Origin of the sequence: Neobacillus niacini (assembly GCF_031456445.1) — a bacterium.
Classification (GTDB): Bacteria; Bacillota; Bacilli; order Bacillales; family Cytobacillaceae; genus Neobacillus; species Neobacillus niacini_I.
On sequence record NZ_JAVDUQ010000039.1, the window covers coordinates 1 to 50992 of the forward strand.

Sequence of the window (50992 nt, forward strand, 5' to 3'; positions counted from 1 at the left end):
AGCCAGGATCAAACTCTCCAAGAAAGTTGATGTAGCTCGAATGTTACGTTGGCTTCATTTCGAAAGAAATGAATATTATTGTTTGTTGACGTTCTGTTTGTTTAGTTTTCAAAGAGCAATCTTGTTTATCGCTCAAAGGCGACTTAATCATCTTACCAAGTTATCAACTTAAAGTCAACAACTTTTTTTATTTCTTTTTTCTTACTTGTTGTTGTTTCGCAACAACGAATATAAATATACCACCATTGGACTTAGTGTGCAATAGTCTTTTTATATTTTTATTCAACAATTTTAAAATAAAAATATTCATACTCTTCAACTTTTTAATTTATATATTATCTTCCAATACGTACTTGTTTTAAATTATTGGAGACAGTTTTCTTTAATAGCTTCTAGTTTTGTCCCCAACAAAAATACAAAATAAAAAAGTGCCAGAATAAAACCCGGCACTAGTTTTAAAAAATATTAGCGTTGGCGCATTAATGGGAATAATAATACGTCACGAATAGAAGGTGAATTGGTTAAAAGCATGACTACACGGTCAATTCCAATTCCTAAGCCGCCTGTTGGAGGCATACCATATTCAAGCGCTTCAACGAAGTCATCGTCCATTTCATGTGCTTCATCATTTCCTTGTTCTTTTTCCTTCAATTGAGCTTCAAAGCGTTCACGCTGATCAATTGGATCATTTAATTCCGTGAAGGCATTAGCATGTTCACGTGCCACAATAAATAACTCAAAGCGATCTGTAAATCTTGGGTCTTCATCGTTTTTCTTTGCCAGTGGTGATATTTCGACTGGATGTCCATAAATAAAGGTCGGCTGAATTAGCTTCTCCTCTACTTTTTGTTCAAAGAATTCATTAACGATATGACCATACAACATATGTTCGGTAATTTCCACACCATGCTCTTTTGCAAGTGCGCGGGCTTCATCGACACTCATCTCTTTCCAGAAATCTACACCAGTATAATCCTTAATCGCATCTACCATATGGAGCCTTTTCCATTCCGGTTTAAGGTCTACTTCATATTCACCATATTGGACAGTGGTTGTACCTAAAACCTCTTGAGCAATATGAGCAATTAGGTTTTCTGTAAGGCTCATGATATCCCGATAATCTGCATATGCTTCATAAAGCTCAATCATCGTAAACTCCGGATTATGACGGGTTGAAACCCCTTCATTACGGAAAACGCGGCCAATTTCATAGACTTTTTCCAAGCCGCCGACAATCAGTCTCTTTAAATGCAACTCAATGGCAATACGCATATATAATGGCATATCAAGCGTATTATGATGAGTGATAAACGGACGAGCAGAGGCTCCCCCGGCAATGGCATGCATCATTGGCGTTTCGACTTCTAAATAGCCATGGTTATCTAAATATCGGCGCATCTCCTGAATAATGCGGCTGCGCGTGATGAAGGTTTTTTTACTTTCTTCGCTCATGATTAAATCTAAATAACGCTGACGGTAGCGCTGCTCTACATCCTTTAAGCCGTGGAATTTATCAGGCAGCGGTCGTAATGCTTTCGTTAAAAACTCAAAATCTTGTACTTTAACAGACAACTCGCCAACCTTAGTTTTAAATAAGGTTCCGGATACACCAATAATGTCGCCTAAATCAGCCGAATTAAAAATCTCGTACTTTTCCTCTCCAACTGCATCTTGTCTAACGTATACTTGAATTTGGCCAGTTAAATCTTGAATATGCGCAAATCCGGCTTTTCCTTTACCGCGCTTTGTCATAATTCTGCCCGCAAGCGTAACGGATACATTTTTAGCTTCAAGCTCTTCTTTTTCAAGCTCTCCGTACTGTTCAATTAATTCCATTGCATTATGCGTACGGTCAAAACGTTTTCCAAATGGGTCTAACCCTTTTTCGCGCATGGAATTCATTTTCTCGCGTCTGACCATCAGTTGGTCATTTAATTCTTCTTGACTCATGCATATCAACTCCAATTATCTCTTTTTATGTAAATAGCATACTAAATCCGCATTTTTGTACATACTTTATTATTTTACACAAACTTAGGAATTCAGACATTAAAAATGTTTAAAACATAGATAAAAACTGCCAGCAATTCACTGGCAGCTACAAAGACATTATAGATAAGCCAAATTGGAAACTCAAACTTTTATCCTACTGTCACTTCTTTTTCTTCCGCTTCTGCTACTAAACCATTTAAAAGAGTGACCAATTCTTCACGGGTATTACATTCATTGACGGCATTTCGCGCCTTACCATTGCCGCGGATTCCTTTTAAATACCAAGCAGCATGTTTACGCATTTCACGGACGGCAATATTCTCATTTTTAAGTGCAATTAAGCGTTCTAAGTGAAGAATACAAACATCAATTTTTTCCCGAACAGAGGGTTCGCCCAAAAGTTTACCTGTTTCAAGAAACTGCACAGTACGATAAATCATCCACGGGTTGCCTAGTGCAGCCCGACCGATCATTACTCCATCACAGCCAGTTTCTTCAAGCATTCTTTTTGCATCCTGAGGCGTTTGCACATCACCATTTCCAATAAGAGGAATATTGATCGATTGTTTTACCTCACGAATAATGTCCCAGTTTGCTTTTCCTTCATACATTTGAACACGCGTGCGGCCATGAAGCGAAACAGCCTTTCCGCCAGCACGTTCAACTGCTTGGGCATTTCGAACCGCATAAATATGCTCTTCATCCCAGCCCATCCGCATTTTGACCGTTACCGGCTTCTCAACAGCATCAACAACAGCCGCAACCATTTCATATATTTTATCAGGATCTAAAAGCCATTTAGCCCCTGCATCACACTTTGTAATTTTCGGAACGGGACATCCCATATTAATATCAATGATATCTGCGTTAGTATTTTTATCGACAAATTGAGCTGCTTCAACGAGCGATTCCTTTCCACCTCCAAAAATTTGCAGGCTTAACGGTTTCTCCCGCTCGTCAATATAAAGCATATTCATCGTTTTTTCATTTCTAAAATTAATCCCTTTATCACTTACCATTTCAGCACATACTAATCCTGCTCCAAACTCTTTTACCGTCAGACGGAAAGCAGAGTTACAAACACCGGCCATTGGTGCTAAAACGACTTGGTTCTTCATTTCAATATCGCCAATTTTCAGCATGCAAAAATATCTCCATTTCCTATGATTCTTTTGGCGGCGCTAATTCATCAATGGTTATCTTTAAGGATTGAGCAATTCTGGTCAGCAAATCGCTGGGCGGAAGCCGATTGCCTCTCTCAATCTCTCCCAAAATTGATACTGAAACACCAAGTTCCTTCGAAAAGCTCTCTTGTGTAAATCCTTTTAACTTCCGATAGGCTCGAATACGTCTTCCCCATTTTTCCGCTTCCATATCCGGACTCCTTCTTTATCAGGTAATTCATCTAATGATGTTTGAAGTGGTTTTTCCATCCCTGGAATGATCATGTCTGGATGAATCTCCAATAACGGTACGATGACAAATGCCCGCTCATGCATTCGAGGATGAGGGACAATGAGGTTCTCTGTTTCAATATTTTCTTGATTATACATGAGAATGTCAAGGTCTATTGTTCTCGGCCCCCATTTTATTTCCCTTTTTCTTCCAAGTTGCTGCTCTGTTTTCAAACAGATTTCTAATAGTTCGTGGGCACTGTAGTTAGTTTTTATCTCCATTACCATATTCAAAAATAAATCCTGATCCTCGTACCCAACCGGATCTGTTTCATAAACAGAGGAGCAATTTACCAATTTTATTTTTGGATTATTTATGAGCTGCTTAATTGCATTACTTAAATAATCATATCGGTTTCCCATGTTTGAGCCAAGTGAAATTAATGCTGTATTTTCCACCATTATCTTCTCCTTGTAATTTCTACTGCAACAGATTTGTAATGGCCGGGAATCGGTGGGTCTGGTTTAATCATTTTAACCGTTACATCGTGGACAAGCATGAACTCCTTTAATACGGTTGCCGCAATGTTTTCCGCAACTGTTTCCAAAAGCTTATAGGGCTTCCCCTCCACGATTGCCTGACATAATTGAAAAAGCTCACCATAATGAACCGAGTACTCCAGTTCATCTGTTTCGCCAGCCTTTTTTAAATCCAAGGTAATTATTAAATCGACTATAAAACGCTGTCCGAGCCGATTTTCTTCGGGAAAAACACCATGATAACCATAAAACTCCATTTGATTCAGATAAATTTTATCCAAGGTCATTCCCCTTTCCCATGAGAACATCCATCATTTTCGCCATTCTGCTCATTTCCTTCACATCGTGAATCCGGATAATCTGGCAGCCCTTTTGAATTCCGTAACAAACGGTTGCACCTGTGCCTTCCATTCTTTCCTTAACCGGTAGGTCTAATGCTTGTCCTACCATCGACTTTCGAGAGGTACCTAATAGGACAGGATAACCGAGAGCCGTTAAAGTATCAAGACCTTGCATCATTTGGATATTTTCCCGGTAATCTTTTGCAAAGCCGATTCCGGGGTCCAATATAATTCTTTCATCCTTTACCCCTGCATTTTTCACAATCCTAATGCTCTCATAAAGGTCATTTATTACATCCCTGATGAAAAATTTATAGTCCCGATCCTGGCGGTTATGCATTAATATGATCGGTACATCATATTCTGCGGCAACCTGAGCCATCTTTTCATCTGCTTTTGCTCCCCAGATATCGTTAATAATACGGGCGCCGGCTTCAATCGCTTGTTTCGCAACCTCCGCTTTATACGTATCAATGGATAGGGGGACATCAACATGCCGGGAAACGGCTTCAATAATCGGGATTACCCGCTTTAGCTCTTCCTCTTCCGAAACTTGAGCAAACCCCGGACGAGTAGATTCACCGCCAATATCAATAACGTCAGCCCCAAGAGCAACCATTTCTTTTGCATGTTCAACCGCACGGTCAACCTCATTAAAACTGCCGCCGTCTGAAAATGAATCGGGGGTAGCATTCAAAATGCCCATTACAACCGTTTTTTTGTCCAGGTCCAAAGTGTACTCTCCACAATGGATTTGTTGTATGCCTGCTCTGTTCATTCTTCATCCTCCAAGGCAAGTCTAATTTTCTCTTTTTTAACTATACACGATTTTTTTCAAAAAAATAAGGTGTGGCTAACATAGCCATCACCTTATTGGGTTAAACGATTAATCAAGCTGGTAAAGTGGTGTACTTAAGTAACGCTCACCGTTATCCGGAATAATCGCTAATACTTTTTTCCCTTTTCCAAGCTCTTTTGCAGCCTTTACAGCCGCAGCGATAGCCGCACCTGATGAAATTCCGCCAAGAATTCCTTCTTCTCTTGCTGCACGGCGGGCGTACTCAAAAGCCTCTTCTGTTGTAATTTGAATAACTTCATCATAAATGTCTGTATTTAATGTATCCGGTATAAAGCCGGCACCAAGACCTTGAAGCTTGTGCGGGCCTGGTTTTCCACCAGATAAAATGGCTGAATCTTTTGGTTCTACGGCATAAATTTTTATGTTCGGGTAATTTTCACGAAGAGCACTGCCAGCTCCAGTAATCGTTCCACCCGTACCGATTCCGGAAACAAATCCATCTAATTGTTCCATCTGTTCAACAATTTCTTTACCTGTAGTTCTTTTATGAACCTCAGGGTTTGCTTCATTTTTAAACTGCTGTGGCATAAAGTACCCATGTTCTGCAACAAGAGCTTCAGCTCTCGCGATTGCACCTTTCATTCCTTCCGGTCCTGGTGTCAATACAAGTTCCGCACCATAGGCACGGAGAAGATTTCTTCTTTCTAAGCTCATTGTCTCAGGCATAACAAAAATTGCTTTATAGCCCTTTGCAGCAGCAATCATGGCAAGACCAATACCAGTGTTACCGCTTGTTGGTTCTATAATGGTATCTTTACCAGGTGCAATAAGACCTTTTTCTTCTGCAGCCTCAATCATCGCTAAACCAATACGATCCTTAACACTGCTCCCAGGGTTAAAATATTCTAATTTCAAATAAACTTCAGCACTGTTCTCATCTACTAATCTGTTTAATTTTACAATTGGTGTTTGACCGACTAATTCGGCAACTGAATTTGCAACACGAACCATTATTGTTACCCCCAAGTCTCTATTCCGAGTATTTTTATTGGATTTATATACAATTTACCAGTTTCAGACCCATTTTGTCAATTCATTTTATTTAGTAAATTGTTAAAATTTTTATGATTGCAAAAAACGCAGAAAAATTATCTCTGCGTTTAATCATTCATTTTTTCTTTTCCATAAAACCAATTTACTTTTGCATCATCCCAAAAAGTTTTGGCCGATGCTGGTACCTTCATTTGCCCCCAGCTTATTTTGCCTGCTTCTTTAGTTCCTCTAATTCTTCCTTTGTAAAAAGATACTTTTCATTACAGAAGTGACAATGAGCTTCAGCCTGTCCATCCTCTTCGATCATGGCCATGATTTCGGCAGCGCCTAATCCGAGAATGGCATTGGAAAAGCGCTCTTTTGAACACGTACATTGGAATTTTACCGGCATCTTTTCCAAGATGTTTACGGGCTCGTCTCCAAAAAGTTCCCCTAAGATTTCCTCAGGGGTAAGTCCTTTTTCAATTAACTTAGAAACTGGGGGGATTGTTTTTAACCGTTTTTCCATTTTTGTTATGGCTGCATCCTCAATTCCCGGCATTAATTGAAGTATAAAACCTCCTGCAGCTAGAATCGAGTCATCCGGATTCACTAAAACACCTACACCAACTGAAGATGGAATTTGTTCGGATGTAGCAAAATAGTAGGTGAAATCCTCCCCTAATTCTCCTGAAACAAGTGGAACCTGTCCCGAGAAAAAGTCACGGAGGCCAATATCCTTTATAACGGTTAATGAACCGGTAGTCCCGACCGCACGGCGGACATCAAGCTTTCCATGGGCGTTCGCTTCAAAATCAACATGGGGATTTGTAACATAACCGCGGACTTCTCCCTTTGCATTACTGTCAACAAGGATTGGACCAAGCGGGCCGTCCCCTTCAATTTTAATGGTTAATTTTTCTTCACCCTTCAGCATGGCTCCTATCATTACTCCAGCTGTTAGCGATCTCCCTAATGCTGCAGAGGCAGTCCTCCATGTATCGTGGCGGCGCTGTGCTTCACTCACCGTGTCCGTTGTACGAACTGCATACGCACGTACATGCCCGTCATAAGCAAGTGCTTTTACAAGATAATCGTTCATTTTCAGACTCCCTTCTAGTTATTATGGTGAAACGCATCTATATTTCGTTTATAAATTAACTGCAGTCCCTTTAAAGTTAAAAATGGATCGACAACGTCAATAATCGTTGATTCTTGAGCAATTAAATTAGATAACCCACCGGTAGCAATGACTGTTGGCTTTTTTTCACTTTGCTCGATCATCCTTCTTACAATTCCCTCAACTTGTCCAACATACCCATAAACAATACCAGCCTGCATGGCTGCAACTGTATTTTTCCCAATAACCCCTTCCGGACGGGCAATTTCAATTCTTGGAAGTTTCGCAGCTCTTGAGTAAAGAGCCTCTGTTGAGATACTTACCCCTGGAGCAATTGCTCCCCCCATATATTGACGTTCTTCATTTACATAGCAATAGGTTGTTGCTGTTCCAAAATCAACAATAATGAGCGGACTTCCATATTCATGAATCGCTGCAACTGCATTGACAATCCTGTCAGCCCCGACTTCCCTTGGGTTTTCATATTTAATATTAAGTCCTGTTTTGATTCCTGGTCCCACCACAAGCGGTTTGAGATGAAAATACTTTTGACACATCCGCTCTAATGCAAACATGATTGGTGGAACAACAGATGAAATAATGATTCCGTCAATTTCAGAAAAACTTAAGTTTGAGTGGTCAAACAAGGATTTGATGATCATCCCAAATTCATCTTCTGTACGATTGCGATTCGTTTCAATCCGCCAGTGATATTTTAGTTCATCCTCTTTATAAACACCCAAAACGATATTTGTATTCCCCACATCAAAGACAAAAATCAAATCTATCACTCACTTTACAGATTTATCATTTCTCACACTGAAAACATAATAACATAATTGTGTTATATCATGTAAAGAAAACTCGTCGATTGGAAAGCCCTTTAGGATGATTCATGTGGCGTGGTTCCACTTGAAGTTATACTTTTTCCGGCAAAAAAAGAGTGCTTCAATGGAAGCACTCTTTTTTCATTTACTTTTCTTCTGTATCAGAATGATCGTCTGTTTTCGTTAGGTCAACTTGTTCGTCCTTTTTTGTGTTGATGTTTACTTTTACATCCTCCACTTTTTTTGGACCAATGTGAACACTTTCAAGAGCAACGGAACTATCAGGCATCTTTCCGTTTTCAACCAAATATTTGATTTGTTCAGCAACAAGTGTTTCTACTTCAAGAAGTGTCTTAGCAATAAGATCTAATTTATCACGATTTTCAGTTAAAATCTTTCTCGCCTTCTCATAACACTCTTTAATAATCCGTTGAATTTCAAGGTCAATTTCGTAAGCAATGGCATCAGAATAATTTTGCTCATTATGCAGGTCACGACCTAAGAACACCTGTCCTTGTGCTTGACCGAATTGCAATGGACCGAGCTTGTCACTCATTCCATACTCTGTAACCATTTTGCGAGCGATTCCAGTAGCACGTTGGAAGTCATTGTGTGCACCTGTACTCACTTCACCAAATACAATCTCTTCGGCAACACGTCCACCCAACAAACCAGTAATTTTATCAAGCAGCTCTGGTTTCGTCATAAAGTAGCGGTCTTCTCGCGGAAGCATTACAGCATAGCCGCCTGCTTGCCCACGCGGAACAATTGTAACCTTGTGGACCATGTCTGCTTCATCCAGAACCAAACCAATCACCGTATGACCGCCTTCATGGAAAGCCACAATATTACGTTCCTTTTCAGAAATAACACGGCTCTTTTTAGCTGGACCAGCAATTACCCGGTCCGTTGCCTCATCGATATCTTCCATATCGATTTTCTTTTTATTAGAACGAGCAGCCACAAGCGCTGCCTCATTCAGTAAATTTTCTAAGTCTGCGCCAGAAAAACCAGGTGTACGCATTGCAATATTTTTTAAGTTTACAGCATCATCTAATGGTTTATTGCGCGCATGGACTTTTAGTACTGCCTCACGTCCAATAACATCCGGACGATCGACAGTAATCTGACGGTCAAAACGGCCGGGACGTAATAACGCAGGGTCTAAAATGTCTGCACGGTTTGTTGCAGCAATAATAATGATTCCTTCATTTGCTCCAAAGCCGTCCATTTCAACAAGCAATTGGTTTAGGGTTTGCTCACGCTCGTCATGACCTCCGCCCAAACCGGCACCACGCTGGCGACCTACCGCATCAATCTCATCAATAAAAATGATACAAGGAGCATTTTTCTTCGCATTTTCAAATAAATCACGAACACGGGATGCACCGACCCCGACAAACATTTCAACAAAGTCAGAACCACTTATCGAAAAGAATGGTACGCCGGCTTCACCAGCTGTTGCCCTGGCAAGAAGCGTTTTACCTGTCCCTGGAGGACCGACAAGCAATACCCCTTTTGGAATACGGGCACCAAGCTCAGCAAATCTTCGAGGGTCTTTTAAAAACTCAACGACTTCGACTAATTCTTGTTTTTCTTCATCTGCACCAGCTACATCTCTAAAACGAACCTTTTTCTTATCATCGTTATAGAGCTTGGCTTTGCTCTTACCGAAATTCATGACTCGGCTGCCGCCGCCTTGTGCCTGGTTCAATAAGAAGAAAAATAAGATAAAAATAATCACAAATGGAATAATGGAGGTGAAGAAGGTAACCCATCCGCTTGTTTCTTTGGCTGGCAACACATCCACATTTGTTTTTGCGCGATCGATTCGATCAAGGATTTTTTCACTGTTTGGTATATAGGTTAAGAAGTTTTTATCTTTCTGATTTTCCAACTGTCCCCGAACTTCAAAAACACCTCGTTCAGGCTGCATTGAAAACGACTTTACCTCACCCTTCTCTAAATAGGTAACGAACTTATCATATGATATATGATCAGTAGGCTCGTTGCTTCCATTAAAGAAACTGACAACACCAATGATGACTAAAAATATTAATAAATAAAAGATGGTATTACGGAAAATCCGATTCATCCCTTACCTCCTCCCACGGGTAAACAAACTATATTAAATAGTATCATAGAAAATCATTCCAATTCAAGAAATTGCACTTCATTCTGAACTTTGAAGAATGCCTTTATTTAGGTTTTGCTTAAAGGGTGTTGCTATATACTTCCGGCTTTAAAACCCCAATATATGGAAGGTTTCGATATTTCTCGGCATAGTCTAAACCGTATCCAACCACAAAAGCATCAGGTACGATAAAACCAACATAATCTGCCTGAATATCACTTTTCCTTCCGGTAGGTTTATCAAGCAATGTGACAATCTTAATTGATTTTGCTTTTCTGTAACGGAAAAGATCTACCAAGTAGCTTAAAGTCATGCCACTGTCGATAATATCTTCAATGATTAAAATATCTCTTCCTTCAACCGATGTATCCAAGTCTTTTATAATTTTCACTTCACCTGAAGAGACAGTTGAGTTACCATAACTGGATACATCCATGAAATCCATTTCAAGATAGCAGTCCATATGTTTTAACAAGTCAGCCATAAATGGCATTGCACCTTTTAAAACACCGATGGCAAGCGGGAAACGTTCTTGATATTCTTCAGTAAGCTCAGCCCCTAATTTCCTGATTTTTTCCTGAATTTCTTCTTCTGAAATTAACACCTTTTCAATATCATGTTTCATTGTTCATTTGCCCCCTAGAAAATCATTACGTTGTATATGTGAGTTGTATATAGTGCTTTGCAGAGGAATCGGTGCCTTCCATTGCTGATTTTTTTAAACCAGGAAGCCAGATAATAGAATGGTCTCCATCTGTAATAACCGGCCAAGTATCCCGCTCTTGAAGGGGAACTTTATAGTCAATGAATATATCCTTTAATTTCCTCGTTCCTGACATTCCTTTTAAAGACATTCGGTCTCCATTTTTCCTTGTCCGAATTACAATCGGCCACTTTATCTTTGCTGCATTAAAGATTGCTGAGTTAGCATCATATACTGTAGGTTCTTTATAAACAAGATTAACCCTGATACTCCCCCCATCTGGTAATTCAATCGTTGAATCCGAATGCACTTCAAAATAATATTTCTCTACACTTGAATTCTGGAATTGGAAATTCATGGTTTGATAGGACCGAATAACCATTAGTCCATTTGGAAAATCCAGTTTCCCTGATGGCCCTGAATGGTGAATCATTGAAAAAATCTGTTCAATATGTACAGCAGAAAGGGATGCAGGTTTTTCTTTGTAAAGATAGTTTAATATTAGTTGAATACCTCTCCTTTGTAAAGGTAAAGGCATATCAAGAAACGGTTTTATGTCTATGCCGATTTTGGTCTTTTCCTTTATTGTGATTACTTTATTCATGTTTTGGACAGTTAATTCCTGAAGAAACGCTTCGTCGCTTTGCAAATCTTCACTAAAGCGTTGAAAATGATCATGAACATTTGGATTTTCCCTTTTTAAAAACGGCAAAACTTCTTTTCGAAATCGATTCCTACTATAAATACCTTTATTGTTGCTTGGGTCTATTCGTGGCGTGAGTTGATTTATCCTGCAGTACTGTTCAATCTCCTCCTTTGTTAAGGTTAAAAAGGGGCGAAAAATCATTCCTTTATGAAAAGGCCGGGTAAAGGGGATGCCTGCCCGCGCTTTTCCAGTACTACCCCTTGTCATTCGCATGAGCATCGTTTCGATTTGATCATTGCCATGGTGTGCAAGAGCTAAATAGGGATAGTTATATTTCTCCATGATGGTTTCAAAAAAACGATATCGTTCCTCTCTAGCCGCGACCTGTGAACTTTTTCCGGTTCTCTCCATTATCATTGGAATATTGATCCGGGACATTTCAAATGGGATATCATGCTGCTTACAATATTCCTTGACAAACAAGGCATCTTCAAGGGACTCCTGACCGCGAAACATATGGTCGACATGGGCCGCAACAATCGCAAGGCCTCTTTTATCCTTTTGTCCCCAAAGGAAATGCAGTAATGCAAGGGAATCAGGTCCCCCTGAAACACCAACAATGATTTTTTTACTTTTTAATGAAAAGAAGTGGCGGCTCAGAAAATCCATTACCTTCGATTCCAGCATATTTCATACTTCCTCAGTTATTTTAAAATTGAATACCAATAGCTTACCACTTTTGTATTTGAACTATCAAAAACAATGTCTTCTTAATGCAAAGGTATTTTCTTACCTATTTATTACGTAGGAAACTCACAATGGTTTCAAAAAAATTTTAAAATAATCACTACATAGAAAATAATAAACACGGCTGCTATGACTCCGGTTTCAATCCAGCCTGTTTTTTTCTTCTTCTTTCGATATTGCTGCCTTGTTTTGGGCTTGTTCTTATTTAAATCTGGTGTCGGGCTTGAAGAACTATTATTGGCAGCTGCTTTGGGCTTCATGCGGTGCTTAGTGGGCGGCTCATCCGTTAATAACGCGAGCAGGTCTTGTCTCATTTGTCTCGCATTTGTATATTGTCCTTTTAGTGCATTTACCATTACTTTTTCCAAGGATTGAAGCTCTGGCTTCTGCCGGATTGCTTCTGTTAATTGTGAGAGCCCTCCTGTTGTTTTTGTGAATCGCTTTGGGTAAGCCGTATTGATCATAATCATGGCTAGTGCAAAGAGGTCGTAAGAAGGCTCGGCTACTCTTGAACCAAGCCCCCAGTATCCACGATCATAAAACTCTGTAAACTCTTTAATGGCTCTTCCAGCAATGGTAGTCCCCCCCACATCAATACATCTAATTTTTGGCGGAGGTCCGGTAACAATTAAGTTTTCAGGCTTTAAATCCCCGAACACCCATCCATTTTGATGCAGTTTTTCAAGATCATTTAGGAGCTGTAACATTAAAACAACAATCCATGATTTTCCTTTCTGCTCAATAAACGATAGTAAATCAGGCCCCTTTATATACTCCATTACATAAAAGGACACCTGCCCGCGATTCGTTCTCCAATCATCAACATCAAGCAAAGAAGGTCCGAGGGCAGACCCTTGGACCTTTGCAAAGGATTTTAAAACATTTACCTCAGAGGTAATCGACAATCCATTATCACTCATTTTCAAAGCTACTTGAGTGCCTTTATGATTCGCGAGATAAACCACTCCGTTTGCTCCATATCCCAGTTCCTTCAAAATGGTATATTGATTTGAATGCCATTTGCCTGAAATGACTGTGCCAGGGCTAACCTTACATTGACTCTTCAAAGTATGATTCATCATCACGAGAAACGAGACTCCTTAATGATTGTTTTTGATTAAAGGCAGATAAAGCCGTCCTTAGTGCCGGTCCTGTTGGCGTAATGCCTCCGGTTGATAGCTGCGAAAAGATACTTGTCAAAGATTGTAGTTTTGGTGTCCAATCCAGCAGCATTTCGACATTATTCTTTTTCCCAGGAAATACGTACACGGAATAATAATTATCTCCCGTTCTTGCATTTAAGCTGATGGAGAGGTCTAGTATTGCTTCTTTAACAGTCGGAAGCTTGTGCTTCATACTTGCACTTGTATCGACAAGAATCAACACCTCTAATTCGACAGTTTCACCTAATTCATCGACTACTTCCATTACCTCGCCACGTTTTTCAGGAGGAAGATCTTCAATGGTTTGTGAGCTTCCTAAAATTTGTTTTAGCTCTTTGTTTATGACTCCCTGGAGAGTTTGGGTCATCGCTTTCCTCGTTACCATTTGCACCGTATGAGCCAGCCGTTCCGCATACACAATTTGGCTGACTCCTCCACCAGACATTGCGATACCTTCAATTTCCGTCATACCCTTTTCATCAATCACATCATGGTCCATAACACCAATTACATTCACCGTAATACCTTGTTCTTGCGCAAGTGCTGCCATGGCAATAGGATCTTCACCATGATTGGAGCACCCATCTGTTATTAATAAAATTTGGCGGATTTTTCCTGAATACATACCCAATCTCCCTCCACATCATGAATTGTTACCATTTTCGACGGGAAGGAGATGAAATATACATAATTAGAGACTTAGCTGTGCAAATTAAAGCTTTTAGGCTCTTTTTTTCAATTTTTGTACAGGGATACTGGCCCATTTAGGAGTATTATGTTTTATTTTGGCTACTGTCACAGTCATATCATCATCAATAAATCCGGAGCTTGTGCGAATTACCTCTTCCATGATTAAATCCGCTACCTCTTGTGGATCGTCAGTTTGTAACTCCTGAATTTTTCTCTTCATCCAAAGCTCATAATTCTCGACATGCCTTGGGCCTTCAAAAACCCCATCACTCATCATGATTAACAAATCGCCTGCCTTTAGCTGTTCGCTGACGACATCGACTTCGAATTCCTCAAGCATTCCAATCGGCAAATTGCTGGCTTGTATTTTGATAATTTTATTCCCTCGCTTAATAAAACTTGGTGTCGAGCCAATCTTTAAGAATTTTGCCGATGCATTTTGCAGATCAATCATCGCAAGGTCTAGCGTTGAAAAAATTTCATCTGTTGTCCTTAAGGATAGGATTGAATTGATCGATTTAATTGCTACTTGTTCCTCGATTCCTGTTTGCAAGATTTTTTGCAAAAGCTGAATCGTCTCGTTACTTTCATAATGGGCTCTTTCACCATTTCCCATTCCGTCGCTAATGGCAATCGCATACTTGCCTAAGCCAAGTTCAATTTCTGAATAACTGTCGCCTGAGATAAAGCCGCCATCCTTTGCCGCATGGGCAACCCCCGTTTGTACAATAAACTTTTTCGAAGAGCGGAAATTCGCATGACAAAACCCATTCAAGTACTCTAAGGAATCTTCTTTTTGGACAACAATGGTTTCTCCAAGAATATCCGATAGCATCGGGGCAATTAATTTTTCACATTCCCCGTGGCTGTTGTAAAAAGGAATGGTCATCTCAATGTCAACATTTCCTTGTTCAAGGCTGTAGATTTCAACTTGCTCAATTTGGATACCGAAATCCTGAAGGGCCTCCATAATTTGCTCTTCCTGCTTATAATGATTTTCCCGCTCACGCTGAATTTCCTTTGAAAAATTCTCCATTACTTCGGAAACACCTTGAAGCTGATCAGCCACTAATCTTCTGCTTTCCCTTACTTGTTTTTTTAATTTTTGATTGGCTTGAAAAAAGGTAAGCTCTGTTTGAATGACATCATAGACTCTTTTAGACCTGGTACAATACTTGTCCCATTCTCTCGTAAGTTTTGATGGAATAGCCCCTTCGTTTTGATCCATTTCATGAATAATTTCTTCCATATAGGAATAGGTTGTATTAAAATTCTTTGCCCAGCAATGTTCTTTTTTAAAGCAGGTTTGGCATGTTTTTTCCGTTACATTACTCATAAAGTAATCCATTTCTCTCATATTTTCTTCTTCACTTGACTCTATATCCATTTGTGAAAAGCTATTGGATAGGGCGGAAAAGACATTTGAAAATTGGGAGACACGCTGTGCCGTAACATCCCGCATCTTTCTCATATACTTTTGTTGTTCAGCCGTGTATTCCGAAGTTCCCGGTATATACTTTGCTAGTCTTGAGGTGAAAACCTGTGGCGTTAAGAGGAATAAAAGAATGGCGGCGGCTGACTCCATTAAAGTTTGCGATAAAGAGCCGCCTCCTTCGCCGTACATACCGATTAAGAGAGTAGCAATAAATAATCCTATCGAAACACCTATTTTTTTCCCCTCTTTTAATAAACCGCCTAAAACACCGGAAAATGCTAGTAAACTCATATGCGTAAAGCTAGTAATGCTTGCCAGGCTAAAAATCAACCCGGTTACTACCCCAACGGTTGAACCCACTGTTGCACCGGCAATAAAAGAAAAAACTAATACAAGATATCTCGACATAATATGTTCAACAGAAAGATCATATACTTGCCAGCCAATGGTTCCGGTCATAATGGAAGCCAGCATAATGATTAAGCCGACAATTTCTTCCGTCTTTAATAGCTGCCGGCGTTTGCTCACGGTTAATAACGGGATGCTTTGCAAAAAGATCAACGTTAAAATAAAAGATAGGCTGGCCTGCACTCCGGCCATCATTCCATCGTAAAAAGTCAATTGCCCCGACAATAAGAAGGATTCAATTAATTTTCCGACACCCAAGATGATTCCGACAAAAAACGGCAGAGATTTTATTCCATTCTTCACCCACTTCTCGCCAATCCGGAAAACGATTAAAAATAAAAGTACCGCCGCAAAGGTAAATCCGGCATTTTCAATCGATAGGGTCGCAGCGCCTGCTATTAATCCAACTAATGCAAGTGGTGCGCGGTCCCTTTTTATTAAATAAACAGCTGCAAAGAAAGGGAGACAGAATGGAGTAAGTTTAGACAAGATTAAAGCACGTCCAAGCAAAAATCCCACTATTAACAAAAGGTATCCCTTTTTAATAAAAAAAGACTCCAAATAATGTTGGAGTTTTTTCACTCCCTTCTCCCACTCCCATTTGGATGAATGTAGGTTGACTTCTCCGATCGGCTCTATTAAACTAGCGTTTGACTTTTCCATAGCTCACACTCCCCTATTAATTCATCGTTGCCAACTATTATAAAGTTGATAGGGTTAAAAGTTTGTCAAAAAATTGAACGAATATGTAAATTTCGTTCGACGGTATCCACTAAATTTATCCAAATAATCTGAAATATTATATTAATTGTCGGAATTTTGTGTAAATAAATAAACGCCGATTTTTATCGGTGTTTATTTTTAAACAAAAAGACAAGTCATAATGACTTGTCTTTTTTGATCTATATTTTAAATGAACCTGCTCTTTATCCTTCAATAAACAAGCAGCAAGTTATCCTCGTCTAGCTCCTCTTCCTCCACGTTTTGACTCTGTGTTTCGTTTTAGGGAAGATAAACGATCTTCGCTATCTTTTAAAAATTTAGCCATTTTTGTTTCAAAGTTTTCTGGTCTAGAGTTATTGCGATCGTTCGTTCTGCCCTGACGAGGACGTTGTGAATGCGAATTTGAATGGGATCTTTGAGGTGCTTCTGGCCGATCTTTTGCTTTTTTAATGGATAGGCCAATTTTTCCATCCTTCTCAACATTAATGACTTTAACTTCAACTTGGTCGCCAACCTTAAGATGATCATTGATATCTTTTACATAGTTGTCTGCAACCTCACTAATGTGTACGAGCCCTGTTGAACCATCCGGCAGCTCCACAAACGCTCCGAAATTTGTAATCCCTGTTACCTTTCCCTGTAACTTGCTGCCTACTTCAATTGACATAAAAAAAATGTTCCTCCTTAAAAAAATAAAAAATCAATCTTACCTTATATTATACAGAAAGTAAAAAAACAGTGTCAATAAGACTAGTTACCGGTTGATTTTTCCTTTTTGTTTTCTGGAATATTAAAGATAATTTCATTTTTCTTTGAGAAAAAGTATTCTTTTCTCGCTAGTTTAGCAATGTAATCATCATCATTTAATTTAACAATATTCTCTTCAAGGATACCTTGTTGCTTTTTTAACCCAGTAAGCTGGTGATCGAGCTGTTTTTTTTGTGTCTTTTTTGCATCAATCATGGAAGCCTGCGTTAGAATACTGGAAATCATGAAATAAGAAACGAAAATCGCAAAAACTAAAAACAACGAAAGACGGCGCACGACTAACTTTCTTTTTCTTGCTGTTGCAATTTCAGCAAATTCTTGCTGCTCTACATAGGTTGATTGAATCTTTGCTACATTTCTTTTGCGTACCGCGCCCATTTCATAACCTCCTTACTGTTTACGCTTTTTCCACTTATCTATCCACTTAACAATATAATTCTTTATTTTCTTGAATTTTCCTGCCGTTCTATTATATAACTTCTCGACGGATTTTTTAAGACTTTTCGGCAAAAGTCTCCAAATTAATATAAATATTTTTTGAACAGGAAAGACAATGATTTTTAAAATTAACCATACTATCTTTAAAATAAATTTGACAAGGGTATAAAGGCCCCTGCCAAGAAAAATAACCATAAAAACAGCTAGTTTTATAAGACCCACAACAGGCTTATAGACTACCATTAGAAAAGTTTGTTTTAAAAAGCGGTAAATGGAAATAACGGCTGTAATCAGTAATTCCAACAGGCGAAGGTAAGTTCCTTTAAAAAGACCTTGATATCCAGCAAAGCCGCAGAGCAGGGCGATAAAGATATAAAAGCGGATTTCTCCCTTATTCACTTGAAATAAAATGTAAAAGATCAGCAATGCTTGAATCATCCAAAATAAAACGTCGTTTACGAAAACAATAAAGCGATTCCTTCTAGGGCGATTTAAAAACCGCTGATAGGTATCAAACATCACTCCAAATAATGCGCCCATTCCAATCATGGAGAGCATCGTCAGAAATTGAGTAGAAAGTGTCATCGGAATAACTTGCTAAAGAATCCTTTAGCTTTCTCCCCATGCTGTTCGTCCAAATAGACTAAATCAAAGATTTTGCCCTTAATTGAAACAATGCCTTTTTCAACATCGAGATTTTTCATTTGCAGATTTTGGCCTTTAATGGCCAAAAAACCCATGACTGTTTCTAATAAAAATTCTTCATTATCAAAGCTTTCTACCTGTTTCACACCTGTAATGTCTAAAAGCTTTCTTCCCCTCATAATCACATCATGTTCTGGAACGCTGCTCTTTGTTGTATTCACATCATAATATTGGCTCATTCTTCATCCCTCACAGTCAGTTGTACAAACCTTTTTGTACATGTTATGTGAGGGATAAAAGAATTAGAACAAGCACCTATTCTAATTCTGATGAGCCCATCTTTTCTTCTTTTAAGATGGTATACATCTCAGCCGCTTCTTCCTTACGGGATGTTTCCTGAATACGGTCAATTCTGGCGGTTACTTTTCTTTGACCTAAGCGGATGGTTAGCTCATCCCCGACCTTAACCGTTGAGCTGGCTTTAGCTTCTTTCCCGTTAATCTCAATTCTTCCTTGATCGGATACTTCTTTTGCTAATGTCCTTCTTTTAATCAATCTCGAAACTTTCAAAAATTTATCAAGGCGCATCTATAACTCCCCATTCCTATAGTCCTTTTGCTTTCGCTTCATCCCAAAACCGGTCAAGCTCATCGAGATTGTATTCCTCAAATGTTTTTCCGCTTTCCTTTACTTTTTCTTCAATGTATTGGAAGCGGCGGATGAATTTTTCATTTGTCTCAAATAATGCCTCTTCGGGATGGATATCTAAAAACCTGGCTACATTGACAAAGGCAAATAATAAATCCCCAAACTCTTTTTTGGCAAGTTCAAGCTGCTCTTCCCCGCCATTTAACTCATTCTCAAATTCTTGTAGCTCCTCTTTCACTTTCTCCAATGCAGGGGTAATTTCCTGCCAATCAAACCCAACCTTTGCCGCTTTCTTTTGCAGCTCATAGGCTCTTATCAAGTTGGGAACCGATTTGGAAACTCCTGAAAGGAGCGATTCCGGCTGTTCGCCCTTTTCCTGTTTTTTTATTTCCTGCCAATTTTGGAGAACTTCCTGTGAATTTTCTGCCTTCACACTTCCAAAGACATGGGGATGTCTTCGGACCATTTTGGCTGAAATCCCTTCAATCACATCGTCGATGGAAAAATAACCTTCATCCTCGCCAATTTGGGCATGCAGCAGAACCTGCAGCAGGACATCCCCCAGTTCTTCAATTAAATGATCCAAATCACCCTCATCAATTGCTTCAATCACTTCATAGGATTCCTCAATTAAATATTTCTTAAGTGATTCATGGGTTTGTTCCTTATCCCATGGACAGCCATTCGGTCCGCGTAATTCCGCAATAATTCCCCGAAATTTCGCAAATGTTTTAAATAAGATTTCTTCGTCTTGTACAGGTGGAACATAGACAGATGTAAGATTATTGATGCCAACGTTGCGGTCAAGTTCATATAATGGCAGTTTCTCAATCTTTTCCTGACGGCTTCCTGCAGCTGTAACGATAAAGACCTCGTATTCATCAGGCAAACGTTCCATTAAGGTTAATTTTACATTTGAGGCAACGAATTGATCATAAACCTGACTTATGATCATATGCTGTTCCACTTGCAGCTGATTGCTGCTGAGTGCCGTTCCATCTAGCAACTGAAATCCATCTATTGGATCAATTTTTAAGGATTGAAATAAGGCGTCAATAAAACTCTGCCCCCCGCCAATAATGATTTCGGCCCCTTCTTTGGGACCTTGCTCTAATAGCAGCTGGACAGCACGCTCGGCAACAAGCGGATGTCCGGGAACAGCATAAATGACTGTATTTGTTTTTGCTAGGTTTAGCAGGGTTGCGGTAATCTCCTGATATACCTCCTCAAATTGATCATGTTTTTCATAAATCGAATCAAATGATGTGTAAGTAAAACCCTCTTTTACCAATTCAGTGACAACCGGATGCTCTTTTGTCCGTAAATAGACATGTTCAGATTGGATTAATTTTTTATATACACCTAACGGGAGCTGCTCCAAATCCCCGGCACCCAAACCAAGTATTTCAATTTTTTTCATACTCTAACCCCTCACCTTTTTTAGGCAATAACCGAATTAATTTACTTCCAAGCGGGAATAAAGCCAATTCTTCCACTAAAAAGACTTTCCCGCGGACCACAATCAATAAAAATAAAATTCCTCCCAATAAAACTCCGCTTAATGCTTGAAATGCAGATCCAACCCTTACCGCCATGTGGGAAAGATATAAGAAATTAGTTAAATATAAATACCCTTTTAAAAAACCAGCCATCACGATAGCCGCCGTTAGAATGGTTCGAATAAAGCGGATCGTAAAAACGGGAGCATTCATCAAGTTTTTAAGCTTTAAATATAACATGAAATGAATTATGAATAGAGTAATAATCGTCGAAATCGCTGCCCCCATGATGCCAAACAGCGGACAAAAAATCAAATTTAGTCCATATTTTATCGGAAACGAAAGAACGACTGTTAACGCAGGAAAGAGTAAAATTCCCATTCCCTGCATAATCGCAATCATGGTTGAAATGACCGAGGTAAATAAAATAACAAAACTAAGGACCCCTAATACCGATGAGCCGGATCCATTTTCAAAAAGCATGGTATTCGTCGGTTTAATAATGGCCCAAAGTCCTGCAGAAGCTCCTATGCCAATTACAAGACTGATTCTCATTGCCAGTTGAATTTTATGATGTAAAAAATCCGGCTCCTCCTTTAATCTCCCGCTGGTTATCAGTGGAACAAGCGATAAGGACATGGAGGTCGCCGCGACTGTCCCCAATTGGATCAGTGGCTGACCGCGGTCAAAGACCCCTTTTAAGCTTTTCGCCAAATTTTCTTCCGTCCCATTAGAAACAAGAAGAGAATAAAGATTTAAGGAATCACCCATTTGAATAAAGATCATCAGCATCCCGCTGATACAAATAGTCAGTCCTTGAAACAGCAACTCCTTGAAAATCCAATTTGTTTCTCTTTTTAAACCTCGATCCATTCCCTGTTTCGTGCCTACTCGTTTCCATTCTTTGCGAAACTTTAGAAATGTAAACAAAATAAGAGCGGAAACAATACTGCCCGTAATCGATCCAAACATCGCACCTCCGCCGACGAGATATAGGGAATAGCCTTTACGTGTAAAAAGATAGGCAAGAAAAATTATCGTAACGACTCGTGTAATTTGTTCCCCAACTTGGGATAAGGCAGTTGGAACCATGTCTCCATTCCCCTGAAAATAGCCTCTTAATACCGCCACAATGGGAAAAGTCAAAAAAACAATGGAAACGACCTTTAATAGAATCGATAACTTTGGGTCATTCATTAACAGGGCAATTGGCTGTGCCCCTGCATATAGGACTAAAAAACAAAGAAAACCAAAAATCTGTAAATAAAGGAATGATCCTAGGAGCAAAAGCTGTGGTTTTCCATTATCACCAGCTTCTTTTTGCTCGGTATATAATTTTGAAATAACGACTGGAAATCCGGTGGTTGCAAGAACCATGGCAATGCCATAAAACGGATATACTTGCTGGTATATGTAAAAACCAACATCACCGACAATATTTTGAAACGGGATGCGGTAAAAGGCACTCAAAATTTTGGTAATCAGGGCAGCAATCGTTAAAATGAAAGCCCCTCGAAAAAGAGCCTTTGATTGATTCACGGGCTTCAAAACATTTCTCCTCCAAACAGAAAAGCGTAAGCGCCATGTCGGGCTAGGCGCTGGAGCTAGACAAACAAACTCCCATGTATTATAGCATAGGAAAAGCCTTATTTCCGTACATGAAAAAAGACAGCATACGCTGTCTCTTTTATTAATATAAAGTATATCTCTCTGAAACTAGATAACTGTCCAGCTCCAGCGCCCAGCGACTAATGTACTTCACTCACCTCCCTACGATAAGTCAACATCGAATCGCTATCGCTCTTCGTGTTTCCTTTATCTCAGTCGGCTCGCTCCAGTCCATACGTCGCTAAACAGGGCGCTTCCGCTTTTCTAGTTTATTGCTCCATCTGTCTTGCTAAGAATCCAGCAGCTGTTTCAACAGCCTTTTGTTCAACTTCTCCAACTGTTCCTTCTTTAGAGAAAATAATAACTGCTCCAATCGGATCGCCATTTGCAATTATCGGTCCAATTGTATATGATGAAATCGTTTCCGCGCTTCCATCTGACAAGGCTACTTCACCCTGTTGAGTGACAAGAACGGAATTACGGTCCTCCATCGTTTTTTCAACTAAATCACTAATATTTTTATTTAAGTAATCCTTTTTGGAACCTCCAGCAACAGCGATATAGGCATCTCTATCACAAATTAGTACTGGATTTCCAAGGCTGTCAAAAAGGGCTTCCGCATATTCTTTGGCAAAATCGCCTAATTCGCTAATTGGTGAGTACTTCTTTAAAATCACTTCTCCGTCTCGATCCACAAAGATTTCTAACGGATCCCCTTCACGAATACGCAAGGTTCTACGAATTTCCTTCGGTATGACAACACGACCCAAATCATCGATTCGACGAACTATTCCAGTTGCTTTCATCCAATGTTGCCTCACTTTCATCTGATGATTTAAACTAACTTGGTAATGATGCTTATGTAATAATCACCACCAACTTTGAACTTAGTATCTTTCATCTGGAAAGTTCTATACACAATCGTTAATTTTTTTCACATATGTGAGAAAAATTCCAATTATGTGACTGGATTTTCTTCGCCCTTTTTCGAAGTTTCAAGCCCCTTGATCATTTCAAAAGCAACATGAAGCCATTTTGCTATTTCGCACCCTTTTACATTGAGTACCATTTTCAACTTATTGCCCTCCATGCCAGGGATGACCATTCTTTCAAATTGACTGCTGATTTTAAACAGCTTATGACCGTCAATATTGCTGCTTACTTTTTCATTTACTAAAATCGTTACATCATGTTTCACTTGCTTTATTTGTTCAACACCATTTAGAAGGGCATAAACCTTCATTTCAGCAATCTGGAAGAGGTATGCAACTTCATTTGGATACTCACCAAAACGGTCAATCATTTCTTCTTGAAGCTCCTGGGTATCCTCTAATGATTGAATACCTCTAAAGCGTTTATACATTTCAATTTTTTGATGTCCATCTTTAATGTAGGAATCCGGAATATACGCATCAATTTCCAGATCAATTTCAACCGTTTTTCTTTCTGCTCCCTTGAGATCGCCTCTTTTTTCCTCAATCGCTTCTTTAAGCATTTGGGAATATAAATCAAAACCTACTGAATCAATAAATCCATGCTGCTGCGCACCTAATAGATTACCAGCACCACGTATGGATAGATCTCGCATTGCAATCTTAAATCCGGAACCTAGCTCGGTAAATTCCTTAATTGCCTGTAAGCGTTTTTCAGCTACCTCTGTCAAAACTTTATCCTTTCTATACGTAAAATACGCATAGGCAACACGATTGGATCTTCCAACCCGGCCGCGCAGCTGGTATAGCTGTGAAAGTCCCATTCGATCGGCATCAAAGACAATTAACGTATTGACATTTGGAATATCAACACCGGTTTCAATAATCGTTGTGCTGACGAGAACATCAAATTCTCCAGATAAAAAGCTTAACATCACGGACTCTAGCTCATTTTCCGACATCTGTCCATGCGCAAAAGTTACACGGGCATCCGGTACAAGCATAGAAATTTCCTCTGCCTTCCGTTCAATATCCTCTACCCGGTTATATAAAAAGTATACTTGTCCGTCACGGGCGAGTTCCCGTTCAATGGCTTCTCTGACAAGCGATCCATTATACTCCATTACATAGGTTTGCACAGGGAAACGGTTTTCAGGCGGCGTTTCGATCACTGACAAATCCCGAACCCCAAGCATGGACATGTGGAGAGTCCTTGGAATGGGCGTCGCTGTTAACGTTAAAACATCGACATTCGTTTTTAACCGTTTGATCTTTTCCTTATGTGTAACTCCAAACCTTTGTTCTTCATCAATAATTAACAACCCTAAGTCCCGATAGATAACATCCTTTGACAGCAGGCGGTGTGTTCCAACGACAATATCAACCGTGCCTGCCTTCAGTCCTTTTATCGTTTCCGTCTGCTGTTTTTTCGAACGGAATCGGCTTAACAAACCAATATTAATGGGGAAGTCCTGAAATCTTTCCCTTAAGGTTCCAAAATGCTGCTGGGCTAGAATGGTTGTTGGCACAAGAAACGCAACCTGCTTGCCATCGGATATGGCTTTAAACGCTGCACGAATAGCAACCTCGGTTTTTCCATAGCCTACATCCCCGCAAAGGAGCCGGTCCATTGGTCGCGATTTTTCCATATCCTTTTTAATCTCACGAATTGACCGTAACTGATCATCTGTTTCTTGGTAAGCAAAGTTTGTTTCGAATTCTCTTTGCATGTCACCATCAGGCGAAAAAGCATAACCGACGGCCGCTTCACGTTCGGCATACAGTTTAATTAAATCATCTGCAATATCTTGGACAGAGGATTGAACTTTCTTTTTCACCTTTTTCCAATCGGTTCCGCCAAGCTTATAAATTTTCGGCTCTTTTCCTTCTGATCCGACATATTTCTGGATTAAATCAATTTGTTCAACAGGAACATACAATTTATCCGTCCCTTGATAACGAATATGTAAATAATCCTTATGAATTCCGTTAATTACCAGCGTTTCAATGCCAATGTACTTTCCTATTCCATGATTTACATGAACTACATAATCACCAACTCTAAGCTCCGAATAGCTTTTAATTCTTTCCGCATTCGATAGTTTTTGCCGGCTAGCAGATTTTTTCACTCGTTTATTAAATAATTCTTCCTCCGTAATCACGGCTATCTTTTGAATGGAAAGTTCAAATCCAGTTTGGAGATTTCCTCTCATAATCTGAACTTTACCTGGCATTGGATCCTGCCCTTCGCCTAAAAGTGAGGATTCAATTTCATAATCCTCTAAAACCCGCTCCAGCTTTTTTACCCTCTCGGCATCCGGTCCCAGCACAAGGACAGAGTAGTTTCCCTTTTTCCAGCGGTCCACTTCCGCTTTAAGCAAATGCATTTGTCCATGGAAGTTTTGCATTGGCTTACAAGAAACATTAATAATATTTTGCGGACTGGTATTTGCCACATGACGAAGAAATAAGGACATATAAAGAACCGGAAAATTCTTTTTTTGTAAAAGCCCATGGAGGTCATATGAAATAACCAGGTCATGGATAATCTGTCCCTCGCCTAATAAGGAGGTATACCAATCTGCTTCCTCCTTGACAAGGGATTCATTCATTTCATGAACCCTGCTGATTTCATCAATAAATACTAAGCCGTTACTCGGAAGATAGTCTAGTAAACTACCAGCATTTTCATAGGCAAGTGATAAGTACTTATAGACTTGGTCAGGCTTTTGTCGGTTTTTTAGCAGCTCTAATTCATAACCAATATTTTGCGCGAGCTGGATTTTAGCTTTTTCATCCTTTAATTTTTTTAAGCTTTTCGCTAAACCTTCTTCCAATCTTTCAACAATTCGGCTGTAATTTTTCTCTTCGAAAAGAATTTCTGTTGCAGGACCTATTAGGATTTCTGAAATCTTTTCCTTGGAACGTTGGTCCTCAAGGGAAAAATAACGGATGGAATCAATTTCGGTATCAAATAGTTCAATCCGAAGCGGGTCTGATTCTGTCAGTGGATAAATATCTATAATGCCGCCCCGTACGCTAAATTCTCCAGGAGTTGACACCATTTCTACTCTGACATACCCCATCTCAACAAAGGTTGTAAGCGTTCTCCCTATATCTAAATCTTCCCCTAATTTTAAGGAAAGCTGGTAGTTTTTCCACATAGCCTTCGGCGGAATAATTTTTTTTAAGCCCGAAATAGGGGTTATTAAGATTCCACGGCTATTTTTACTCCAATGGTTCAAAGCTTCAATTCTTTGAGCCTTTAATTCCGGACTGGCAATACTCATTTCTGCAGCGATGAGTTCATTTGCCGGGAAAAGAAAAACATCCTTTTCATTTACTAGATTGACAAGGTCATCATATAGCTTTTGTGCCTGCAGCAAATTATACGTAACGAACAGGATCGGTCTTTTCATTTGTTCATAAATGGATGCTGCAAAGACGGTCCTAGATGACCCTGATAACCCTGCAATTAACTGTTCCTTTAGACCTTCTTGCATTCCGGAAATAACAGAATATATATCTTCCTGCCGAAGGAATAATGACGTTAAACTGTTCAACCTAATGTCCTCCTCTCTAACCGAAAAGCGGAAGCGCCTTGCTCAGGGGCGATATAGAGCAACTTATCGATTGACTAGCGTAGCGAAGTCAGAGATTAGTTGCTCTTAATGCGTACAAAAAGCATTAGCTTTTTGTAGCCAAGCATAAGACGAGCCGGCAGGAAGGTTGCTCTTTAACCTTCATGACGGATTGGCTTATGACCTAGAGCCCCTAGGCGCTGGAGCTAGACAGTATACAAATTTCATATATTATAAAAGTTTTAAATATCAAAACAGAAAAATGCTTTGGAGTGCATCCAAAGCTAGTTAATGAATAAGAAAATCATATTGATGGTATTCTGGAGTCCGTTCCAAAGCTTCCTGGCAGTCTTCACAAATCGAAGTGATGTGAATATCTCCAGATGGATCGTACGCAACCATTTCTTGTCTTTCCCGTTCAGTTAACTTATCAAGACCAAGCGTTTCGCTGTGTATAGATGATTGTTCAATAGAGCCTAATTTTGTACCACAATGCCTGCAATGATAATGGATGGCCACGCCTGTCCCTCCCTATTCTTCGATTCAATTATAGTATTAACCTAAATAAGGGGAACTTATTCATTTATAAAATGCGTAAAACCAGGTATAGGATATACGCTTTATTCTATGAAAGAATGGCCTATCTCATGAACATTTACTGATTAAAATCATTCATTACCTGTATAAAGGGCTTTTCCAGCCAAGCTTCACAAGCATCAACACTTTTTTGAACAACTTCTTGAACCTGCGGCTGCTCTTCTTTATGAAATCTCCCCAGAACATAATCAGGCACGCTCATTCCATTTTGCGGCCGGTCAATGCCGATTCGAATTCTGTTAAATTGCTGCGTGCCAAGATGAGCCACTGTAGACTTAATTCCATTATGGCCGCCTGCACTTCCCTTTTGGCGAAGACGAATTTTCCCGACAGGTAAATCCAGGTCATCATAAATTACCAAAAGATCTTCTAAATCGATATCATAATAGTCCATTACGGCACGAATCGATTCCCCGGATAAATTCATATAGGTAAGAGGCTTTAACAATAGAACCTTGTCCCCTTTATAGAATCCAATCCCATACAAGCCTTTTAACTTTGATTGATCTAATCGAATATCGAATCGGCGTGCCAACTCATCAATGACATCAAAGCCAACATTGTGCCTCGTATGTTCATATTGCTTCCCCGGGTTTCCTAAACCAACCATTAGTTTCATTTTTCCCACCTCTTCCGGCCCAGACCACCTTTTAAAAAACTTTCGAAGCATAAATTCCTCTCCAATTATTTGCTATAAGTAAAAACTGCAAAAGACGTAACCTTTGTTCAGGTTACGTCTACTACTATTAGTCTCCAATTGGTTCCGTTTCTCTTCCTTCTTCTTGATCAGGATGACCGCCTTCTTGCTGTTCACCTGCGTTAATTTCCTCTTCCTGTTTAGGAGGAAGAATCGAAGCAACCACTTCTTCCGCATCATGATTAATCGTAAATGACCCTTGATAGAGGATATCTGCAATGGTTACATTTTCACCAACCTGCAAGTTTGTGACATCTACTTCAATCTGAGCCGGAATATTGTCTGGGGTAGATGTAATAGACAATTCGTGAACAGGCTGCTGCAGAACCCCGCCGTCCTTCACACCTGCGGCTTCACCGGTAAGCACAAGTCTGACCGATACATTGATTTTTGAAGACTTATCAACTGCTAAAAAATCAACATGAGTTATTTCCTTTTTTATGCAATCCTCTTGATAATCCTTTAAGACAACATCATGCTGATCTCCGCTGACATCAAGAGAAAAAACACCATTCCTGCCTACTGAGCGAATCGTTTTCGTCAAATCACCAGAATTAATATAAACAGGCTTGCTTTCAACCTTTGCACCATAAATAACAGCTGGAATATTACCAGTATCCCGAATTTTCTTTAAAGCAGAATGACGAAATTCATTGCGTTCTTTTGCTTGTAAAACAGTACTCATGAAAAGTCACCTTCCTATTTAAGTTCACTTTACGAAAAGCGGAAGGCGCCTGCTTATCGGCGACAAGCATAAGACAAGCCGGCAGGAAGGTTGTTCTTTAACCTTCATGACGGATTGGCTTATGACCTCGAGCCGATGGCGCCTGAAGCTAGACACTATAAAATTACCCCAAAATAGGAAGGTCTAAACATTTTAATTCGACCAAATTCGGGTGGTCTCTTGTACTGATTAATCAAATAATGTACTTACAGACTGTTCCTCATGTACACGGATAATGGCTTCACCGATTAGCGGCGCTACAGAAAGATTAATGATTTTATCAATCTTTTTCTCTTCTGGAAGTTCGATTGAATTGGTAACGACTAGTTCTTTAATTTTTGAATTTTGAATTCTTTCAATTGCCGGGCCACTTAAAACTGGGTGTGTACAGCTGGCATAAACCTCAAGAGCACCGTTTTCCACTAATGCATTGGCAGCAAGGGTGATCGTTCCAGCTGTGTCAATAATGTCATCGATTAGAATGGCTACTTTTCCATCAATATTACCCACGATATTCATAACCTCAGCAACATTTGGTCGCGGACGGCGTTTGTCAATAATCGCAATCGGAGCTTTTAGGCGATCAGCCATTTTTCTTGCTCGTGTTACCCCGCCATGGTCTGGAGAGACAACGACAATATCTCCGTCTAGTGCTTTGTTCTTAAAGTACTCTGATAAAATTGGCACACCCATAAGGTGGTCAATAGGAATATCAAAGAAACCTTGAATTTGCGGTGCATGCAAATCAAGACAGATTACACGGGTGGCTCCGGCTGTTTCAAGCAGATTGGCTACTAATTTAGCTGTAATTGGCTCACGGGCACGTGCTTTACGATCTTGGCGGGCATAGCCATAGTAAGGCATTACGATATTAATCGTTTTTGCAGATGCTCTTTTTAACGCGTCAATCATGATTAATAGTTCCATGAGATTCTCATTAATCGGATTGCACGTTGACTGAATGACGTACACATCACAGCCGCGGATACTTTCTTCAATATTAATTTGGATTTCCCCGTCACTAAATCTTGTTACGGAACATTTTCCTAGCTCTACTCCAATTACTTTTGCAATTTCTCTTGCCAAGGGAAGATTAGAATTTAAACTGAATACCTTTAAATTTGGATCTAAATATTGATTTGACATGATGGGCCTCCATTATTCTCGCTTATTTTTACAAATTAAGCTTTTGAACGTAGTTTTCCTTATTTACTTGCTTCGCACGGGCAATCGACAATGCCTCCCCAGGTACATCCATGGTAATGGTGGAACCTGCGGCAACATACGCGCCCTTTCCAACTGTAACAGGGGCAACAAGATTTGAATTACAGCCAATAAAGACATCATCTTCTATTTTGGTTAAAAACTTATTTTTACCATCATAGTTAACCGTGATGGAACCACAGCCGATGTTTACATTATTGCCCACTTCTGCATCGCCAATATAACTTAAATGTGAGGCTTTGCTTCCCTTGCCAAATACGGCCTTTTTAATTTCAACGAAGTTTCCAATCTTCACTTCATCTTGAATCGCAGAATCTGGTCGAATATGGGCAAATGGTCCAATATTAACATTTTTGCCAATTGAGCTTTTATATGCTGCTGATTGGCGGATGACGGTTTCATTCCCGACTTCACATTTGTCGATCTCAGAATGCGGGCCAATTTGGCAGTCAGAACCGATAACTGTCTTACCCTTTAGAATGGTCCCCGGATAAATCACTGTATCCTGGCCAATTTGTACATCTGTCTCAATATAAGTGTTATTTGGGTCAATGAGCGTTACCCCATTACGCATATGACCTTCATTGATCCGGTTCCGCATAATCTGCTCTGCCATGCTAAGCGCAACTCGGTCATTCACACCAATCGTTTCTTCAAACTTATCTGTTTGGAAAGCGGTAACAATTTCACCTTGTTCCTTTAGAATCTCAATAACATCCGGTAAATAGTATTCCCCTTGAACATTATCATTTGAGACCTTTGTTAAGGCTTCAAAGAGAGCCTCGTTGTCGAAACAATACGTCCCAGTATTAATTTCATTAATGGCCCGCTCCGCTTCGGTGGCATCTTTGTGTTCAACAATTTTTTCAACTAATCCTCGGTCATTTCGAATGATCCGGCCATAGCCTGTTGGATCTTCAATTCTTGCAGTAAGAATGGTTGCTTTTGCTGATAGTTCTTGATGATGTTTAAATAAGGCTTCCATCGTTTCTGCACGAATTAATGGAGTATCACCGCAGACAACAATGGTTGTTCCCTTTTTACCAGCTAGCATTTCTTCAGCCTGCATGACAGCGTGTGCCGTTCCAAGCTGTTGATCTTGAAGAGCATAAAGGCTTCTTTTACCTAATTGGGCCTTTACCATTTCTGCTCCATGCCCAATAATCGTGACCATTTCTTCTATATCCAGCTTTGTTATTTGATCCACAACATGCTGAACCATTGGTTTTCCGCAAACCGGGTGCAGCACTTTATAAAGCTTTGATTTCATCCGCGTTCCTTGTCCCGCGGCTAAAATCACAGCATAACGATTAGACATGAACATGCCTCCAATTACCTTTTTATCCATTAAAAATATTAACGTAAATTGCCTGCCTTTTCAAGGAATGTTCTGAAAGTGTCTAAATTTGTTATTTGGATGAATTATGAAAGTATTAGTGGGAGGATAATGGAGGTAATCTAAAAAATAAAAAGAGCCTTCATGGAAGAAAGGCCCTAGTTGTTAAAATCCTTATGAAGCTCCGGCTTCTTCAAATTCAACTTCCAATTCACCTAAGCGGTGGTACTCCGCCAAAACAGCTTCTTGGATTTTTCCGCGTGTTCCTGAATTGATTGGATGCGCAATGTCACGAAATTCTCCGTCTGGAGTACGTTTACTTGGCATAGCTACAAATAAACCGTTGTTTCCATCGATAACACGAATGTCATGAACCACAAATTCATTGTCTAATGTGATTGATGCAATCGCTCTCATTCTCCCATCCGTATTAACGCGGCGTAATCTTACGTCAGTTACTTCCATGTGCTCACACCCTTTTCTTCTAGATAAAAAGCTAGATTAATAAATTCAACAGAAATCTTAGTTTTCCTTCTTTAATTTCAAAATTTTTTAGAAAAGTTAGGGCAAATAAGTGAACATTTGTAAAAAACGGTAATTTAATTCCATTTTAAGACAAAATAATAAATATTTTATTCCACAAAAAAAGCACTCGTTTATTTAACGAGCGCTACTACTTCAATTTCAAGTAATACATCTTTCGGTAATCTTGCTACTTCTACACAAGAGCGTGCAGGCTTATGGGTGTGGAAGTACTCCCCATATACTTCATTAAGCTGTCCGAATTCATCCATATTTTTAATAAATACAGTTGCCTTCACAACCGTTTCTAATGATGCACCAGCAGCTTCTAAAACGGCTTGTAAATTTTTAAATACCTGGTGGGCCTGTACCTTAATATCTCCCTCCACTAAAGTACCTTCCGCTGTTAGTGGAATTTGACCAGAACTGTAGAACAAATTATTGACAACAATACCTTGAGAATAAGGACCAATTGCAGCAGGTGCTTGATTTGTTTGAACGATTTCCATCTGTAAACCCCTCCTATTGATTCAATGTAAAATAGTTACCTTCTTTAACATTTATCTTTTTTTCCTTTAAATCCACATTCGATAATTGCACAAGAGATAAGTAATTATCGACTAGGCGCTCTTCAATTTTCTCCGCCTCGACTAAAACAGCAATCCCGGCTACTGTTCCATTAAATTCTTCTAATAAACTAATCATACCGATGACGGTTCCGCCGGCCTTCATGAAATCGTCCACAATCAGGACCCGAGAGCCTTCTGTTAAACTCCTTTTGGAAAGTACCATCGTTTGTATTCTTTTGGTCGATCCCGAGACATAATTAATGCTTACGGTTGGACCTTCTGTTACTTTGCTGTCCCTTCTGACAATCACGACAGGGGCATTTAATTGGCTTGCTACAGCATAGGCAAGCGGAATGCCTTTTGTTGCAACGGTCATGACGACATCAATTTTTGCCTCAGAATAAGCCGATGCAATGATTCTCCCCGCTTTTTGTACAACCTGAGGATCTCCTAAAATATCGGTCAGATATAAATAGCCTCCAGGTAATAACCGATCAGGAGTTGCGATCAACTCACAAAGTTCCTGAATAAATGGCCGCGCATTTTCTTCGCTTATTTGAACTAAGAATTTAACGCCTCCAGCTGCACCAGGTACCGTCTGCAAGGTTCCAAATCCTTTTTGCTCAAATGTTTCTTTGACTATCGCTAAATCTTCACTTATAGAAGATTTTGCTGATTCATAACGATCGGCGAAAAATGTCAGCGGTACGAGCTGGCGAGGATGGTCCAGTAAATAATTCGTCATATCAATCAACCGTTCACTTCGACGAAACTTCATAATAACCTCCAAAAGACGAAAATTCTAATAAAAATATATCATTAATGTACGCATTTAATCAAGGAAAGCGAAAACAACCTAGAGGGCAGGACGCTTGTGCTAGACATCAAGGAAATGGCGTTCTCCTAACATCCTGACTGCAAAAACCTGATCACAAAATCCTCTTAGACCGTTATAGATTCGGTGCATTCTCGAATCATGCTGAACTAAACCAAAAACAGTCGGTCCGCTGCCGCTCATTAGTACAGCATCGGCACCAAAGCGCTTCATTTGATCCTTGATTAGGGCTACCTCTGGATGAAGGTTTAATGTAACATCTTCCAAAACATTCCCAACGTTTTGACAAACCTGCTGATAATCATTATTTTTTATTGCTTCAATCATTCCACTTGTGTTCGGGTGCTTCATTCCATTTAAGTCGAGGCGTCGATAGACCTCTGCTGTTGATACACCAATAAAAGGTTTCGCTAAAATCACCCAGCATGTAGGAGGAGCAGGGAGATCGGTGATAAATTCACCTCTTCCTTTTGCTAGGGCTGTTCCGCCATATATACAAAAGGAAACGTCTGACCCAATTTCAGAACCGAGTTCAGCTAGCTCATCCAATGTTAATCCGAGTCCCCATAACTTATTTAAACCTCTTAATGTAGCAGCTGCATCACTGCTGCCACCGGCAAGGCCCGCAGCAACTGGAATGGTCTTTTCAATGGAAATGACAACCCCTTTCTTGACCTGAAACCGGTCCTTTAAAATCTGTGCAGCCTGATACGCTAAATTCCGCTGGTCATCCGGAACGTAGCGGTTATGGGAAAGAATATGTATTTTATCTTGATCTAATAAACTTAGCTCAACTCGATCGGCCAAATCAATTGTTGTCATAATCATTTCAACTTCATGATATCCATCAGGACGTTTGTACAAAACATCTAATGATAAATTAATCTTGGCCGGTGCTTTTACTAAAAGCTTCACAACGTCCACCTACTTTAAAAATTCACAGTTCCACATTTTGTCCTATTTTACCACAAAACGGCCAATGTAAGACGTGATAGATAAATAATCCTGCTAAATTAAATATTTTCGCTCCAATAATTTAGTCATAAAATGGATCAAAAGGCCAGGGAGTTTCTATCCCTGGCCTGACCGTGGTGAATTTATCGGTTTAAACTGACTTCAGAAAGATATCGATCTCTTAACGTTTGTTCAACAGTTGTTGTTGGGCAAGCTCTACAGCGCGTTTTACCATATTTCCTGCGTCACGGGCTTTAATGCCGCCCCAGCCTTCTTTTTGAACTACATCATAAAAGCCAAGCTCTTTAGCGAGCTCTTCTTTAAATTGATCGGACATGACACCTCTTCTTCTGCCCATCTAAACAACCCCTTTCTTCACACACGGTATGATTAGTATGTATAAAAATTCGACTTTTCATGTTAGCTATAATCATCCATGTCGATTTTTGAAGAAAGCAAAAAGCAGTAAACCACCGTTTACCGCCCACCATTGCTTATATGTTAGCTTAAAGCTAAGTGTCCTGATGCATCTTCAAAGGTGATTTGAACGGTCTCAGTTAATACATCTGCATAGCTGTATGAAACACGCTCAAAAGCATTCTCATCTTGATCCAACTCAATGACAAATACTGAAGGGTATGTTTCCGCTAAAACACCGGAACGCTCAATTGTTTTTCTGCGTCCTCCGTTTGCCTTAAGCAACAATCTTTTCCCTAAATTTGAGTCAAGAGCCTTTTTAATATCGGCTAAGGTTTTTGGCATTCGGTCCACCTCACTATGTAAAAGTATACCACGCAGGTACCATTTTGTCAAACAAAATATAAAATTATATCAGTACGATAAAAAGATTGTCAATATTTTTTCTTCTACTTTTTCTTCTAAATTTCAACATTTCTATGGTTACCTTAACTTGCCTGGAATATGTATTAATCATAAAAAAAAGCCCTTTGAGTTAAAAAGGCTTTCAGTTATTCCTCAGAGACCGGATTATATGGCATTCCAGTCCGTAAAACTCCCCTTGTTTCGATTCCACCTAATCCCTTTTCACCCGTCAATGTATTTCTTAATACATCCCAGACATTAATCCGTTCCATAAAGGGCGTGAAGCTTATTTTTGCTACGATATAAACAGGGTCAAGCGCATGAATATTGATCCTTGAAGGTGAGCTGGCAAAATTGGCACCTGCATGAATGAGCGATTCAAAATGAGATTGGCAGGCACCCGCGAAAATGACCAATTGATCTAAGTGCGGTACTTTTCGGCGTGCTTCCCGAACGGTTTGGACAAAATGCTTAGAATGGCGGTATGCATTAATATCGGTCATTTTCCCTTTTGCTTTCGAATAGGCATCATGTCCTGTGATGACAAGGATGTCAGGACGGTAATAATCAATTAATTGACCTATTTTTTCAGGCATTTCTTTTTCATTACAATGAATCCCTGTGACAGGTATACCGATTTTATCGTATAGGTCCATGCATTTCTTTAAATAGGTTGGGTCCCCATCTAAATGGAGAACCTTACCGGGAATCTGAAAGTAATTAAATGATTTGACATAGCCGTCAGTTGCTTCATATTCCTGTCTGTGCTTCAATAGATCAACATCTTGGGTAAAAAGCCGGTAGGATTGTTCCTCCAAGGTGCGAAATTCCTGTGTCATTCTCATCCTGTCGGTTGGGTTGATTGGAATCAAATCGTAATAGGGCGCATCTGCGATTAAGCGGAAGTCTTCACCATAGAGGATAGCAATCTTTTGGCCATTGATTTCTCGAATATCTATTATTCTGAAGAGAATATCACAATTATGTGATTGTCTGCCGACAACATCCATTAATTTTAAATCCATTGCTGTCACTCCAATAAGACCAGCAAATAAGGCCTTCCAAATAAAGTTCCTTTCATAGGCTATGCAGAATACGACAGATTTGTGACGGATGGAGGGGGGGGCTGCCTTGAGGCACCTGGTTGTAGACGAAATTATTTGGCTGGAATGGTGGTATTGTTCCCTATCCGGGTTGTTGGCGACACTTTGGACGGGTTTCTCTCTGGGTTTCTCTCTGGGTTTGTCGCCTATCCGGCTTATTGGCGACACTTTGGACGGGTTTCTCTCTGGGTTTGTCGCCTATCGGGCTTATTGGCGACACTTTGGACGGGTTTCTCTCTGGGTTTGTCGCCTATCCGGCCTATTGGCGACACTTTGGACGGGTTTCTCTCTGGGTTTGTCGCCTATCCGGCCTGTTGGCGACACTTTGGACGGGTTTCTCTCTGGGTTTGTCCCCTATCCCGCCTATTGGCGACACTTTGGACGGGTTTCTCTCTGGGTTTGTCGCCTATCCGGCTTATTGGCGACACTTTGGACGGGGCTCTCTCTGGTTTTGTCGCCTATCCGGCTTATTGGCGACACTTTGGATGGGTTTTTCTCTGGGTTTGTCCCCTATTGGGCTTGGCGACACTTTGGACGGGTTTGTCCCCTATCGGGCTTATTGGCGACACTTCCTACTCTTTCCACGCTATTCTATCTCCACACGCCCCAAAACAAAAAAAGACCCCAAAGAGGCCTTCTATTTGAAATATGGAAATAATGCATCACTCAAACGACCAAACTCCTCGAGGGAGAGTGTTTCCCCTCTTCTAGATGGGTCAATCCCGCATCCGCCTAAGGCTTCAAGGATTTGTTCCTTTTTCTGCTTGCCATCCGGAAGCTGGCTGGTTAAATTATTCAATATTGTCTTTCTCCTTTGGGCAAAACTTGCTTTAGTTACTTGAAAAAAGAAGCCCTCATCTTTCACCGCAACCGCAGGAGAAGTCCGTTTCGTCAATCGAATCACAGCAGAATCCACATTAGGCTGCGGGACAAACACGGTTTTCGGAACAACCATCACAGTTTCCGCTTCCGTATAATACTGAATTGCTATTGAGAGTGAGCCATAATCTTTTGTACCGGGAGCAGCTGAAATACGGTCCGCTACCTCTTTTTGAAGCATGACCACAATACCGCGAATCGGCAGCTTCTCCTCAAGGATTTTCATAATAATCGGGGTCGTTACATAATACGGCAAATTTGCAACCACCATGAGATCATCGATGGTTTGGAACTCTTCCTTAATGACCTCTTTCACATCCGCTTTTAAAACATCCTGATGAATAACCTTTACGTTGGAGTAAGGATCCAGAGTATCCTTTAAAATCGGCAGCAAGCGCTGGTCGATTTCAAAGGCTACCACTTTCTTACTGCTGCGGGCAAGCTGCTCTGTTAAAGCGCCAATCCCCGGTCCAACTTCAATTACACCCGTATCCCCGGTAATATTGGCAAATTCAACGATTTTTTTTAGAATGTTGGTATCAATTAAGAAATTTTGCCCAAGGCTTTTCTTAAATGAAAAACCGTATTTCTCCAGAATATCCCTGGTTCTAATTGGGGTCGCGATATCTTTATTCATTTTGTTCCTCCTGAAGCACGACTAAAAGTGCTTGTGCGAATTCCTTCTTACTGATTTGAAACATCATTAAACGCTTATGTAGCTGTTTACCATTTGTGTAGCCAATTTTCAAAAGCTTCCCCAGCTTGATTCGGCGCTCCTTCGACCCTTCGCCGCCAATTAGACCTGCTGTAACTAAATCCTCTTGGGTTATCTCTTCTGCAATCGTTTCCCGCATTATTTGGGCATCCTTTAAAGCCTCCACAATCGCCTCCGGATGAGCATGTTCTACTCCGACCCCTTTGCCATTCTTAGCAATTGCCACTTCCTTTGGTAAAAAGGCGTGTTTGCACCCCGGGACCTTTTCTGCAATTGTCTTTCTAATTTTTTCACCAGGAAAATCCGGGTCGGTAAAAATAATAACCCCTCTTGTTTCTTGGGCACGTCTTACCTTCTCTATCGTCACCTGATTTACTGCTGATCCGTTTGTTTCAATCGTATCCGCATCTACAGCCCTTTTAATGGCGGTTGTATCATCCTTGCCCTCTACCACAATAATTTCTTTAATTTTCATTTTTTCCTCCAAAAAACATAAAAAAATAAAATATTGAAAAAAACTTGAAACATTTTTGTAATATCCATCGTCTATATAAATGAAAACCATCATACATTAGAGTAAAGAATCAGATAGTGCTACTCAACGCGCTTACGCCTTTCTTAGTATAAAGAAATTATTGAAAAAAGCAAAATGCAGAGGATAGCATCCTCTGCACAAAAAAGCTTAATTCAGGACCTTAATTTTCACCTTCCGAACACCCCAGTGATACGCCTGTGATCTGGATGGAAAGAAAACATCTACTTTGTAACCATTTATGGCCCCCCCTGTGTCAGCCGCTACAGCATAGCCATAGCCTTCCACAAATACCTTTGTTCCAAGCGGAATGATACTCGGATCTACAGCAATCACTTTTACATTTGGATTTGCCCGCAGGTTAATTCCGGTTGCAGTCCTTCCTGAACAGCCATTACAATCTGCTGTGTAAGCCGTTGTACTCACATAGAACTCTTGACCGGTTTCATTTTCACCGCGGGAGACTTGCAAGGCTAACTCCTTTGTTCCGACAGCCACTATCTTATCCTGTTTCTCTTTAAGCTTCTGTTCACGAATTAGTTTTCTTGAAACTTCTTTGCCATTTTCATAGAAAACCTCAAATTCTCTTGAAACAAGTCCTTTCTGGCCTTCCCTGACAGTCTTTTCTTTGCCTTTAGCGAGGCTCTCATCTTTTTTGGTTATTACGGCAAAATGAACTGGTTCTTCCACTACATCGGTGACTTTTTCTACCCGAATAACGTGAATCACATCATTCTTATTGACTGTCGCAGTTAATGACGGTTCAACTCGGTCTAATGATTTTAGTTTAATCCCCTGTTGTGTTAAAAAGTCAGCGACCGTAGTCGAAGTGGACCATACTTGTTTCTTTTTTCCACCATCTACATATGTAAGGTGAGAGGCAGATTTAATATTAATTTTCATCTTGTTCTTAATCAGTTTCTGCGAATTAGGCAGAACTTGATCATGTCCCTTTAACGCAATCTTCTGATTTTTCAGAAGCCCAGCAACCGTATCGGCTGTTGTCCATATCGTTTTCTTCTCGTTGTCTTTCACAATAGTAACCTGCTTTGCTTGTTTCCAGACGATCTTCTGATCATCTTCCACATTACTATTTGTAGACGGAAACAAGTAGTCTTGAGAGCGAATCTTTAAACCTAGCTCGTCGAATACCTCTTTGACGGTATCTGCATGGGTTTTTACGATTCTTTCTTGGCCATTCAGCGTCATTGCCACTGTTTTCTTCGACCCTTCAAACACAAGGAAACTAAGAGCACCAGCAAACCCCACTAAACTAGTTACTGCAATTAGCCATTTCTTCTTGCTCACAGACTTGGAAATCAGGTTTTTCATGTTTTTGAATACGATGAAAAACGCCTCCTTTTCTTGGAGAAAATATTAAGAACCACGCTGTCGGCTGTCAACCCTTGCATTCCTGTGAACGTATTTCTAATTATGCATAATGTTGGATGGAAAGCAAAGGAAAACTTATCGACATGGTAATCCTATTCCTGAAAGGAGACGTGTAGAACTTTTTGTTTTTCGAAAAAATTTGGACAAGTTTCTTGATACTACGACAGCATTTTCTGTCAGTTTATGCCGAATAATTTTTTTGCATTATTAGTGGTTGCATCGGCTACTTCTTCTAGGGTCAAGCCTTTTATTTCAGCAATTTGCTCCGCAACGAGCTTTACATACCCCGGTTCATTTCTTTTTCCGCGGTAAGGATGCGGTGCTAAATAAGGGCAATCGGTTTCAATTAATAGTTTATCTAAAGGAATTTCAGCAGCCACTTCTTTCGGCTTTTTTGCATTTTTAAAAGTAACTGGGCCGCCAAGTGAAATATAAAAGTTCATTTTCACACATTCTTTAGCAACCTCCGGGCTGCCGCTAAAGCAATGCATGATGCCCCCGACTTCTTCCGCACCCTCTTCTTTTAAAATTTCAACAATATCTGCCGTTGCTTCACGATTGTGGATGACGATGGGGAGCTTTACCTTTTTCGCTAGTCTGATTTGTTTACGGAATACCTCTTTCTGGATCCCCTTTGGAGACTTGTCCCAATGATAGTCCAGTCCCATTTCACCTATCGCGACAACCTTTGGATGGGAAGCTAAGTCCTCAATCCATTGTAAATCTTCATCAGTCATATCAATGGCATCAACCGGATGCCAGCCAACACAGGCATAGATAAAATCATATGTATCAGCCAAAACCATTGCTTTTTCAATCGTTGGGCGATCAAAACCAACAACGACCATAGTGGATACTCCGGCTTCCTGAGCCCTTAAAATAACTTCCTGCAAATCCTCGTTGTATTGTTCATCATTTAAATGTGCATGTGTGTCGAATAACATTTTAAAACTCCCTGTCATTAAAAGTTAAAAAAGTACGAAAAATCTCGAAAAATGTTTCACGTGAAACTTTCTTAAAGCAAAAGAGCCTTAAACAGGCTCTTCTTTTATAAAACTTTATTTCACTTTTGATCCATTTGGTAAGGTCTGGTCTACTGTTGCGAGTGATAATTGCCCATCTTTTGACCCTGCTAAAATCATACCTTGGGAAAGCTCACCGCGGAGTTTCACAGGCTTTAAGTTCGTAATGCAAATAACCTTTTGTCCTACTAATTCCTCAGGCTTATAGTATTGAGCGATTCCAGAAACCACTTGGCGCTTTTCATACCCTAGGTCAAGCTGTAGCTTTAGAAGCTTATCCGCCTTTTTTACTGGCTCCGCTTGGATAACCTCAGCAACACGTAAATCAATTTTCATAAAATCATCAATGGCAATCTCAGCAAGTTCTTCCGATTTTTCGTCTTTCTTTTCCTCGACAGCCGGCGCGATCCCACCCTGCATTTTCGCCTTAATAAATTCTACCTCATCGGCAATTTCAAGACGCGGGAAAAGTGGTGCATCCTTTTGAACCTTTGTTCCACTTGGAATTAAGCCAAATTTATCAAGGCTCTCCCATGCCTTAAGCCCGTCATCCGTAATCCCTAATTGATTAAAAATACCATTCGGAGTTCGGGTTAAAAATGGCTGGAGAAGAATCGCAATTCTACGTAATGACTCAGCGAGGTGCATCATTACACTTGAAAGCTCTTCTTTACGATTTTCATCTTTTGCCAACGTCCACGGCTGTGTTTCATCAATATATTTATTCGTCCGGCTTACCAATTGCCAAATTGAAGCTAAGGCTACTGAAAACTCCATTTTCTCCATAGCCTCTTCATATTTAGAAACTGTTTCCCGATTCACTTGAAGTAATGCATCATCAAATTCTCCAACAGATCCGGCATAATCAGGAATCACACCGGCAAAATATTTTTCAATCATCGCAACGGTACGGTTTAACAGATTTCCTAAATCATTTGCTAAGTCAAAATTAATTCTTTCGACAAATCCCTCAGGTGTGAAAACACCGTCAGCACCAAATGGAACTTCCCTTAACAGATAATAACGAAGGGCATCAAGGCCATAGCGGTCAATCAAAGTAACAGGGTCAACCACATTCCCTTTTGACTTAGACATTTTTCCATCCTTCATTAACAGCCAGCCATGGGCAAAAACTTTTTTCGGAAGTGGAACATCCAGCGCCATCAACATAATTGGCCAATAAATCGTATGGAAACGGACAATTTCTTTACCGACAAGGTGTACATCTGCCGGCCAGTAATTTAAATATTTGCTGTCGTTGTCGGTTCCATAACCAAGTGCCGTAATATAATTGGACAAGGCATCAATCCAAACATAAATGACATGCTTTGGATCTCCTGGTACTTTTACTCCCCAATCAAACGTTGTTCTGGATACAGCTAAATCCTCTAAACCCGGTTTGATAAAGTTGTTAACCATTTCATTTTTACGGGACTCTGGCTGAATAAAATCAGGATTTTCTTCATAGTATTGCAGAAGTCTGTCAACATATTTACCCATTCTGAAAAAGTAGGATTCTTCTTTAACCTTTTCCACCGGTCTGCCACAGTCAGGACAGTTTCCATCCACTAACTGACGGTCAGTAAAAAAGGATTCACATGGTGTACAATACCAGCCTTCATATTGATCCAAATAGATATCTCCCTGCTCAAGCAGCCGAGCAAATATTTTTTCGACAATTTGCTTATGCCTCTCCTGTGTTGTCCGTATGAAATCATCATAAGAGATATCGAGTTTTTTCCATAATTCTTGAATTCCTCCAACAATTTCATCCACATAGCTTTGAGGTGTGATTCCTTTTTCTTCCGCTTTACGCTGAATTTTTTGGCCATGTTCATCCGTTCCCGTTAAGTACATGACATCAAAGCCCCGCATCCGCTTATAACGTGCCATCGCATCACCCGCAACGGTTGTATACGCATGCCCAATATGTAAATTTCCGCTTGGATAATAAATTGGTGTCGTAATATAAAACGTTTTTAATTTTTCCTCCATCTTAACCCCTCCTATAATCGGCAAAACTCAAACTCTACTTAACCATTATTGCCCCATTTTTATCCTCTTATATCATCAAAATATACCGAAAAACTTTGAATTGTGCAACAAACCTACAGCTAGAGAAAATTTACTAATTCCATTATCCCAAATGACGGACGTAAAAGTCGAACTTTCTGCGAAAGATATAAGGGATAAAAGTAGATTTATGTAGAATTTTGTCGAATTATAGGAAATGGAATTCTATTGTGTGATTCGCATCACAACAATTATAGAAACCTGAAAAACTGAATAATTGTTCAGTAAAACCTTGTTAAATCAATCTTTAATAGACATGAAAAAATTCCCTTTTTTTTATTAAATAAAATAATTGACGAATATGGGAATGGCTGGTATTATTAAATTGTGAAAATATTGTCGAATATTGACGAAGAAAAAGAAGAAAAAATAGAGAAAAACAAATTGAGAGGAGACTAGAAACATATGAAATCTACAGGTATTGTTCGTAAAGTTGATGAATTAGGACGCGTAGTTATTCCAATCGAATTAAGACGCACATTAGGTATTGCAGAAAAGGATGCTCTTGAAATCTATGTTGATGACGATCGCATTATCCTTAAGAAGTACAAGCCAAACATGACTTGCCAAGTAACAGGGGAAGTTTCTGATGATAACTTAGCACTTGCTGGCGGTAAATTAATTCTTAGCCGTGAAGGTGCAGAACAATTATTAAAAGAAATCCAAAACTCTTTTGAGTTAGTAAAATAATTGACGAAAGCTCCAGACATTATGATCTGGAGCTTTTTGATTAATCAATATGATACATTTGATATACGTCTCGTTTATTTAATCCGCGGTCCTTCGCTGTTTGTTTAATGGCTTCCTTGGATGGAAGATCTTTTAGTGTAATATAGTGATTAACATGTTCCTCAATCGTTAACTCCTCCCACCAGCTGCTTGTTGCTTCATCCACTCGGTCCCCGCCTTCAACAATCAAACAAAATTCTCCGCGAACTTCCTCTTGATTGGACCATTCTACCGCCTCTTGAATACTGCCTCTGATAAATTCTTCATATCTTTTGGTTAATTCCCTGCACAAGGAAATTTTTCTGTCACCCAGGATTTCCAGCATAATGGACAGGGTTTCTTTTAGACGGTGTGGTGATTCATAGAAAATCATTGTTGCTTCTTGATGTTTTAGGCCCTCTAATTCCTTGCGTTTGTCCTTCTTATTCCGATTTAAAAAACCATAAAAATAGAAGGGCTGGGTTACAAGCCCTGAAGCAATCAAGGAAGTGAGTGCCGCATTTGCACCGGGTAAAGGAACAACTGTTAACTTTTCTGCGATTGCAGCTGTAACTAGCTCATAGCCGGGGTCGGAGATGGTTGGCATTCCCGCATCGCTGACGAGGGCAATTTTTAAACCATCCTTCACCTTCAAAATCAACTTCTCCCCGCTCGTCTCCTTATTGTACTCGTGATAACTGACCACAGAGGTTGGAATTTCAAAGTAATTGCATAGCTTTTTTGTATTTCGGGTATCTTCTGCAGCAATCAAGTCCGCTTCTTTTAAAATTCTAATTGCCCGAACGCTCATGTCTTCCAGATTACCGATAGGGGTTGGCACAAGATAAAGAATCCCCTTTTGCTCCTCATTTTCAAAGCTCTTCTGCTGCCACATCATAACCACCCGTTTCCCTAAGTAAAAACTCGATTTTCTTCTTTCTCGTTAACCGTTTAAATTGATATTCTGCTTTTAGGGCATCACTTTTATTGCCATAGGTTTTGAAGAACGTTAATGATAACGGTCCTCTCCCCCGGGTATATTTTGCCCCTTTCCCTTCATTATGAAGCTTTAGCCGCCGGTCAAGATTATTTGTATATCCGCCGTAAAGACTTCCATCCCCGCAAGTCAATACATAAAAGAAATGATTATTTTTCTCCATATAAAATCCCTCTTATTTCGGGAGTATATTCATTCTGTTCATTATAGACAATAATCGGGGGTAAAATCTTCAAGTCTGGGCTTCCATCCTTAATAGCTTCTACTAATAAAGTATTGGCCTCTTTTCCTATCTTCGAATACACAAATTGAATCCGCTTGGGCTCAAGCCGGTATTTGCGCATTAAAGAAATGATATCCATTAATCGGCCTGGACGGTGAACGAATGCCACCTTCCCACCCTGCCTAACTAACTGGCTTGAAACGCTGATGGCATCTTCTAACGTGCAATAGATTTCATGACGGGCAATCGCCAGGTGCTCATTTAAATTGATTTCACCCGCCTTTGGTGTTACAAAATAGGGCGGATTGCAGGTAACCACATCAAAGTTCCCATGGCCCAGAAGTTTCGGCATGTTCTTAATGTCACCGTGAATCATTTTTAGCCGATCCTGAAGCCCATTATATTCAACACTTCTTATTGCCATATCATATAGTCGTTCTTGGATTTCTACCCCAGTAATCGTCCCTTTTGTTCTTGCACTTAAAAACAACGGAATCACACCATTCCCGCTGCATAAGTCAATTAAATTTCCCTTTTGAATGGGGACATAGACAAACCTTGCCAGCAAAACAGCATCTAGCGAAAAAGCAAAGACTGAGGGGCTCTGGATAATTCGTAAGTCCTCCGCCAATAAATAATCAAGCCGTTCATCATCTTTCAATAAAACCATATGTATCACCTTTGTCTATAGTTATGTTAACCTAGCCTGTTAATTTGCGTTCCAGGCGCGAGCGGTTCACGGGCAGGTCCGCTCCAATCAAGTTAGTTAGAAAATTTAACAATGCCCTTTAACACATCCTTATTTATAAAAATAGCCTTCCTTTTGGCAGGAAGGCTGATTCTTATTTTTTATTAAGAAAAGAAAGGCAAAACAAGCAATCCCCTTCCTTTCTTAAGCTCCCAAAATGGAGATTGCAAATATGAAACCCTTCATGGTACAGACGTGCAAGGTTATCATATCCTTCACCAATATCAAAAGGCTTAACACTCGTTTGTGTTTGAGCTGTTCCTTTTTTATTAATGACTTCCTTCTTTTCCTTTTCCGTGGTCACATCTAAACGGCGCCTTAGATGCTCATTCTCCAGCTTTAAATAATGATTTTCTTCTATTATTTCAGCCAGATGCTGCTTTAATTCCCCAAGCTGTTGGTAAAGCTGGCCAATTTGTGTTTCCATATTACTTACTGAATCAAATATCTCTTTTTTATCCACGTATTCCACCTCGTTAATCTGTGGATTGTATCGAAAAGGCACCTTCTTTAATGATTTCATCCAAAGTATACTCGAGAACTCGATCGTGTTCCTTTAGCTCCACCTGAAGGACCCGCTCTAAGATATTCAATCCTACCACTTTGCCTTCTCCGTGGGGAGTAACAATGATTTCACCGATATCCGGCAGCTGCTCCTTGGCTGATTCATATTCATCATTTTCATATTTTAAACAGCACATGAGCCTGCCGCATAACCCAGATATTTTCGTTGGATTTAATGAAAGGTTTTGATCCTTCGCCATTTTAATCGATACGGGATCAAAGTCACCCAGGAAGGTAGAGCAGCAAAGCATTCTTCCACAAGGCCCAATTCCACCAAGCATTTTCGCTTCATCACGGACACCAATTTGTCTGAGTTCAATTCGCGTCCGGAAAATCGCCGCTAAATCCTTTACAAGTTCCCTAAAGTCAACTCTTCCATCGGCGGTAAAATAAAAAATGATTTTATTGCGGTCAAATGTATATTCAACATCCACTAGTTTCATATCCAGCTGATGTTCATTGACTTTTTCATTACATGTTTCATATGCTTCCCGTGCTGCTTGTTTATTTTCCTCAACAATCATTCGATCCTTTTGATCAGCAATTCTTACTACTTTCTTAAGCGGAAGAACGACATCGTGCTCCTCTACTGTTTTTTTAGCAATAACCGCTTTGCCATATTCGACACCTCGAACCGTTTCAACGATCACAAAGTCATCCTTCTGAATTTGCAGCTCTCCAGGATCAAAATAATAAATTTTTCCCGCTTTTTTAAAGCGTACTCCTACAACATCATACAAACGAAGATCCCTCCTGCAATTTTAACACAAGCTGTTCCATCATTAGCTGAGGATTCATATTTGCCGCAAGCTTCTTCTTTGCCTCAAGAATAGCTGACATTTGATCGGTCAAGCGCCGCCTAGATGCTTGCAGGGCAAATTGTTTTAACCGTTCACTTTCTTCGATAAAAACAATCTGCTCCTGCTTGTCTAGCTGAATATATAGTAAATCTTTAAAAATAAGAAGTAATAAATCTAAACCACGATTAATCTGTTCTTTCTCTTTAAAGTGAAGAAACCAATCCCCTTGAAGCATGATCATCGCCTCCAACGGATTTTTCTTCAACACTTCATATAATTTTACCACGATTTTTTGGGCTTGTGCAAACCAATCATCCCCATTTAATGACAATGCCTCTTCCAGACTATTCGTCAATTGGGCAAGAAGAGGTGCCTTCATAGGATCAACACCATTTTCCATCAATTGTTTCACCATTGCCTGTGGAGACAATGGTCGAAATGTTAATACCTGGCACCTGGAAAGAATGGTGGGTAAGATTTTCTGCGGCTGCTCCGTTAACAAGAAGGCTGTCGTTTGTGAACTTGGCTCCTCAAGAAACTTTAACAAGCTATTGGAGGCACTAACACTCATTTTATCAGCATGGACCAGTATGTAGACCTTTTTTAGGGATTCGACTCCCTTTTTGGAGAATTCCACTTGCAGGTTTCTTATTTGCTCCACTTTTATCGACTGGCCATCCGGTTCAACGATATGTACATCCGGATGGTTTCCATGATTAATCCGTTTACAATTTTTACAGGTTTCGCATGGTCTGTACCCATCTATAAGGGATTCGCAGAAAAGAGCCTTGGTATATAAAAGTGCAATCTCCTTTTTGCCTGTCCCCCTAATCCCTTCGAGTAAATACGCATGGGCAACTCGGTGTTTCTGTATACTGTTTTTAATCATTTTTAATACAGTTGGCTGTACCTCTTCCAGCTGATCCCATGTTTTAACCAAAATTATCACTCACTTCTATTAAAAATGCATAAATTGTTCAATTGGAAGAACGAAGACTGTTGCTCCCCCTACTTCTACTTCAACGGGATAGGGAACATAGGAGTCTGCATTTCCGCCCATTGGCGAAACTGGAGCCACTAACTGATCACGCGCCCTGCAATTGTCCTTAATAATTTGAAGAGCTCGATCCACACGAATATCCTCAGTACCGATCATAAACGTGGTATTGCCAGATTTCAAAAATCCACCTGTACTCGCAAGTTTGGTCGCGCGAAAATTATTCTCTACCAAAGCCTTAGATAACCGATTACTATCTTGGTCCTGAACAACTGCAATGATTAGTTTCATTTGTTTCACCCTTTCAATTATCGATACCGACTTTCGTTTCTATAATTATAACAGGTATTAAGTGTCTTTACATACTAGAAAAGGGGTGGTTTTCTTTTTGAAAGATAGAAAAAAAGCCTTAAGATCAAGGCTTTGTCTCTTCTAATTTATCCTTTATTATCTGAATTGTTTTTTGAAATACCTCTTCTAGCGTTCCTGAAGCATCTATTTTAACAATCCTATCTGCAAAGCGCTCCAAAATAAGATGATACCCTTCCCTCACTTTTTGGTGGAATGCAAGGTCTTCTAAATCCAAGCGATTAATTTCTCGTCCTTTATTTTTATTGATCCGCTTTAAGCCTACCTCTGGCTCGATATCAAAGTAAATCGTTAAATCAGGCATCATTTTCTCGATGGCAAACTGGTTAATATTCAGAACCTCATCCATTCCCAACCCTCGTGCATATCCTTGATACGCTAGAGAGCTATCAACAAACCGGTCACAAAAGACAACTTTTCCTTCCTCTAATGCAGGCTTAACCTTTTCAATTAGATGCTGTCTTCGTGCTGCTGCATACAGCAAAGCTTCCGTTCGCGGATCCATAGCCGTATTTTCTTTATTTAAGATTACACTTCTAATTTGTTCTGCTATATCAATACCACCTGGCTCCCTTGTCAAGATGGCATTCTCATATTGTTTCGCAACCATACTAATAATGGTCGTCTTCCCCGCACCATCCGGCCCTTCAAATGTAATAAACATTCCATTTTCCATTAATAAACCTCCAAAACCTATCTTAAGATGCCACATAAACACTAATTAGACCATTTTCTAAAAAACTACCACCCTGAAATCGGGCACCGCTTTCCATTAACCTTTTAAGATTCCTTATTTGCCCCTCAGTAATACGTTCCCCTTTTAGTAGCAGTGGAATACCGGGAGGATAGGGGATGATAGTTTCCGCAGAAACTTGGCCAATTGCCTCTGTGAGTGGTACAATTCTTCCCTCCAAATCCTCCATGTCGCTGTAAGGGATGGCTAGTCCAGATATTTTTTGTTCAATCTTCAGGGTTTCTACTATTATCTCATTGTCTGTAATGCCCTTTAACACTTTTTGAATTCTCCCTGCCGTTTCTTCTAAAGGATAGATTTGATTTTCCTTTAGCAAAGGGAGAATTAGCAGCACATTGTATGGATCTGCAAGTTCCGTAAAAATCCCCTGCTCTTCAAATTTGCTTTGAAGGTCAAATCCACTGAGATGGCTGGTAGACTGGATCGTTATTTTTAATGGGTCACCTAAATGATTCGGATAGGTTAATACTTTTATACCTGAAATCTGTTTGAGTGAATCCTTAAATCTATTTATTTCCTTTAACAGGTGGAGTACATCTTTTTGTTGATAGGCAGATAGATAATGCCTAGCTATATCCAATGAAGCCATAATCGGATAGGATGGACTGCTTGATTGAAAAAGCTGCAAGTAATCCTTGACCCTATCTATTTGAATTCGATTGCTATTAATATGTAAATAAGATCCCATTGTCATAGCAGGGAGTGTTTTATGTGCGGATTGAACTACAATATCAGCCCCCAATTGTACAGCAGAAGGTGGAAAAGGACTGCCTATAATAAAATGAGGTCCATGCGCCTCATCCACTAATACAGGAATATTATGTATATGTGCATAGTCTATAATATTCTTTAAATCGTATGCCATCCCGTAATAATTAGGATAGGTTAAGATCAATGCACTGGCATTGGGATATAAATCAATTGCATCTTTAATTGTTTCTAAATGAACACCAGTAGCAACTTTCCACTCATCATCTATTTCCGGTTCTATAAAAATCGGCTTTACCTTCGCTAAACGTAACCCATTTACTACCGATTTATGACAATTCCTTTGGACAAGCACAAAATCATTTTCGCGGCAGGTCGCCATGATCATGGCCAAATTCCCAACTGTCGATCCATTTATAAGAAAAAAACTGCTCCTAGTTTGATATAAATCCTGCAGAAGCAGCTCAGCTTCCAAAATGGCACCCTCGGGTGAATGTAAATCATCTAATCCAGATAGTTCTGTCACATCAAGCTTGAGGATTTGCTCGAAGTAATCTTTTGCAATCATTCCATATTTGTGCCCCGGTACATGGAAGGAAATCGGGTTTTTATTGATGTGATCTACTAATGCTTGATAAAGAGGCATTTTCTGTTGATTTTTCATTTACGTTACTTCCTTCAAAGAGTCTTATTTATTTTAACAATTTGTTTGCAAAAAAATAAAGTCCTAAAAGGACTTGGTTAGGAAAATATCTCCGGGGTAGTGATTTTTTTTAGTTGTTTTAAAAAGTATTTATATTTTGGGTCACTGGTTTCTGTATTAATTAAGTCTTTTTCACAATCCATGCAGATAAATGACGTGTATAGATGTATGCCTTTCGGTTTTAATTGATCACAAATAACGCACGTTTCCTCATGATATTTTTGTGCAAAAATTGAACTCAATTCGTCCACCTCCATACACCTATTCTTCCCTTAATTAATAATTGTATACAATTTTTCGAATAGTCTTTTCAGGCGCTCTTGCTTCTTATTTTATGCCCTCTTTTGGATTTGGGTGTATGTCTATAGGCGATTTCTTTTTAAATACTTCGTACTTTTTTTAAGTTTTTTAACCAGGAAGTGGTTTACCTTACGTTTTTGAGATTTTACCTTCCACCATCCTCATTAACTATATTTCTAAACAAAAAAACAACCCTCATATCAGGTTGTCCTTTATCTTGCCTGGCAACGTCCTACTCTCACAGGGGGACAGCCCCCAACTACCATCGGCGCTGAGAAGCTTAACTTCCGTGTTCGGTATGGGAACGGGTGT

52 protein-coding genes and 1 rRNA gene are annotated in these 50992 nt (G+C 39.8%); 1 reads left to right on the forward strand and 52 read right to left on the reverse strand.

Translation table 11 applies throughout. The features are described 5' to 3' along the window. Window positions 1–465: 465 nt before the first annotated feature. From lysS to metG, 41 genes are all read right to left on the reverse strand, one after another. A complete protein-coding gene (lysS, locus tag J2Y67_RS23365; protein ID WP_310177810.1) occupies window positions 466–1950 on the reverse strand; it encodes a lysine--tRNA ligase in 1485 nt (494 codons plus the stop codon). A gap of 191 nt (window positions 1951–2141) precedes the next feature. After that, a complete protein-coding gene (dusB, locus tag J2Y67_RS23370; RefSeq protein WP_310177811.1) occupies window positions 2142–3134 on the reverse strand; it encodes a tRNA dihydrouridine synthase DusB in 993 nt (330 codons plus the stop codon). A 19-nt stretch (window positions 3135–3153) separates the two neighbouring features. After that, window positions 3154–3366, reverse strand: coding sequence for a helix-turn-helix domain-containing protein (locus J2Y67_RS23375; protein WP_310177812.1), 213 nt, complete (start codon window positions 3364–3366; stop codon window positions 3154–3156). After that, the gene (gene folK, locus J2Y67_RS23380; protein WP_310177813.1) at window positions 3318–3845 is read right to left on the reverse strand and encodes a 2-amino-4-hydroxy-6-hydroxymethyldihydropteridine diphosphokinase; all 528 of its coding nucleotides are present in this window, start codon (window positions 3843–3845) and stop codon (window positions 3318–3320) included. The genes J2Y67_RS23375 and folK overlap by 49 nt, the downstream gene beginning before the upstream one ends. Window positions 3846–3847: 2 nt before the next feature. Further along, the gene (gene folB, locus J2Y67_RS23385) at window positions 3848–4207 is read right to left on the reverse strand and encodes a dihydroneopterin aldolase (RefSeq protein WP_310177815.1); all 360 of its coding nucleotides are present in this window, start codon (window positions 4205–4207) and stop codon (window positions 3848–3850) included. Further along, entirely contained in the window at window positions 4200–5045 is an 846-nt protein-coding gene (gene folP, locus J2Y67_RS23390; RefSeq protein WP_310177816.1) for a dihydropteroate synthase, read from the reverse strand. The genes folB and folP overlap by 8 nt, the downstream gene beginning before the upstream one ends. A 108-nt stretch (window positions 5046–5153) precedes the next feature. Beyond that, the gene (cysK, locus tag J2Y67_RS23395) at window positions 5154–6077 is read right to left on the reverse strand and encodes a cysteine synthase A (RefSeq protein ID WP_310177817.1); all 924 of its coding nucleotides are present in this window, start codon (window positions 6075–6077) and stop codon (window positions 5154–5156) included. A gap of 244 nt (window positions 6078–6321) precedes the next feature. Then, on the reverse strand, window positions 6322–7200 hold the full coding sequence (gene hslO, locus J2Y67_RS23400) for an Hsp33 family molecular chaperone HslO (RefSeq protein ID WP_310177818.1): 879 nt from the start codon (window positions 7198–7200) through the stop codon (window positions 6322–6324). Window positions 7201–7214: 14 nt separating this feature from the next. After that, window positions 7215–8000, reverse strand: a complete 786-nt coding sequence (locus tag J2Y67_RS23405) for a type III pantothenate kinase (protein WP_310177892.1) — start codon at window positions 7998–8000, stop codon at window positions 7215–7217. A 190-nt stretch (window positions 8001–8190) separates the two neighbouring features. Further along, window positions 8191–10140: an ATP-dependent zinc metalloprotease FtsH gene (gene ftsH / locus J2Y67_RS23410; protein WP_310177819.1), complete on the reverse strand. Its 1950-nt coding sequence runs from the start codon at window positions 10138–10140 to the stop codon at window positions 8191–8193. A 118-nt stretch (window positions 10141–10258) separates the two neighbouring features. Then, on the reverse strand, window positions 10259–10804 hold the full coding sequence (gene hpt, locus J2Y67_RS23415; RefSeq protein ID WP_310177820.1) for a hypoxanthine phosphoribosyltransferase: 546 nt from the start codon (window positions 10802–10804) through the stop codon (window positions 10259–10261). Window positions 10805–10829: 25 nt separating this feature from the next. Then, on the reverse strand, window positions 10830–12215 hold the full coding sequence (gene tilS / locus J2Y67_RS23420) for a tRNA lysidine(34) synthetase TilS (protein ID WP_310177822.1): 1386 nt from the start codon (window positions 12213–12215) through the stop codon (window positions 10830–10832). Window positions 12216–12352: 137 nt separating this feature from the next. Continuing rightward, window positions 12353–13357 (reverse strand): serine/threonine protein kinase, encoded by a 1005-nt coding sequence (locus tag J2Y67_RS23425; RefSeq protein WP_310177895.1) that lies wholly within the window; start codon window positions 13355–13357, stop codon window positions 12353–12355. Further along, the gene (locus tag J2Y67_RS23430) at window positions 13326–14063 is read right to left on the reverse strand and encodes a VWA domain-containing protein (RefSeq protein ID WP_310177824.1); all 738 of its coding nucleotides are present in this window, start codon (window positions 14061–14063) and stop codon (window positions 13326–13328) included. The genes J2Y67_RS23425 and J2Y67_RS23430 overlap by 32 nt, the downstream gene beginning before the upstream one ends. 96 nt (window positions 14064–14159) lie before the next feature. Further along, complete coding sequence (spoIIE, locus tag J2Y67_RS23435; protein ID WP_310177826.1) at window positions 14160–16634, reverse strand: stage II sporulation protein E; 2475 nt, start codon at window positions 16632–16634, stop codon at window positions 14160–14162. Between the two features lie 289 nt (window positions 16635–16923). Beyond that, entirely contained in the window at window positions 16924–17361 is a 438-nt protein-coding gene (locus J2Y67_RS23440; RefSeq protein WP_310177827.1) for a S1 domain-containing RNA-binding protein, read from the reverse strand. Between the two features lie 83 nt (window positions 17362–17444). After that, window positions 17445–17840, reverse strand: coding sequence for an FtsB family cell division protein (locus tag J2Y67_RS23445; protein WP_310177828.1), 396 nt, complete (start codon window positions 17838–17840; stop codon window positions 17445–17447). A gap of 12 nt (window positions 17841–17852) precedes the next feature. Next, window positions 17853–18485: a spore cortex biosynthesis protein YabQ gene (yabQ, locus tag J2Y67_RS23450; protein ID WP_310177829.1), complete on the reverse strand. Its 633-nt coding sequence runs from the start codon at window positions 18483–18485 to the stop codon at window positions 17853–17855. After that, window positions 18482–18784: a sporulation protein YabP gene (gene yabP, locus J2Y67_RS23455; RefSeq protein WP_026574024.1), complete on the reverse strand. Its 303-nt coding sequence runs from the start codon at window positions 18782–18784 to the stop codon at window positions 18482–18484. The genes yabQ and yabP overlap by 4 nt, the downstream gene beginning before the upstream one ends. 76 nt (window positions 18785–18860) lie before the next feature. Then, entirely contained in the window at window positions 18861–19133 is a 273-nt protein-coding gene (locus J2Y67_RS23460) for an RNA-binding S4 domain-containing protein (RefSeq protein WP_310177833.1), read from the reverse strand. A gap of 16 nt (window positions 19134–19149) precedes the next feature. Continuing rightward, on the reverse strand, window positions 19150–20613 hold the full coding sequence (yabN, locus tag J2Y67_RS23465; protein ID WP_310177835.1) for a bifunctional methyltransferase/pyrophosphohydrolase YabN: 1464 nt from the start codon (window positions 20611–20613) through the stop codon (window positions 19150–19152). Beyond that, the gene (locus J2Y67_RS23470; RefSeq protein ID WP_310177897.1) at window positions 20600–22231 is read right to left on the reverse strand and encodes a putative polysaccharide biosynthesis protein; all 1632 of its coding nucleotides are present in this window, start codon (window positions 22229–22231) and stop codon (window positions 20600–20602) included. Before J2Y67_RS23470 ends, yabN begins: the two co-directional genes overlap by 14 nt. A 338-nt stretch (window positions 22232–22569) precedes the next feature. Then, entirely contained in the window at window positions 22570–23106 is a 537-nt protein-coding gene (gene spoVT, locus J2Y67_RS23475) for a stage V sporulation protein T (RefSeq protein ID WP_310177837.1), read from the reverse strand. Between the two features lie 152 nt (window positions 23107–23258). Further along, window positions 23259–26795 carry a transcription-repair coupling factor gene (gene mfd / locus J2Y67_RS23480; RefSeq protein ID WP_396954132.1) on the reverse strand — a complete coding sequence of 1179 codons (3537 nt, stop codon included), beginning with the start codon at window positions 26793–26795 and terminating at the stop codon, window positions 23259–23261. 306 nt (window positions 26796–27101) lie between these two features. Beyond that, complete coding sequence (locus J2Y67_RS23485; RefSeq protein WP_310177839.1) at window positions 27102–27332, reverse strand: anti-sigma-F factor Fin family protein; 231 nt, start codon at window positions 27330–27332, stop codon at window positions 27102–27104. A 136-nt stretch (window positions 27333–27468) separates the two neighbouring features. Further along, on the reverse strand, window positions 27469–28029 hold the full coding sequence (gene pth, locus J2Y67_RS23490) for an aminoacyl-tRNA hydrolase (RefSeq protein ID WP_310177841.1): 561 nt from the start codon (window positions 28027–28029) through the stop codon (window positions 27469–27471). A 127-nt stretch (window positions 28030–28156) separates the two neighbouring features. After that, window positions 28157–28792 (reverse strand): 50S ribosomal protein L25/general stress protein Ctc, encoded by a 636-nt coding sequence (locus J2Y67_RS23495; protein WP_310177844.1) that lies wholly within the window; start codon window positions 28790–28792, stop codon window positions 28157–28159. A 228-nt stretch (window positions 28793–29020) separates the two neighbouring features. Further along, the gene (locus J2Y67_RS23500) at window positions 29021–29977 is read right to left on the reverse strand and encodes a ribose-phosphate diphosphokinase (protein WP_310177845.1); all 957 of its coding nucleotides are present in this window, start codon (window positions 29975–29977) and stop codon (window positions 29021–29023) included. 28 nt (window positions 29978–30005) lie between these two features. Then, window positions 30006–31373 (reverse strand): bifunctional UDP-N-acetylglucosamine diphosphorylase/glucosamine-1-phosphate N-acetyltransferase GlmU, encoded by a 1368-nt coding sequence (gene glmU, locus J2Y67_RS23505; protein WP_310177848.1) that lies wholly within the window; start codon window positions 31371–31373, stop codon window positions 30006–30008. Between the two features lie 192 nt (window positions 31374–31565). Beyond that, window positions 31566–31856: a septation regulator SpoVG gene (spoVG, locus tag J2Y67_RS23510; RefSeq protein ID WP_003347151.1), complete on the reverse strand. Its 291-nt coding sequence runs from the start codon at window positions 31854–31856 to the stop codon at window positions 31566–31568. A 191-nt stretch (window positions 31857–32047) separates the two neighbouring features. After that, complete coding sequence (locus tag J2Y67_RS23515; RefSeq protein WP_310177849.1) at window positions 32048–32422, reverse strand: RidA family protein; 375 nt, start codon at window positions 32420–32422, stop codon at window positions 32048–32050. A gap of 13 nt (window positions 32423–32435) precedes the next feature. Continuing rightward, the gene (purR, locus tag J2Y67_RS23520) at window positions 32436–33260 is read right to left on the reverse strand and encodes a pur operon repressor (protein ID WP_310177851.1); all 825 of its coding nucleotides are present in this window, start codon (window positions 33258–33260) and stop codon (window positions 32436–32438) included. A 99-nt stretch (window positions 33261–33359) separates the two neighbouring features. Further along, window positions 33360–34232 carry a 4-(cytidine 5'-diphospho)-2-C-methyl-D-erythritol kinase gene (gene ispE, locus J2Y67_RS23525; RefSeq protein WP_310177853.1) on the reverse strand — a complete coding sequence of 291 codons (873 nt, stop codon included), beginning with the start codon at window positions 34230–34232 and terminating at the stop codon, window positions 33360–33362. A 220-nt stretch (window positions 34233–34452) separates the two neighbouring features. Next, window positions 34453–34629 (reverse strand): small, acid-soluble spore protein, alpha/beta type, encoded by a 177-nt coding sequence (locus J2Y67_RS23530; RefSeq protein WP_310177854.1) that lies wholly within the window; start codon window positions 34627–34629, stop codon window positions 34453–34455. Between the two features lie 143 nt (window positions 34630–34772). Beyond that, the gene (gene veg / locus J2Y67_RS23535; RefSeq protein ID WP_026574040.1) at window positions 34773–35033 is read right to left on the reverse strand and encodes a biofilm formation stimulator Veg; all 261 of its coding nucleotides are present in this window, start codon (window positions 35031–35033) and stop codon (window positions 34773–34775) included. A gap of 206 nt (window positions 35034–35239) precedes the next feature. Continuing rightward, the gene (gene yabG, locus J2Y67_RS23540) at window positions 35240–36118 is read right to left on the reverse strand and encodes a sporulation peptidase YabG (protein WP_310177857.1); all 879 of its coding nucleotides are present in this window, start codon (window positions 36116–36118) and stop codon (window positions 35240–35242) included. A gap of 715 nt (window positions 36119–36833) precedes the next feature. Next, window positions 36834–37712, reverse strand: coding sequence for a 16S rRNA (adenine(1518)-N(6)/adenine(1519)-N(6))-dimethyltransferase RsmA (rsmA, locus tag J2Y67_RS23545; protein ID WP_310177858.1), 879 nt, complete (start codon window positions 37710–37712; stop codon window positions 36834–36836). Further along, entirely contained in the window at window positions 37705–38265 is a 561-nt protein-coding gene (gene rnmV / locus J2Y67_RS23550; RefSeq protein WP_310177860.1) for a ribonuclease M5, read from the reverse strand. The genes rsmA and rnmV overlap by 8 nt, the downstream gene beginning before the upstream one ends. A gap of 207 nt (window positions 38266–38472) precedes the next feature. Beyond that, window positions 38473–39654 carry a ubiquitin-like domain-containing protein gene (locus J2Y67_RS23555; protein WP_310177862.1) on the reverse strand — a complete coding sequence of 394 codons (1182 nt, stop codon included), beginning with the start codon at window positions 39652–39654 and terminating at the stop codon, window positions 38473–38475. Between the two features lie 236 nt (window positions 39655–39890). Next, window positions 39891–40658, reverse strand: a complete 768-nt coding sequence (locus J2Y67_RS23560) for a TatD family hydrolase (protein ID WP_310177863.1) — start codon at window positions 40656–40658, stop codon at window positions 39891–39893. Between the two features lie 114 nt (window positions 40659–40772). Further along, a complete protein-coding gene (metG, locus tag J2Y67_RS23565) occupies window positions 40773–42731 on the reverse strand; it encodes a methionine--tRNA ligase (protein WP_310177865.1) in 1959 nt (652 codons plus the stop codon). A gap of 483 nt (window positions 42732–43214) precedes the next feature. On the opposite strand from metG, the gene J2Y67_RS23570 reads away from it, so the two are divergent. Continuing rightward, complete coding sequence (locus J2Y67_RS23570; protein ID WP_310177867.1) at window positions 43215–43499, forward strand: AbrB/MazE/SpoVT family DNA-binding domain-containing protein; 285 nt, start codon at window positions 43215–43217, stop codon at window positions 43497–43499. 40 nt (window positions 43500–43539) lie between these two features. On the opposite strand, the gene rsmI is transcribed toward J2Y67_RS23570, so the two are convergent. The 11 genes from rsmI to rrf form a co-directional block, all read right to left on the reverse strand. Further along, window positions 43540–44412, reverse strand: a complete 873-nt coding sequence (rsmI, locus tag J2Y67_RS23575) for a 16S rRNA (cytidine(1402)-2'-O)-methyltransferase (RefSeq protein WP_310177870.1) — start codon at window positions 44410–44412, stop codon at window positions 43540–43542. Further along, window positions 44390–44677: a GIY-YIG nuclease family protein gene (locus tag J2Y67_RS23580; RefSeq protein WP_310177872.1), complete on the reverse strand. Its 288-nt coding sequence runs from the start codon at window positions 44675–44677 to the stop codon at window positions 44390–44392. The genes rsmI and J2Y67_RS23580 overlap by 23 nt, the downstream gene beginning before the upstream one ends. After that, window positions 44664–45407 carry a tRNA1(Val) (adenine(37)-N6)-methyltransferase gene (locus J2Y67_RS23585; protein WP_310177875.1) on the reverse strand — a complete coding sequence of 248 codons (744 nt, stop codon included), beginning with the start codon at window positions 45405–45407 and terminating at the stop codon, window positions 44664–44666. Before J2Y67_RS23585 ends, J2Y67_RS23580 begins: the two co-directional genes overlap by 14 nt. A 172-nt stretch (window positions 45408–45579) precedes the next feature. Next, window positions 45580–45948, reverse strand: coding sequence for a DNA replication initiation control protein YabA (yabA, locus tag J2Y67_RS23590; RefSeq protein WP_310177878.1), 369 nt, complete (start codon window positions 45946–45948; stop codon window positions 45580–45582). 13 nt (window positions 45949–45961) lie between these two features. Further along, on the reverse strand, window positions 45962–46789 hold the full coding sequence (locus J2Y67_RS23595) for a PSP1 domain-containing protein (RefSeq protein WP_310177880.1): 828 nt from the start codon (window positions 46787–46789) through the stop codon (window positions 45962–45964). After that, the gene (gene holB / locus J2Y67_RS23600; RefSeq protein ID WP_310177883.1) at window positions 46782–47789 is read right to left on the reverse strand and encodes a DNA polymerase III subunit delta'; all 1008 of its coding nucleotides are present in this window, start codon (window positions 47787–47789) and stop codon (window positions 46782–46784) included. The genes J2Y67_RS23595 and holB overlap by 8 nt, the downstream gene beginning before the upstream one ends. 18 nt (window positions 47790–47807) lie before the next feature. Next, window positions 47808–48137, reverse strand: coding sequence for a cyclic-di-AMP receptor (locus J2Y67_RS23605; RefSeq protein WP_026574054.1), 330 nt, complete (start codon window positions 48135–48137; stop codon window positions 47808–47810). Between the two features lie 124 nt (window positions 48138–48261). Next, the gene (gene tmk / locus J2Y67_RS23610; RefSeq protein WP_310177884.1) at window positions 48262–48891 is read right to left on the reverse strand and encodes a dTMP kinase; all 630 of its coding nucleotides are present in this window, start codon (window positions 48889–48891) and stop codon (window positions 48262–48264) included. A gap of 22 nt (window positions 48892–48913) precedes the next feature. Continuing rightward, window positions 48914–50341, reverse strand: coding sequence for an aminotransferase class I/II-fold pyridoxal phosphate-dependent enzyme (locus tag J2Y67_RS23615; protein ID WP_310177887.1), 1428 nt, complete (start codon window positions 50339–50341; stop codon window positions 48914–48916). 77 nt (window positions 50342–50418) lie between these two features. After that, on the reverse strand, window positions 50419–50637 hold the full coding sequence (locus tag J2Y67_RS23620; RefSeq protein WP_396954133.1) for a sigma factor G inhibitor Gin: 219 nt from the start codon (window positions 50635–50637) through the stop codon (window positions 50419–50421). A gap of 262 nt (window positions 50638–50899) precedes the next feature. Further along, a 5S ribosomal RNA gene (gene rrf, locus J2Y67_RS23625) occupies window positions 50900–50992 on the reverse strand; the annotation flags it as partial.

Bases quoted from the DNA above. Each gene is read 5' to 3' on its own strand.
- hslO (WP_310177818.1), bottom strand. From the start codon at position 7,200: ATGAACGATTATCTTGTAAAAGCACTTGCTTATGACGGGCATGTACGT.
- J2Y67_RS23425 (WP_310177895.1), bottom strand. From the start codon at position 13,357: ATGATGAATCATACTTTGAAGAGTCAATGTAAGGTTAGCCCTGGCACA.
- J2Y67_RS23555 (WP_310177862.1), bottom strand. From the start codon at position 39,654: ATGAAAAACCTGATTTCCAAGTCTGTGAGCAAGAAGAAATGGCTAATT.
- J2Y67_RS23570 (WP_310177867.1), top strand. From the start codon at position 43,215: ATGAAATCTACAGGTATTGTTCGTAAAGTTGATGAATTAGGACGCGTA.
- rnmV (WP_310177860.1), bottom strand. From the start codon at position 38,265: ATGAAAATTAAAGAAATTATTGTGGTAGAGGGCAAGGATGATACAACC.
- hpt (WP_310177820.1), bottom strand. From the start codon at position 10,804: ATGAAACATGATATTGAAAAGGTGTTAATTTCAGAAGAAGAAATTCAG.
- J2Y67_RS23560 (WP_310177863.1), bottom strand. From the start codon at position 40,658: ATGTTATTCGACACACATGCACATTTAAATGATGAACAATACAACGAG.
- ftsH (WP_310177819.1), bottom strand. From the start codon at position 10,140: ATGAATCGGATTTTCCGTAATACCATCTTTTATTTATTAATATTTTTA.
- rsmI (WP_310177870.1), bottom strand. From the start codon at position 44,412: ATGTGGCAGCAGAAGAGCTTTGAAAATGAGGAGCAAAAGGGGATTCTT.
- veg (WP_026574040.1), bottom strand. From the start codon at position 35,033: ATGCCAAAAACCTTAGCCGATATTAAAAAGGCTCTTGACTCAAATTTA.
- J2Y67_RS23580 (WP_310177872.1), bottom strand. From the start codon at position 44,677: ATGGAGAAAAATAATCATTTCTTTTATGTATTGACTTGCGGGGATGGA.
- J2Y67_RS23440 (WP_310177827.1), bottom strand. From the start codon at position 17,361: ATGTCAATTGAAGTAGGCAGCAAGTTACAGGGAAAGGTAACAGGGATT.
- dusB (WP_310177811.1), bottom strand. From the start codon at position 3,134: ATGCTGAAAATTGGCGATATTGAAATGAAGAACCAAGTCGTTTTAGCA.
- J2Y67_RS23495 (WP_310177844.1), bottom strand. From the start codon at position 28,792: ATGAGTACTGTTTTACAAGCAAAAGAACGCAATGAATTTCGTCATTCT.
- J2Y67_RS23515 (WP_310177849.1), bottom strand. From the start codon at position 32,422: ATGGAAATCGTTCAAACAAATCAAGCACCTGCTGCAATTGGTCCTTAT.
- J2Y67_RS23620 (WP_396954133.1), bottom strand. From the start codon at position 50,637: ATGGAGGTGGACGAATTGAGTTCAATTTTTGCACAAAAATATCATGAG.
- glmU (WP_310177848.1), bottom strand. From the start codon at position 31,373: ATGTCTAATCGTTATGCTGTGATTTTAGCCGCGGGACAAGGAACGCGG.
- J2Y67_RS23445 (WP_310177828.1), bottom strand. From the start codon at position 17,840: ATGGGCGCGGTACGCAAAAGAAATGTAGCAAAGATTCAATCAACCTAT.
- J2Y67_RS23375 (WP_310177812.1), bottom strand. From the start codon at position 3,366: ATGGAAGCGGAAAAATGGGGAAGACGTATTCGAGCCTATCGGAAGTTA.
- spoIIE (WP_310177826.1), bottom strand. From the start codon at position 16,634: ATGGAAAAGTCAAACGCTAGTTTAATAGAGCCGATCGGAGAAGTCAAC.
- yabG (WP_310177857.1), bottom strand. From the start codon at position 36,118: ATGGATTTAAAATTAATGGATGTTGTCGGCAGACAATCACATAATTGT.
- J2Y67_RS23500 (WP_310177845.1), bottom strand. From the start codon at position 29,977: ATGTCAAATCAATATTTAGATCCAAATTTAAAGGTATTCAGTTTAAAT.
- tmk (WP_310177884.1), bottom strand. From the start codon at position 48,891: ATGGAAAATGGAATGTTTATTACATTTGAAGGGCCGGATGGTGCGGGG.
- J2Y67_RS23530 (WP_310177854.1), bottom strand. From the start codon at position 34,629: ATGGGCAGAAGAAGAGGTGTCATGTCCGATCAATTTAAAGAAGAGCTC.
- tilS (WP_310177822.1), bottom strand. From the start codon at position 12,215: ATGCTGGAATCGAAGGTAATGGATTTTCTGAGCCGCCACTTCTTTTCA.
- spoVG (WP_003347151.1), bottom strand. From the start codon at position 31,856: ATGGAAGTAACTGACGTAAGATTACGCCGCGTTAATACGGATGGGAGA.
- yabP (WP_026574024.1), bottom strand. From the start codon at position 18,784: ATGAGCCAATATTATGATGTGAATACAACAAAGAGCAGCGTTCCAGAA.
- J2Y67_RS23430 (WP_310177824.1), bottom strand. From the start codon at position 14,063: ATGTATTCAGGAAAAATCCGCCAAATTTTATTAATAACAGATGGGTGC.
- pth (WP_310177841.1), bottom strand. From the start codon at position 28,029: ATGAAACTAATGGTTGGTTTAGGAAACCCGGGGAAGCAATATGAACAT.
- lysS (WP_310177810.1), bottom strand. From the start codon at position 1,950: ATGAGTCAAGAAGAATTAAATGACCAACTGATGGTCAGACGCGAGAAA.
- spoVT (WP_310177837.1), bottom strand. From the start codon at position 23,106: ATGAAAGCAACTGGAATAGTTCGTCGAATCGATGATTTGGGTCGTGTT.
- yabN (WP_310177835.1), bottom strand. From the start codon at position 20,613: ATGAAAAAAATTGAAATACTTGGTTTGGGTGCCGGGGATTTGGAGCAG.
- rsmA (WP_310177858.1), bottom strand. From the start codon at position 37,712: ATGAATAAAGATATCGCGACCCCAATTAGAACCAGGGATATTCTGGAG.
- purR (WP_310177851.1), bottom strand. From the start codon at position 33,260: ATGAAGTTTCGTCGAAGTGAACGGTTGATTGATATGACGAATTATTTA.
- J2Y67_RS23460 (WP_310177833.1), bottom strand. From the start codon at position 19,133: ATGCGCCTTGATAAATTTTTGAAAGTTTCGAGATTGATTAAAAGAAGG.
- metG (WP_310177865.1), bottom strand. From the start codon at position 42,731: ATGGAGGAAAAATTAAAAACGTTTTATATTACGACACCAATTTATTAT.
- J2Y67_RS23615 (WP_310177887.1), bottom strand. From the start codon at position 50,341: ATGAAAAATCAACAGAAAATGCCTCTTTATCAAGCATTAGTAGATCAC.
- yabQ (WP_310177829.1), bottom strand. From the start codon at position 18,485: ATGACACTTTCTACTCAATTTCTGACGATGCTCTCCATGATTGGAATG.
- J2Y67_RS23585 (WP_310177875.1), bottom strand. From the start codon at position 45,407: ATGGTTTTATTGAAAGATGATGAACGGCTTGATTATTTATTGGCGGAG.
- J2Y67_RS23605 (WP_026574054.1), bottom strand. From the start codon at position 48,137: ATGAAACTAATCATTGCAGTTGTTCAGGACCAAGATAGTAATCGGTTA.
- folP (WP_310177816.1), bottom strand. From the start codon at position 5,045: ATGAACAGAGCAGGCATACAACAAATCCATTGTGGAGAGTACACTTTG.
- cysK (WP_310177817.1), bottom strand. From the start codon at position 6,077: ATGGTTCGTGTTGCAAATTCAGTTGCCGAATTAGTCGGTCAAACACCA.